The organism is Pseudolysinimonas sp. (genome assembly GCF_057350545.1).
Genome location: NZ_JBMRCP010000005.1, coordinates 1 through 49,085, shown reverse-complemented (window position 1 = coordinate 49,085; position 49,085 = coordinate 1). Strand labels below are relative to the sequence as shown.

General features: G+C 71.4%; 39 protein-coding genes, 1 tRNA gene and 1 pseudogene. 11 read left to right on the top strand and 30 right to left on the bottom strand.

Annotated elements, in window-relative coordinates; all coding sequences use genetic code 11:
* Positions 1–55 precede the first annotated feature (55 nt).
* Both ACO1X9_RS00880 and ACO1X9_RS00875 read left to right on the top strand, forming a co-directional pair.
* Positions 56–140, top strand: a tRNA-Ser gene (locus tag ACO1X9_RS00880).
* Between the two features lie 21 nt (positions 141–161).
* Complete coding sequence (locus ACO1X9_RS00875; protein ID WP_486348943.1) at positions 162–926, top strand: hypothetical protein; 765 nt, start codon at positions 162–164, stop codon at positions 924–926.
* Positions 927–932: 6 nt separating this feature from the next.
* Here the strand turns inward: ACO1X9_RS00875 and ACO1X9_RS00870 are convergent, their stop codons facing one another.
* Positions 933–2,480 carry a helicase HerA-like domain-containing protein gene (locus ACO1X9_RS00870; protein WP_486348942.1) on the bottom strand — a complete coding sequence of 516 codons (1,548 nt, stop codon included), beginning with the start codon at positions 2,478–2,480 and terminating at the stop codon, positions 933–935.
* A gap of 54 nt (positions 2,481–2,534) precedes the next feature.
* Between ACO1X9_RS00870 and ACO1X9_RS00865 the strand changes: the two genes are divergently transcribed.
* Complete coding sequence (locus tag ACO1X9_RS00865) at positions 2,535–3,743, top strand: ROK family transcriptional regulator (protein WP_486348941.1); 1,209 nt, start codon at positions 2,535–2,537, stop codon at positions 3,741–3,743.
* Positions 3,744–3,835: 92 nt separating this feature from the next.
* Here the strand turns inward: ACO1X9_RS00865 and ACO1X9_RS00860 are convergent, their stop codons facing one another.
* The 3 genes from ACO1X9_RS00860 to ACO1X9_RS00850 form a co-directional block, all read right to left on the bottom strand.
* Positions 3,836–4,837, bottom strand: coding sequence for a sugar phosphate isomerase/epimerase family protein (locus tag ACO1X9_RS00860; protein ID WP_486348940.1), 1,002 nt, complete (start codon positions 4,835–4,837; stop codon positions 3,836–3,838).
* Between the two features lie 25 nt (positions 4,838–4,862).
* A complete protein-coding gene (locus ACO1X9_RS00855) occupies positions 4,863–6,023 on the bottom strand; it encodes a Gfo/Idh/MocA family protein (RefSeq protein WP_486348939.1) in 1,161 nt (386 codons plus the stop codon).
* Between the two features lie 115 nt (positions 6,024–6,138).
* Positions 6,139–7,179 carry a substrate-binding domain-containing protein gene (locus ACO1X9_RS00850; RefSeq protein ID WP_486348938.1) on the bottom strand — a complete coding sequence of 347 codons (1,041 nt, stop codon included), beginning with the start codon at positions 7,177–7,179 and terminating at the stop codon, positions 6,139–6,141.
* Between the two features lie 253 nt (positions 7,180–7,432).
* Between ACO1X9_RS00850 and ACO1X9_RS00845 the strand changes: the two genes are divergently transcribed.
* Complete coding sequence (locus ACO1X9_RS00845; RefSeq protein WP_486348937.1) at positions 7,433–8,917, top strand: sugar ABC transporter ATP-binding protein; 1,485 nt, start codon at positions 7,433–7,435, stop codon at positions 8,915–8,917.
* Complete coding sequence (locus tag ACO1X9_RS00840) at positions 8,914–9,945, top strand: ABC transporter permease (protein WP_486348936.1); 1,032 nt, start codon at positions 8,914–8,916, stop codon at positions 9,943–9,945. The genes ACO1X9_RS00845 and ACO1X9_RS00840 overlap by 4 nt, the downstream gene beginning before the upstream one ends.
* A gap of 122 nt (positions 9,946–10,067) precedes the next feature.
* On the opposite strand, the gene ACO1X9_RS00835 is transcribed toward ACO1X9_RS00840, so the two are convergent.
* A complete protein-coding gene (locus tag ACO1X9_RS00835; protein ID WP_486348935.1) occupies positions 10,068–10,700 on the bottom strand; it encodes a polysaccharide deacetylase family protein in 633 nt (210 codons plus the stop codon).
* Complete coding sequence (locus ACO1X9_RS00830) at positions 10,697–11,710, bottom strand: LacI family DNA-binding transcriptional regulator (protein ID WP_486348934.1); 1,014 nt, start codon at positions 11,708–11,710, stop codon at positions 10,697–10,699. Before ACO1X9_RS00830 ends, ACO1X9_RS00835 begins: the two co-directional genes overlap by 4 nt.
* 120 nt (positions 11,711–11,830) lie before the next feature.
* On the opposite strand from ACO1X9_RS00830, the gene xylA reads away from it, so the two are divergent.
* Both xylA and ACO1X9_RS00820 read left to right on the top strand, forming a co-directional pair.
* Positions 11,831–13,024 carry a xylose isomerase gene (gene xylA / locus ACO1X9_RS00825; protein ID WP_486348933.1) on the top strand — a complete coding sequence of 398 codons (1,194 nt, stop codon included), beginning with the start codon at positions 11,831–11,833 and terminating at the stop codon, positions 13,022–13,024.
* Between the two features lie 69 nt (positions 13,025–13,093).
* Positions 13,094–14,479, top strand: coding sequence for a xylulokinase (locus ACO1X9_RS00820; RefSeq protein ID WP_486348932.1), 1,386 nt, complete (start codon positions 13,094–13,096; stop codon positions 14,477–14,479).
* Positions 14,480–14,586: 107 nt separating this feature from the next.
* On the opposite strand, the gene ACO1X9_RS00815 is transcribed toward ACO1X9_RS00820, so the two are convergent.
* The 5 genes from ACO1X9_RS00815 to ACO1X9_RS00795 form a co-directional block, all read right to left on the bottom strand.
* Complete coding sequence (locus tag ACO1X9_RS00815; protein WP_486348931.1) at positions 14,587–15,771, bottom strand: endo-1,4-beta-xylanase; 1,185 nt, start codon at positions 15,769–15,771, stop codon at positions 14,587–14,589.
* Positions 15,768–18,101, bottom strand: coding sequence for a beta-xylosidase/alpha-l-arabinosidase (locus ACO1X9_RS00810; RefSeq protein ID WP_486348930.1), 2,334 nt, complete (start codon positions 18,099–18,101; stop codon positions 15,768–15,770). Before ACO1X9_RS00810 ends, ACO1X9_RS00815 begins: the two co-directional genes overlap by 4 nt.
* 9 nt (positions 18,102–18,110) lie before the next feature.
* Positions 18,111–18,980, bottom strand: a complete 870-nt coding sequence (locus ACO1X9_RS00805; RefSeq protein ID WP_486348929.1) for a carbohydrate ABC transporter permease — start codon at positions 18,978–18,980, stop codon at positions 18,111–18,113.
* Positions 18,980–19,936, bottom strand: a complete 957-nt coding sequence (locus tag ACO1X9_RS00800) for a carbohydrate ABC transporter permease (RefSeq protein WP_486348928.1) — start codon at positions 19,934–19,936, stop codon at positions 18,980–18,982. The genes ACO1X9_RS00805 and ACO1X9_RS00800 overlap by 1 nt, the downstream gene beginning before the upstream one ends.
* 75 nt (positions 19,937–20,011) lie before the next feature.
* The gene (locus ACO1X9_RS00795; RefSeq protein WP_486348927.1) at positions 20,012–21,298 is read right to left on the bottom strand and encodes an extracellular solute-binding protein; all 1,287 of its coding nucleotides are present in this window, start codon (positions 21,296–21,298) and stop codon (positions 20,012–20,014) included.
* A gap of 118 nt (positions 21,299–21,416) precedes the next feature.
* Here ACO1X9_RS00795 and ACO1X9_RS00790 point away from each other — a divergent pair, with 118 nt between their 5' ends.
* Positions 21,417–22,568: an ROK family protein gene (locus ACO1X9_RS00790; RefSeq protein WP_486348926.1), complete on the top strand. Its 1,152-nt coding sequence runs from the start codon at positions 21,417–21,419 to the stop codon at positions 22,566–22,568.
* A 24-nt stretch (positions 22,569–22,592) separates the two neighbouring features.
* Here the strand turns inward: ACO1X9_RS00790 and ACO1X9_RS00785 are convergent, their stop codons facing one another.
* From ACO1X9_RS00785 to ACO1X9_RS00745, 9 genes are all read right to left on the bottom strand, one after another.
* The gene (locus tag ACO1X9_RS00785) at positions 22,593–23,870 is read right to left on the bottom strand and encodes a saccharopine dehydrogenase family protein (protein ID WP_486348925.1); all 1,278 of its coding nucleotides are present in this window, start codon (positions 23,868–23,870) and stop codon (positions 22,593–22,595) included.
* Positions 23,867–24,544 (bottom strand): phosphatase PAP2 family protein, encoded by a 678-nt coding sequence (locus tag ACO1X9_RS00780; protein ID WP_486348924.1) that lies wholly within the window; start codon positions 24,542–24,544, stop codon positions 23,867–23,869. Before ACO1X9_RS00780 ends, ACO1X9_RS00785 begins: the two co-directional genes overlap by 4 nt.
* Before the next feature lie 61 nt (positions 24,545–24,605).
* A complete protein-coding gene (locus tag ACO1X9_RS00775) occupies positions 24,606–25,880 on the bottom strand; it encodes a multidrug effflux MFS transporter (RefSeq protein WP_486348923.1) in 1,275 nt (424 codons plus the stop codon).
* Between the two features lie 71 nt (positions 25,881–25,951).
* Positions 25,952–26,854 (bottom strand): cyclase family protein, encoded by a 903-nt coding sequence (locus ACO1X9_RS00770; RefSeq protein ID WP_486348922.1) that lies wholly within the window; start codon positions 26,852–26,854, stop codon positions 25,952–25,954.
* On the bottom strand, positions 26,847–28,103 hold the full coding sequence (locus ACO1X9_RS00765; protein WP_486348921.1) for an APC family permease: 1,257 nt from the start codon (positions 28,101–28,103) through the stop codon (positions 26,847–26,849). Before ACO1X9_RS00765 ends, ACO1X9_RS00770 begins: the two co-directional genes overlap by 8 nt.
* 189 nt (positions 28,104–28,292) lie before the next feature.
* A complete protein-coding gene (locus ACO1X9_RS00760; RefSeq protein ID WP_486348920.1) occupies positions 28,293–29,474 on the bottom strand; it encodes an ABC transporter permease subunit in 1,182 nt (393 codons plus the stop codon).
* A complete protein-coding gene (locus tag ACO1X9_RS00755) occupies positions 29,471–30,289 on the bottom strand; it encodes an ATP-binding cassette domain-containing protein (protein ID WP_486348919.1) in 819 nt (272 codons plus the stop codon). The genes ACO1X9_RS00760 and ACO1X9_RS00755 overlap by 4 nt, the downstream gene beginning before the upstream one ends.
* Positions 30,286–31,374 carry a sugar ABC transporter substrate-binding protein gene (locus ACO1X9_RS00750; protein WP_486348918.1) on the bottom strand — a complete coding sequence of 363 codons (1,089 nt, stop codon included), beginning with the start codon at positions 31,372–31,374 and terminating at the stop codon, positions 30,286–30,288. Before ACO1X9_RS00750 ends, ACO1X9_RS00755 begins: the two co-directional genes overlap by 4 nt.
* Positions 31,374–32,561 carry an ROK family transcriptional regulator gene (locus ACO1X9_RS00745; protein ID WP_486348917.1) on the bottom strand — a complete coding sequence of 396 codons (1,188 nt, stop codon included), beginning with the start codon at positions 32,559–32,561 and terminating at the stop codon, positions 31,374–31,376. The genes ACO1X9_RS00750 and ACO1X9_RS00745 overlap by 1 nt, the downstream gene beginning before the upstream one ends.
* Positions 32,562–32,615: 54 nt before the next feature.
* On the opposite strand from ACO1X9_RS00745, the gene ACO1X9_RS00740 reads away from it, so the two are divergent.
* The gene (locus ACO1X9_RS00740) at positions 32,616–33,890 is read left to right on the top strand and encodes an ABC transporter substrate-binding protein (RefSeq protein WP_486348916.1); all 1,275 of its coding nucleotides are present in this window, start codon (positions 32,616–32,618) and stop codon (positions 33,888–33,890) included.
* A gap of 108 nt (positions 33,891–33,998) precedes the next feature.
* On the opposite strand, the gene ACO1X9_RS00735 is transcribed toward ACO1X9_RS00740, so the two are convergent.
* Together ACO1X9_RS00735 and ACO1X9_RS00730 are read right to left on the bottom strand one after the other, a co-directional pair.
* The gene (locus ACO1X9_RS00735) at positions 33,999–34,448 is read right to left on the bottom strand and encodes a nitroreductase family deazaflavin-dependent oxidoreductase (protein WP_486348915.1); all 450 of its coding nucleotides are present in this window, start codon (positions 34,446–34,448) and stop codon (positions 33,999–34,001) included.
* Positions 34,445–35,635, bottom strand: a complete 1,191-nt coding sequence (locus ACO1X9_RS00730; protein WP_486348914.1) for an alpha/beta hydrolase — start codon at positions 35,633–35,635, stop codon at positions 34,445–34,447. The genes ACO1X9_RS00735 and ACO1X9_RS00730 overlap by 4 nt, the downstream gene beginning before the upstream one ends.
* 102 nt (positions 35,636–35,737) lie before the next feature.
* Between ACO1X9_RS00730 and ACO1X9_RS00725 the strand changes: the two genes are divergently transcribed.
* Positions 35,738–36,274, top strand: coding sequence for a TetR/AcrR family transcriptional regulator (locus ACO1X9_RS00725; protein ID WP_486348913.1), 537 nt, complete (start codon positions 35,738–35,740; stop codon positions 36,272–36,274).
* Positions 36,275–36,315: 41 nt separating this feature from the next.
* Here the strand turns inward: ACO1X9_RS00725 and ACO1X9_RS00720 are convergent, their stop codons facing one another.
* The 4 genes from ACO1X9_RS00720 to ACO1X9_RS00705 form a co-directional block, all read right to left on the bottom strand.
* Positions 36,316–37,815: a GH1 family beta-glucosidase gene (locus ACO1X9_RS00720; RefSeq protein WP_486348912.1), complete on the bottom strand. Its 1,500-nt coding sequence runs from the start codon at positions 37,813–37,815 to the stop codon at positions 36,316–36,318.
* Between the two features lie 19 nt (positions 37,816–37,834).
* Entirely contained in the window at positions 37,835–39,763 is a 1,929-nt protein-coding gene (locus tag ACO1X9_RS00715) for a hypothetical protein (RefSeq protein ID WP_486348911.1), read from the bottom strand.
* 83 nt (positions 39,764–39,846) lie between these two features.
* The gene (locus ACO1X9_RS00710; RefSeq protein ID WP_486348910.1) at positions 39,847–42,654 is read right to left on the bottom strand and encodes an ATP-binding protein; all 2,808 of its coding nucleotides are present in this window, start codon (positions 42,652–42,654) and stop codon (positions 39,847–39,849) included.
* Positions 42,651–43,136: a DUF6220 domain-containing protein gene (locus ACO1X9_RS00705; protein WP_486348909.1), complete on the bottom strand. Its 486-nt coding sequence runs from the start codon at positions 43,134–43,136 to the stop codon at positions 42,651–42,653. The genes ACO1X9_RS00710 and ACO1X9_RS00705 overlap by 4 nt, the downstream gene beginning before the upstream one ends.
* Positions 43,137–43,308: 172 nt before the next feature.
* On the opposite strand from ACO1X9_RS00705, the gene ACO1X9_RS00700 reads away from it, so the two are divergent.
* Positions 43,309–44,127, top strand: coding sequence for an alpha/beta fold hydrolase (locus ACO1X9_RS00700; protein ID WP_486348908.1), 819 nt, complete (start codon positions 43,309–43,311; stop codon positions 44,125–44,127).
* Between the two features lie 11 nt (positions 44,128–44,138).
* Here ACO1X9_RS00700 and ACO1X9_RS00695 read toward each other — a convergent pair whose 3' ends face one another.
* The 4 genes and pseudogenes from ACO1X9_RS00695 to ACO1X9_RS00680 all read right to left on the bottom strand — a co-directional run.
* Entirely contained in the window at positions 44,139–45,290 is a 1,152-nt protein-coding gene (locus tag ACO1X9_RS00695; RefSeq protein ID WP_486348907.1) for a cystathionine gamma-synthase, read from the bottom strand.
* A 22-nt stretch (positions 45,291–45,312) separates the two neighbouring features.
* Entirely contained in the window at positions 45,313–46,674 is a 1,362-nt protein-coding gene (locus tag ACO1X9_RS00690) for a cystathionine beta-synthase (protein WP_486348906.1), read from the bottom strand.
* A 93-nt stretch (positions 46,675–46,767) separates the two neighbouring features.
* The gene (locus tag ACO1X9_RS00685; protein WP_486348905.1) at positions 46,768–48,816 is read right to left on the bottom strand and encodes a glycoside hydrolase family 2 protein; all 2,049 of its coding nucleotides are present in this window, start codon (positions 48,814–48,816) and stop codon (positions 46,768–46,770) included.
* 32 nt (positions 48,817–48,848) lie between these two features.
* Positions 48,849–49,085 (bottom strand): annotated as a pseudogene (locus ACO1X9_RS00680) (hypothetical protein); the annotation flags it as partial.

Sequence of the window (49,085 nt, the reverse complement as noted above, 5' to 3'; positions counted from 1 at the left end):
GGACGGAAACGTAGCAAGGGTAACCGGGCTCTGACGGGTGCGCGGAGGGTCCTCAGGAGGATTCGCCTAGTGGCCTATGGCGCACGCTTGGAAAGCGTGTTGGGTGAAAGCCCTCGGGGGTTCGAATCCCCCATCCTCCGCGAGAAGAAGTAACCGGTCGGGTGAAAGCACTGCGCTTCCGGGAGTTCGAATCCCCCATCCTCCGCCGAGAACCCCGCTTCGCCACCCGCAACGCCGCACCCGCACCACCCGCATCCGCCGACCCGCCGCTCCCGCGGCGGGACTTCGACCAGGGGGGAGTCACCCACGTGAGCGAGCCCGCCGTGCGCATCGTGCCGCGCCGGTCACTGCTCGTCTCGGCCCTCGTGTCGATCGTGGTCGTGCTCGTCCCCATCTCGGGAGTGCTCTACTGGTTCGCCATCCCGCGGGGCCAGGGCGGCTGGGTCGTGCTCGCGCAGGTGATCGTCGTGGTCGCCTCGCTCGCACTGCTGTTCCGGCAGCTCACCGTCGACACCGTCATCGCCGACGGGGAGCTGCGCGGGCGCGGCATCTTCAGCCCGATGGAACGGATTCCGCTCGACCGCATCGCGAAGGTCGACCTCGTGCCCGTCTACCTCGGTCAGTCCACCGAGACCGTGCCGCAACTGCTCGTGCGCGACGCCGAGGGGGCGCGGCTGTTCCGGTTGCGCGGCACCTTCTGGCACGCCGGCGACCTCGAGAAGATCGCCGCGGCACTGCCCGTGCACGTCACGGTGGCGCCCGAACCCCTCCCCGTGTCGGAGTTCTTCGAGAACTACCCGGGCAGCGCGTACTGGTTCGAGAACCGGCCGTGGCTCGTCGCCGCGCTCCTCGCGCTCGTGCTCGCCGCGGCCGTCGGCATCACCGTGGGCATCATGACGCTCTTCGGCATGCCGATCATGGCCTGACCCCGGTCAGCGCGCCTGGCCGAACAGGGCGTCGCGCAGTCGCCGCAGCAGGTTCCGCTTCGGTGCGCGACGCCGCGGGGCGGCCGGGATCTTGGCGGCCGGAGGCGAGCTGGCGGCATCGGCGCCCCGCTCCTTCCGCGCGGCAGGGGGCGCGCTCTCACGTCGCGGCGCGACGGGTTCGGCGTCGCGGTCGCGGTCGCGCCTCTGCGCGGCGAGCAGGTCCTGCGCCGACGGCGGATCGGCGGGAGTGCCGTAGCGGGCGAGCAGAGGCGAGGCGGCGACGATCGCCGCCATCGCCTCGGGCGGCGTCGGCGACATCGACCCGCGCGGGGCGCGCAGCCGCGTCCAGGCGACCGGTGACGGCGCGCCCTCCTCGTTCATGACGGTCACGATCGCCTCGCCGGTCGCGAGGGTCGTGAGCACCTCCGCGAGGTCGTAGCCCGACCGCGGGTAGGTCGAGACCGTCGCCTTGAGCGCCTTCGCGTCGTCGGGGGTGTGCGCCCGGAGCTGGTGCTGCACGCGGCTGCCGAGCTGCGCGAGCACGTCGCCCGGCACGTCCTTCGGGGTCTGCGTGACGAAGAAGATGCCGACGCCCTTCGAGCGGATGAGCCGCACGGTCTGGGTCACCACGGCGAGGAAGTCCTTCGAGGCGTCACGGAACAGCAGGTGCGCCTCGTCGAAGAAGAACACGAGCTTCGGTTTCGGCAAGTCGCCCGCCTCGGGCAGCGCGGCGTACAGCTCGGAGAGCAGCCACATGAGGAAGGTCGAGAAGAGCGCGGGCTTGTCCTGCACACCGGGCACGCCGAGGAGGCTCACGATGCCGCGGCCGTCGGGAGCGGTGCGGAGGAAGTCGGCGACATCGACCGCGGGCTCCCCGAAGAAGGCGTCGGCGCCTTCGTCGGCGAAGTTGATGAGCTCGCGCAGGATGACTCCCGCGGTCGCCTTCGAGAGGCCGCCGAGTTCGGCCAGCTCGCCCTTGCCCTCCGCCGACACGAGGTGCGTGAGCACGCTGCGCAGGTCGCCGAGGTCGACGAGCGGCAACTCGGCGCGCTTCGCGTAGTGGAAGACGAGGCCGAGGCTCGACTCCTGGGTGTCGTTGAGCCCGAGCACCTTCGACAGCAGGAGCGGCCCGAAGCGCTGCACGCTCGCGCGGATCGGCACGCCGGTTCCCATCCCGCCCAACGTGAAGTACTCGGTGGGCGAGGCGGCGGGCGTCCAGTCCTGGCCGAGACCTCGCGTGCGGGCCAGCAGTCGCTCGCTCGGAACACCCTCGGTCGCGATGCCGGAGAGATCGCCCTTGATGTCCGCCGCGAAGACCGGCACTCCGGCGGCGGAGAGTTGCTCCGCGAGCACCTGCAGCGTCTTCGTCTTGCCCGTGCCGGTCGCACCGGCGACGAGGCCGTGGCGGTTGACCATCGCGATCGGGATGCGCACCGGCACGTCGGCGAGGACGTCGCCGTTCACGACGGCACCCACCTCGAGCGCGGGGGCCTCGAACGCATAACCGGAGCGGATGGCCTCGAGTTCGGCGCGCGAGAGAGGTGCCGGGGACATGCGAAGAGCCTAGGGCGGCCCCACTTCGGACGGCGATGCTGCTTAGATGTCACAGTGAACGACGAAAGTCCCGACGGGTTCACCCACGTCAATCCGCTCGGCTCGTCCGCCACGAGCGATCTGTTCCAGATCCTCCGTGACGGGAAGCCGCGCACCCGTACCGAACTCGCCGCGATCACCGGGCTCGCGCGCTCCACGATCGGTCTGCGCATCGACGCCCTCATGCGACTCGGGCTCGTCGGCGCGATCGGCGATGCCGTCTCCACCGGCGGTCGGCCGTCGGCGCAGTTCGCACTCGCGGCATCCGGTCGTGTCGTTCTCGGTGTCGACGTCGGCGCCTCACACGTGCGCGCCGCGGTCAGCGACCTCACCGGACGCATCCTCGCCGAGACGGCGGAGTCGATCCCCGTCGCCGACGGCCCCGAGCGGGTGCTCAGCTGGGTGGAGGCGACCGCGGGCGACCTGCTCGCCCGCACCGGGCGCAGCCGCACCGACCTCCTCGCGGTGGGGATCGGCGTCCCCGGTCCGGTGGAGCATTCGACGGGTCGCCCCACGAACCCGCCGATCATGCCGGGTTGGGACCGCTACGACGTCCCTGGTCGCCTGCGGGAGTCGTTCGACGTCCCCGTGCTCGTCGACAACGACGTCAACATCATGGCGCTCGGCGAGCGGGAGCTGGCGTGGCCGGATGCCAACCACCTGATCTTCGTCAAAGTCGCCACCGGCATCGGCTCGGGCGTCATCTCCGGCGGGATCCTGCAACGCGGGGCGCAAGGCACCGCGGGCGACATCGGGCACGTCTACGTCGCCCGCGGCAAAGACGTGCCCTGCCACTGCGGCAACCGCGGCTGCCTCGAAGCCCTCGCGTCCGGCCGCGCGCTCGCCCGCGAGCTGAGCACCGGCGGTCGCGAGCCGCACGGCAGCCAGGATGTCGTCGAGCTCGTCAAGAAGGGCGACCTCGAGGCGATCCAGGCCGTCCGCCAAGCGGGCCGCGACATCGGTGAAGTGCTCACGACGTGCGTCTCGCTGATCAATCCGTCCGCGATCGTCATCGGCGGCGCACTCGCTCAGGCCGGCGAGCACCTCATCGCCGGGGTGCGCGAAGTCGTCTACACGCGCTCGATGCCGCTCGCCACGGAGCACCTGCAGATCACCCAGTCGCGGGTCGGAGCGGATGCCGGCGTGCTCGGCGCCTGCATGCTGGCCATCCACCACGCCCTGTCACCCGACCGGGTCGAGGCGATGGTGGCGGGCGCCGCCTGAGCACTCGGTGGTCGAGTAGCCGCGCAGCGGCGTGTCGAGACCCGCGGCAGGTCTCGACACGCGCCGGCGGCGCTACTCGACCGTCGAGTAGTTCACTTGGTCGAGAAAGCCGCGTCGAACGCCGCATCGGGGGCGTCGAACGCGAGGCGCCGCACGAACTCGAGCGCCTCGGGGGCGCCGACGAGCCGGTCCATCCCGGCGTCCTCCCACTCGACCGAGATCGGGCCCGTGTAGCCGATCGCGTTGAGCGCCCGGAACGCGTCCTCCCACGGCACGTCGCCGTGGCCGGTCGAGATGAAGTCCCAGCCGCGCTTGGGGTCGGCCCACGCCAGGTGCGAGCCGAGCCGACCGTTGCGGCCGTTCGTCATGCGCTTGCGGGTGTCCTTGCAGTCGACGTGGTAGATGCGGTCGGCGAAGTCGAGGAGGAACCCGACGGAGTCGAGGTCCTGCCAGACCATGTGCGACGGGTCCCAGTTGAGGCCGAACGCGGGGCGGTGCCCGATCGCCTCGAGCGTGCGCACGGTCGTCCAGTAGTCGTAGGCGATCTCGCTCGGGTGCACCTCGTGCGCGAAGCGCACGCCCACCTCGTCGAACACGTCGAGGATCGGGTTCCAGCGGTCGGCGAAGTCCTGGTAGCCCGCGTCGATCGCCTCCTGCGAGACCGGGGGGAACATCGCGACGTACTTCCAGATCGACGAGCCCGTGAACCCGATGACGGTGTCGACCCCGAGCTTCGCCGCGAGACGCGCCGTGTGCTTCATCTCCTCGGCGGCACGCTGGCGCACGCCCTCGGCATCCCCGTCGCCCCACACGCGGTCGCTCAGGATGTCGCGGTGTCGCTGGTCGATCGGGTCGTCGCAGACCGCCTGGCCCTTGAGGTGGTTCGAGATCGCGTACACCTTGAGGCCGTACCTCTCGAGCAGCTCGAGCTTGCCCTCGGCGTAGCCCGGCTCGTCCCAGCGCCACGGGTCGAGGTGGTCGCCCCAGCAGGCGAGCTCGAGGCCGTCGTAACCCCAGCCGGAGGCGAGCTTGGCGACCTCCTCGAGAGGAAGGTCGGCCCACTGGCCGGTGAACAGGGTGATCGGACGCGCCATGGGGGTCTCCTTCGAGAGAGGTGGGTCAGACGGTGGTCCAGGCGCTGCCTGCACCGGAGGACGCCTCGACGGCCGCGAGCGCGCGCTGCACGTGCAGGCCGTCGGCGAACGACGGCTCGGGCTGCGTGCCGTCGTCGATCGCCTGCACGAAGTCGACGACCTGGTGGCTGAAGCCGTGCTCGTAGCCGAGGATGTGCCCGGGGGGCCACCAGGCGGCCACGTACGGGTGCACGGGCTCGGTCACCTGGATGCGGCGGAAGCCCTGCTCGCCCTCGGGCGCGGTGGCGTCGTAGAACTGCAGCGAGTTCATGTCCTCGAGGTCGAACGCGATCGCGCCCCCCGTGCCCGAGACCTCGAGGCGCAGCGCGTTCTTGCGACCTGTCGCGAACCGCGTCGCCTCGAAGGTGCCGAGCACGCCCGAATCGTAGCGCCCGACGATGAGCGCGACGTCGTCGACGGTCACGGGGCCGCGGTCGGTGCCGCCCTTGCCGCCGAGGCCCGACTGCTCGGCGAGCACGGGACGCTCCTTCACGAGCGTCTCGAGGGTTCCCGAGACGGAGGCGAGCTTCATCCCGGTGACGAACTCGGAGAGGTCGATCGCATGCGCGCCGATGTCGCCGAGGGAGCCGGAGCCGGCGAGCTCCTTGTCGAGCCGCCACGTGAGCGGCGACTCGGGATCGAAGAGCCAGTCCTGCAGGTAGGCGGCGCGCACCTGCTGGATACGGCCGATGCGTCCGCTCATGACGAGCTGACGGGCGAGCTGGACGGCGGGGACACGACGGTAGGTGAAGCCCACCATCGCGACGACGCCTTTCGCGAAGGCGGCGTCGGCGGCCGCGGTCATCGCCTCGGCCTCCGCGACGGAGTTGGCGAGAGGCTTCTCGCAGAGCACGTGCTTGCCGGCCTCGAGGGCGGCGATGGCGATCTCGGCGTGCGAGTCGCCGGGGGTGACGATGTCGACGACGTCGATGTCGTCACGGGCGATCACGGAGCGCCAGTCGTCGCTCGACTCGGCCCAGCCCCACTTCGCGGCGGCGGCTGCGGCGCCCTCGGCGCGACGGCCGACGACGACGGTCAGCTCGACATCACGCGGGAGGTCGAAGAACCGGGGAGCTGTGCGCCAGCCCTGCGAGTGGGCGGCTCCCATGAAGCCGTGTCCGATCATCGCGACGCGCAACGGTGCCATTCGCTTGAAGTCCTTCGAAAGTCTGGTGGGCGATTCCGGGGTCTCGGGAGACCCCGCGCGAGGCGCGCGTCGAACCCAATCGACGACGCGCGCCCCGCGAGGTGGCTCGGGTCGGTTAGGACGCGAACGCGGTGGGCAGGTACTGCTCGACGTTCTCGGCCGTCACGACCGGAGCGTTGAGCACGATACGCGACGGCACCTCGACCTCGACGAGGTCGGCGAGCGCCTTGCCCTGCGCGATGAGACGGGCGAGACGGATGCCGTCAGCGGCCTGCGTCGACGGGTAGATGACCGTCGCCTTCAGCACGCTGTCGCCCGACTGGATGAGCTCCATGGCGTTACGCGAACCCGCGCCACCGACCATGATGAACTCGTCGCGGCCGGCGGCCTCGATCGCGGCCAGGACCCCGAGGCCCTGGTCGTCGTCGTGGTTCCAGATCGCGTCGATCTGCGGCTCCGACGCGAGCAGCTGCGAGGTCACGGCCTCGCCGCCCTGCACGGTGAAGTCGGCCGCCACGCGGGCGCTGACCTCGAGACCGCAGTCCTCGAGCGCGTCGGCGAAGCCGCGCGAGCGGTCCTGCGTCAGCGGCAGCGAGTCGATGCCGGCGATCTCCGCGACGACCGCGTCGGAGTTGCCTTCGAGCGCCTCGCAGATGTACGTGCCGGCGCTCACGCCCATGCCGTAGTTGTCACCGAGGATCGTGGTGCGCGCGGCGAAGGTGCTCGAGAACTCGCGGTCGACGTTGATGACCGGGATGCCGGCCTCCATCGCCTGGATCGCGACCTCGGTGAGCGCGGCGCCGTCGGTGGGCAGCAGCACGATGGCGTCGACGCCCTGGCTGATGAACGACTCGACCTGGCTGATCTGCAGGTTCGCATCGTTCGTGCCCTCGGCGACGATGAGTTCGATGTCGTCGTACTTCTCGGCTTCGGCGATCGCGCCGGAGTTGATGGCGCCGAGCCAGCCGTGGTCGGCGGCGGGGCCGGAGAAGCCGATCGTGATCGTCTCGCCCGACTCGTCGTTGCCGGTGTTGTTGGTCGGGGTGTTGTTGCCGCCGCCCGTGCTGGCGGTGCAGCCGGTGATCAGTCCGGCGATCGCCAGAGCGGCGCCGGTGGTGATGAGCAGCTGAGTGCGGCGCTTCGATGCGCGGAGCATTCGCGTCCTCCTAGGTCGTGTGATGCGCAGAATTGGTTACCGCGCCGACGCTGCAGGGAGCACAGCGATTGCCGTCGGCGCTGACGTCGGACACGCTACATAGATCGCCGGGCATCCGTCAACTTCTTTCGGCGTTTCGTCGTAAGTGCCGCCAAATCAGTCATCCAAAACTTTCGACTCCTGGCCACGGCCCTCGAACGTCTGTTATCTTCGCCGAATGGTCAAAGGCGACGGGAACACGTCATTACTGGCGATGCGCCGCATCGAGAAGTCGTTCGGCGGAGTACGCGCCCTGCGCGGAGTCGACCTCGAGGTGCGCGCAGGGGAGGTGCACTGCGTCCTCGGGCAGAACGGTGCGGGCAAGTCGACACTCATCAAGACCCTCGCGGGCGCGCATCAACCCGACTCGGGCGAGATCCTGTGGCAGGGCGAGCCCGTCGTCATCCCGACCCCCACGGCCGCGCTCGCGCTCGGCATCGCGACGATGTACCAGGAGCTCGACGTCGTCGACGGACTGACCGTCGCCGAGAACATCTTCCTCGGACACGAACTCTCGGTCGCAGGATTCCTGCGCCGCGGGCATGCCGCACGCGCAACCCGAGCACTGCTCGAGCGCCTCGGCCACGGCGAGATCCCCCCGAACCGCGAGGTCGGAGAACTGTCGGCCGCGCACAAGCAGATCGTGAGCCTCGCCCGCGCGCTCTCGCGTGACGCGAAGCTCATCGTCATGGACGAGCCGAGTGCCGTGCTCGACTCCGAGGAGGTCAAGAACCTCTTCCGGGTCATCGAAGAGCTCACGTCGCAAGGGATCGCGGTCATCTACATCTCGCACCGACTCGAAGAGATCCGCGAGGTCGGCGATCGCATCACCGTCATCAAGGACGGCGCCTCGATGGCCACCGGCCTCCCGGTCGCCGACACGCCGACGCCCGAGCTCATCGAGCTCATGACCGGCCGCGCGGTCGAGTACGTGTTCCCGCCCCGGCAGGAGCTCCCCGCCGACGCCGCGACGGTGCTCGAGGTCGAGGGTCTCGCCCTGCGCGGCGTCTTCTCCGACGTCTCGTTCGACGTGCGTGCCGGGGAGATCGTCGGACTCGCGGGCCTTGTCGGCTCGGGCCGCTCCGAGATCCTCGAGACCGTCTACGGCGCTCGCAAGCGCACCGCGGGGCGCGTCAGCGTCGCCGGGCGTGTGCTGCGCGCCGGTTCCGTCCGCGACGCCGTCGATGCGGGCGTCGGTCTGGCCCCCGAGGAGCGCAAGTCGCAGGGCCTCCTCCTCGAGGAGCCGATCTTCCGCAACGTCACACTCTCGAGCTTCACCCGCATGGCGCGGGGCGGCATCCTCAACGAACGCCGCGAGACCGAGGCGACGACCGAGCAGATCGCGGCCCTCGACCTGCGCCCCGCCGACCCCGCCCGGGTGACCGGCACGCTGTCCGGCGGCAACCAGCAGAAGATCATGCTCGCGCGCTGGCTCGTGCACGGCACCGACGTGCTGCTGCTCGACGAGCCCACCCGCGGCGTCGACATCGGCGCGCGCGCCGACATCTACGCGCTGATCCGCAAGCTCGCCGACGAGGGCGCCGCCATCGTCGTCGTGTCGAGCGAGATCCCCGAAGTACTCGGCCTTGCCGACCGCGTCCTCGTCATCGGCGACGGACGCGTGGTGCGCGAGGCTCCCGCGACGGAGCTCGACGAGCCCGCCGTTCTCGACCTCGTCATGAAAGGACACGCCGCGTGAGCGAGCCGACCACCTCCCCCGCCGCCCCCGTGACCGTCGAGGAGCGTGAGGGACCGAGCGCGCTGCGCCGTTTCCTCTCCGGCTCGGCCGGCCGCAACCTGGGGCTCGTCATCGCCCTCATCCTCATCGTCGTCGCCGGCATCATCACCCGGCCCGACCGCATGACGGATGTCGACACCCTCCTCACGATCCTGCGGTTCGCGTCGATCACCGGGGTCGTCAGCCTCGGCATGACGTTCGTCATCACGGCGGGCGGCATCGACCTCTCCGTCGGGTCGGTCCTCGGACTCTCGTCGATCGTCGGCACCCTCGCGGTCGTGCAGGCCGCCGCCGGCGGCAGCTCGTGGTTGCTGCTCGTGATCATCCCGATCGCCGTCGGCGCCGCCGCCGGACTGCTCAACGGCCTCGTGATCGCCTACGGGCGGGTCGTGCCGTTCATGGCGACCCTCGCGATGCTCGTCGCCGCCCGCGGCCTCGCCGAGCTCATCGGCAACCGGCAGACGCTCATCATCAACAGCAACGAGTTCAAGGACTTCTTCCGCGGCAACTTCCTCGGCATCGACCCGCTCATCTGGATCTTCGCGATCGTCGCGATCGCCGCCTGGTTCCTCCTGAGCCGCACCACCTTCGGCCGACGCACGGTCGCGCTCGGCGGCAACTACGAAGCGTCGCGCCTCGCGGGTCTCAAGGTGAAGCGCCACACCGTCATGCTCTATGTGCTGGCCGGCACGGCGGCGGGCATCGCGGGATTCATGATGATGGGCCGCACGGGCGTCGGAACCTCGACCCACGGCACGCTCTACGAGCTCGATGCCATCGCCGCCGTCGTCGTCGGCGGCACCCTGCTCATCGGCGGGCGCGGCACCATCGTCGGCACCGTGCTCGGCGTGCTCATCTTCTCGACCCTGTCGCAGGTGTTCACGCTCAACAACCTCTCGACCTCGGTGCAGGCCGTCATCAAGGGCATCATCATCGTCGTCGCCGTGCTGCTGCAGCAGCGCTTCGCCGCCCGCAACAGTCGCAGTTAGCCGGACTGGGTTCTGTCGGGTTAGTTGCACAATGTCGCGTCCTCCGGCGACATTGTGCAACTGGCCGGCGGCGGCGCTCCCGCCAGTTGCAGATTGCACCCGGAAGACGGAGCAATGTGCAACTAACCCGACAAAACCCCGAAGCCGCGCGGCAGCACGAACGTCCAGCCCGCGGCGAGACGCTCCTCGACGACGGTGCGCACGGCGGCGACCGAGGCCGCCCGGGGGCCGCCGCCGTCGTGCACGAGCACGACCTCGCCGGGCCGCACCGCCTCCCGCAGCCGCGCGGTGAGCACGGCTTCGTCCTGCGTCATCCAGTCGCCGATCGTGTTCACGACGGCGAGCGGCTGCAGCCCCTCGGCGACGGCGGCCTCCGCGGTGCGACCCCACGAGCCGTTCGGAGCCCGAAAGTACGGGATGGGCGCCTCGGGGTCGCCGAGGGCCTCTCGGATGAGCCGCGAGTTCTCGGCGATCCGCGCCCGGGCATCCTCGACCGACAGCGAGCCCATGTCGTCGAACGACGTCGAGTGGTTGCACAGCACGTGGCCGTCGCGCGCCATCCGGCGCAGCAGCGCCACGCCATCCGGGGTCGCCAACTGAGAGCCGATCACCGCGAACACCGCCCGGATGCCGTGCTCGCCCAGCAGATCGAGGAGGGCCGCGGTGTCGGCGCCGTTCGGGCCGTCGTCGAACGTCAGCGCGGCGACGAGCCCCTCGCCCTCGGCGGCCGAGACCGGTGTCGTCGAGAGCTTCACGCCGACCGGGGAGGAGCGGTGCTCTCGCGCACGACCAGGTCGACCGCGAGGTCGAGTCGCGACACCCCTTCCGCGCCCGGTTTGCGCAGGCGGATGACGAGTCGCGTCGCCTCCTCCGCCATGCGGCGCAGCGGCTGGTGGATGGTCGTGAGGCGCGGGCTCACCCAGGTCGCGAGCGGGATGTCGTCGTAGCCCACGATCGAGACGTCGTCGGGGGCGTTCATCCCGAGCTGGCGCATCGCCTCGAGCACGCCGAGAGCCTGCAGGTCGCTGCCGGCGAAGATCGCGGTCGGACGGTCGGGCCGATCGAGCAGCTCGTGGCCGTGCAGCCGCCCACCCGCGGTGTGGAAGTCGCCGAAGCGGATGAAGTCCGGGTCGATCGACAACCCGGCGGCGGTCATGGCCGAGCGGTAGCCGTCGATGCGCGCGTGGGAGCACATCATGTCGTGCGGGCCGGTGATCGCCGCGATGCGGGTGTGGCCGAGCTCGAGGAGGTGCCGGGTCGCCATGAGGCCGCCCGACCAGTTCGCCGAGCCGACGCTCGGCACGTCGGGGGTCGGATCGCCCGCGGGGTCGATGATGACGAACGGGATGCTGCGCGCCTGCAGGGTCTCGCGGTACTGGTCGGGGATGGCGGCGAACACGAGCACCACGCCGACCGGGCGTCGCTGCAGCACGCCGTCGATCCAGTCCGCGGCGGGAGCGTGCCGGCTGCCGCTCTCGGTGAGCACGACGCTCAGCCCGTGGGCGCGGGCGACATCCTCGACACCTTTGATGATCTCCATCGACCACGCCGACTCGAGTTCGTGGAAGACGAGCTCGATGAGCGAGTTCGGGGCGGTCGTGCTGCCGCGGCGCCGGTAGCCGTGATGTGACAGGAGGTCCTCGACACGACCTCGGGTCGCGGCGGAGACGTCGGAGCGGCCGTTGAGCACCTTCGAGATCGTCGAGAGCGAGACCTCAGCCTGCTCGGCGATCTCGGCGAGGGTGACTCGCGCCTGCTCCGTCACGGGTGCTCCTTGTCGGGATTCGGTTCGAAAGTATCGAAGCGGCTATCACTGTACGCGTTTCCGGGATATGTTGTAACCCGCAACATATCGCCACCGGCACTCAGATCAACGGAGCTCACGATGTCCCTCACTCCTACGCCCGCCGACAAGTTCACCTTCGGCCTGTGGACCGTCGGCTACAACGGCACGGACCCCTTCGGCGGCCCGACCCGGAAGCCGCTCGACACCGTGCACGCGGTCGAGAAGCTCGCCGAGCTCGGCGCCTACGGCCTCACCTTCCACGACGACGACCTCTTCCCGTTCGGCTCGGACGACGCCACCCGTCAGAAGGAGATCGACCGCCTCAAGGGCGCGCTCGAGGCCACCGGGATGAAGATCCCGATGGTCACCACCAACCTCTTCTCGGCCCCCGTCTTCAAGGACGGCGGCTTCACCGCGAACGACCGCGACGTGCGCCGGTTCGCACTGCGCAAGGTGTTCCGCCAGCTCGACCTGGGTGCCGAGCTCGGAGCGAAGACCTTCGTCATGTGGGGTGGCCGCGAGGGCGCCGAGTACGACGCCGCGAAGGACATCCGTCAGGCGCTCGAGCGCTACCGCGAGGCCGTCAACCTGCTCGGCGACTACGTCACCGACAAGGGCTACGACATCCGGTTCGCGATCGAGCCGAAGCCGAACGAGCCCCGCGGCGACATCCTGCTCCCCACCCTCGGCCACGCGATCGCGTTCATCGACTCGCTCGAGCGCCCCGAGCTCGTCGGCCTCAACCCCGAGGTCGGCCACGAGCAGATGGCGGGCCTCAACTTCGCGGCGGGCATCGCACAGGCGCTGTTCCACGGGAAGCTCTTCCACATCGACCTCAACGGCCAGCGCGGAATCAAGTACGACCAGGACCTCGTGTTCGGGCACGGCGACCTGCACAACTCGTTCGCCCTCGTCGACCTCCTCGAGAACGGCGGCCCGGGCGGCGTGCCGGCGTACGACGGCCCCCGCCACTTCGACTACAAGCCCTCGCGCACCGAGGACGAGGTCGGCGTGTGGGAGTCGGCGAAGGCCAACATGCGCACCTACCTGCTGCTCAAGGAGCGGGCCGCGGCCTTCCGCGCCGACCCCGAGGTGCAGGAAGCGCTCGAGGCCGCGAAGGTCGCCGAACTGTCGATCCCGACCCTCGACGAGGGCGAGACCTACGAGCAGTTCCTCGCCGACCGCTCGGCCTACGAGGACTTCGACACCTCCGCGTACCTCGGCGGCAAGGGCGGCGGCTTCGTGCGTCTGCAGCAGCTCGCCACCGAGCACCTCATGGGCGCGCGCTCGTGACGAGCGGCATCCTGAGTGACCCGACGGCCGAGACGGCCGTCGGCGCTGGCGCCGCGACGAAGGCCAGAAATGGCCTTCGTTCCTAGCGGGGCGCGCGTCGCGGGAGTCGACTCGTCGACGCAGAGCTGCAAGGTCGTGATCGTGGATGCCGCGACCGGCGCCACCGTGCGGGAGGGGCGCGCGAAGCATCCCGAGGGCACCGAGGTCGATCCCGCCGCGTGGTGGGAGGCGCTGCAGGAGGCGATCGCCGCCGCGGGCGGGCTGGATGACGTCGCCGCGATCTCGATCGCCGGGCAGCAGCACGGGATGGTCGTGCTCGACGCCGTCGGCAACGTGATCCGCCCCGCCCTGCTGTGGAACGACACCCGCTCCGCCGACGCAGCGCGCCAGCTCGCGGAGGAGTTCCCCGACATCGTCGCCCGCACCGGGTCGCGCCCGGTCGCGAGCTTCACGGCGACGAAGCTGCGCTGGCTGCGGGATGTCGAGCCCGACAACGCCGCGCGGGTCGCGGCCGTCGCGCTCCCGCACGACTGGCTGACCTGGCGCCTCCGCGGCTTCGGCCCGGGCAATGCCGACTTCGCCGAGCTCACAACCGACCGTTCCGACGCGAGCGGCACCTCGTACTGGAACCCGCACACGAACGACTACGACCGCGAACTGCTCGTCGCGGCGCTCGGCCACGATGCGATCCTCCCCCGCGTGCTCGGCCCCGGCGAGGCCGCCGGCACCCTCCCGGGTGGGCAGCTCGTCGGCCCCGGCGCGGGCGACAACGCCGGTGCCGCCCTCGGCCTCGGCGCACGCGAGGGGGATGTCGTCGTCTCGATCGGCACGTCGGGCACCGTCTTCGCGGTGACCGGCTCCCCCGCCGGGTCGGACACCGTCGCCGGGTTCGCCGACGCGAGCGGGGTCTACCTCCCTCTCGTCGCCACCCTCAACGCCGCGCGCGTGCTCGACGCGATCGCGCGCGTACTCGGCGTGACCCACGACGAGCTCGGAGCCCTCGCGCTCGAGGCGGAGCCCGGAGCCGGCGGCCTCGTGCTGCAGCCCTGGTTCGAGGGCGAGCGCACCCCCGACCGCCCGGATGCGACGGCGACCCTGTTCGGCATGACTCTCGCGACCACCACACGCGAGAGTCTCGCTCGGGCCGCGATCGAGGGGCTGCTGTGCGGCCTCGCCGACGGCCTCGACGCGGTGCGGGCGACCGGAGTCGTCGCCGAGCGCATCCTGCTCATCGGCGGCGCGGCGCAGAACCCGGCGGTGTCGGCGATCGCGTCGCAGGTGTTCGACGTCCCCGTCGCGGTGCCCGAGCCGGGCGAGTACGTCGCGCGCGGCGGCGCGGTGCAGGCCGCATGGGTCGCGTCCGGGGCGCGCCCGGACTGGACCGTCCCTCTCACGGCCGAGGCGGCATCCGATCACCGCCCCGTCATCCGCGCACAGTACGCCGCTCGCCTCTGAGCCGACTTTCCGTTTTCAGGAGTCCGTGTGGCTGGTGTTGCCTGAAGTCACCTCGCGACAGGTCAGGCGTCACTCCCGTCACGCATCCTCCTGAAAACGGAAAGCTGTCAGCCGACGTCGAAGCTCTGCTCGACGCCCGGAGCCGTGAGGCGGTAGCGGCCCTTCGCACCCGACACCGTCACGCGGCCGGAGGCGTCGGTACGCAGCGTCTGCGGCGGCGTCCACCATTCGCGGCGGATGAGATCGCGCAGCACGAAGTAACCGGGCTTGGGGGTTCCGTCCGGCCGCACGAGACCAGCGGGGGCGCCGAGCCACGCACCCCGGTCGGCGAGACCCCAGTACGTGATCGAGGTGACCGCCGGATGCCCGAAGAGCGACCGGTAGTGCGCCTCGAGCTCGGTGGCCTGCCGCGCCTCGCCCTCCGGCGTCGACGGCCAGTCGTCGCGCACGTAATCGTTGAGATCGACGATGTCGGCGGGCATGAGGTCGCCCGACAGCAGCGTCGTCTCGGTGAAGTGCAGCGGGATGCCGAACCGCGCGAAACGATCCGCGACCTCGAGCGCCCGCTCCTCGCCGGGGTATCCCTGGTGCATGTGCGTCTGGAGGCCGATGCCCGCGACGGGGACGCCGAGCTCGAGGACCCGATCGACGAGCTCCTCGTAGCGGGGTGAGAGGTCGAAGTCGTTGACGTGCAGCGCGACCCCGGGATTCGCGGCGACGGCGTGCTCTGCCGCGTGCGCGATGAGGCCCGCACCGCCCAGCCGGGCGGCGAGCGGTGTGATCGCGTTGTCGCCGTTGTCGAAGACGGGCGCGATGACGGCCTCGTTCACGAGGTCCCAGGTGTCGATCAGCCCGGCGAAGCCGCCGACCTCTCGTCGAACGCGCGCCGCCACCCGATCGGCGATCTCGTCGAGCGGCCGCGACAGCAGCCAGGGCGGCGCGAGCGTGTGCCAGACGAGCGGATGCCCCTTGAGCCGCACGTCGTGCGCGGCGAACCACTCCGCCGCCCGCCGCAGCCGCGCGGTCTGCGGGGCGCCGTCGGTCGGCTCGAAGTCGGCCCAGTAAAACGGCAGGATCGCGAGGTCGAACGCGTCGAACCAGAGCCGCGCGAGCTCGTCGTCACCTTCGGCACCGTCGCCGTTCGCGTGGTCGAGCAGCTCGAACCCGATGTTGCCGAAGCCGAACGCATGGCGGGTCAGCTCGACCACGACCTCGGTGTCGACGAGCGGAACGCCGCCCGACTCCACCTCCACGACGGCGGTCGCGAGCCGGTGGGCCGGGAGGGCGGTCATCCCGTGACGCGCTCCTCGGTCCAGACCGGGTGGAACGCGCGGTCGGGCCCGACGACGCGCACCGGGCCCTCGAGCAGCACGGGAACGGTGATCGGGATGTCGCCGCTCGAGCGACCGAAGCCCACGACGAGCTCGCCCGGCTCGACGATGCGGTCACCCTCGATGCCGGTGAAGGCGGCGAGATCGGCGGGCACCTCGACCGTCAACCGCACCGCCTCGCCGGGCTCGAGCTCGACCTTGCGATAGCCGACGAGCCGCTGCACGGGACGCACGACCGAGGCGACGGGATCGTTGAGGTACACCTGCACGACCTCGGCGCCGGCGCGCGACCCGGTGTTGCGCACCGTCACCGAGAGCCGCCCCGCGCCGTCGGTGCCGATCACCGAGGACTCGGCCGCGGCATCCGACCAGTCGAACGACGTGTACGACAGACCGTGACCGAACGGATACGCGGCGCCCACCTTGACGCTCGACACACCGGTCGACCGGGCGAGGGGCGACGCGAGATAGGTCGACGGCTGCGCCCCGGGCGAGGCGGGCACCGACACCGGCAGGCGCCCCGACGGGTTCACCCGGCCGGAGAGCACCCCGGCGATCGCGCCGCAGCCCTCCTCGCCCGGGAAGAAGGTCTGCACGATCGCGGCGGCTTCCTCGACCGCGCGGCCGAGGAAGTACGGGCGTCCGGCGAGGAGCGTGAGCACGACGGGTGTGCCCGTGTCGAGCACCGCGTCGAGCAGCGCCGCCTGGGCTCCGGGCAGGTCGAGCGACTCGACATCGCATCCCTCGCCCGAGGTGCCGCGCCCGAAGAGGCCCGCACGGTCGCCGAGGGCGAGGATGACGACATCCGCCGCCTTCGCCGCCGCGACGGCCGCCGCGATGCCGTCGGTCTCGCCGCCGGAGATCGTCGTGCCTTCGGCGTGGGTGACCGTCGCCGCCGGGAACTCGGCGCGCACCGCGTCGAGCAGCGTCGGGATCTCGATGCCCACCGCGACCTCGGGATGATGCGCGCCCACGTGCAGCGGGAACGAGTAGCAGCCGAGCACCGCGGCGAAGTCGTCGGCGGTCGGCCCGAGCACCGCGATGCGGGCGGGAGCGGCGAGCGGCAGCACGCCCTCGTTGCGCAGCAGCACGACCGACTGCTCGGCGAGCTCGCGCGCGATCGCCCGATTGACCGGGGGGTCGAGGTCGACGGTGCCGCGGAGCGCCTCGGGGTCGGAGAGGTCCTTCCCGGCGAGCACCGGCGGCACCGCCGACCAGGAGTCGTCGAGCAGCCCGAGTTCGGCCTTCTGACGCAGCACGCGGCGCAGAGCGGTATCGACGACCGTCTCGGCGAGGCGGCCCTGGCGCACCTCGTCGAGGAGCGGTTGCCCGTACCCGTGCACGGTCGGCAGCTCGACGTCGATTCCGGACTCGAGTGCGAGAGCCGCCGCCTCGCCGATCGACCCGACCACGCGGTGGTGGAGCTGCAGGAAGGCGACCGCGAAGTAGTCGGCGACGACGGTTCCGTCGAAGCCGAGCTCGCCGCGCAGCAGGTCGGTCAGCAGCGCGCGATCGCCGGCCGACGGCACGCCGTCGGTGTCGGTGTAGGCGTTCATCACCGAACGCGGCTTGCCGTCGCGCAGCACCATCTCGAACGGCTGCAGCATGACGTCGGCGCGCTCGCGCGGCCCCATCGACACCGGTGCGAGGTTGCGACCGGTGCGCGAGGCGGAGTAGCCGACGAAGTGCTTGAGCGTCGCGACGATGCCCGCCGTCTCGAGACCCCGCACGTAGGCGGCCCCGATCGACCCGATGAGGTAGGGATCCTCGCCGATCGTCTCCTCGACACGACCCCAGCGCGCGTCGCGCACGACGTCGAGCACGGGTGCGAGGCCCTGGTGCACGCCGACCGACGCCATGTCCTCGCCGATGCGCCGCGCCATCCGCTCGACGAGCTCCGGCGCGAACGCCGCACCCCACGACAGCGGCACGGGGTAGGCGGTCGCGCCCCACGCCGCGAAGCCGGCGAGGCACTCCTCGTGCGCGACGGCCGGGATGCCGGCGGAGCTCTCGGCGAGCAGCCGCTGCTGGATGCGCAGGAGCGACAGGGCGCCGAGCGCGGGGTCGACGGGCACGGTGCCGAAGGCGCGCGTCACCTGGCCGAGACCGAGGGGCACGATCGCATCCAGGTCGATGTCGCCCGTGAGCTCGTGCTGGTTGGGGGCGACATCCCCGCCGTCGGCGTTCGCGCCCACCCACACGCCGTAGAGCTGGGCGACCTTCTCCTCGAGCGTGAGTCGGGAGATGAGCTCGTCGACGTCGGTCGCCGGGCGGGTCTCGATGTTCGTCATTGCGGTGGATCAGCCCTTCACGGCGCCGGTGAGTCCGCCGACGATGCGCTTCTCGGCGAGCAGGAAGAACGCGAGGGCGGGGATCATCGACAGCGAGGTGTAGGCCAGCACGGATCCGGTGTCGGACGAGTACTGGGTGGAGAACTGCTGCACGCCGAGCGGCAGCGGCCAGAGGTCTTGCGGCATGCCGCCGGCGCCGAGGATGAGCAGAGGCAGCAGGTAGGCGTTCCAGCTCCCGATGAAGGCGAGCACACCGACCGTGATGAGCCCGGGCACCGAGAGCGGCACCATGATGCGCCAGAAGAACCCGATGCGGCTCGCGCCGTCGATCGACGCCGCCTCCTCGAGCTCGTGGGGGATCGCCCGCAGGAACGGGACGAGGATGATGATCGTCGTCGGCAGCGCGAAGCCCACCTGCGGGATGATCACGCCGAGGAACGTGCCGTGCAGGTCGAGCTGGCGCAGCAGGATGCTGAGCGGCAGCGCGGCGACGGTGACGGGGAACATGAGTCCCGCGGCGAACAGCGCGTACAGCCCGCCCCGACCGCGGAACTCGTAGCGCGCGATGACGAAGGCGGCCATCACCCCGAGCACCACGACCCCGAGCGTCGTGCCCGCCGCGATGAGGGTCGAGGAGAACACCGAGCCCCAGAACCGCTCGGACGTGAGCACCCGGAGGTAGTTGTCGATCGTCCACGGGTTCGGCCAGCCGCCCGGGGACTGGTTGATGTCGGCCGTGCTGCGGAAGCCGTTCACCCACACGTAGGCGACGGGTCCGACCGACACCGCCGCCGCGACGACCGCGACGAGGTAGACCCACGGCTGGCTCCAGTCGAAGCCCTTGCGACGCGGTGCCGTCTCGCTGAGCGTGGCGGTCATCAGCGGCCCTCCCCCGTGGTCAGCGCGCCGGCGAGATCGCGGCGCATCGCGGTGCGCTGGAAGAGCACCGCGACGATGAGCGAGATCGCGAAGAGCACGACGGCGATCGCGCTCCCGTACCCCGGAGCACCCTGACCGTTCTGCAGCATGTAGACCGCCATCGTGTTGGTCGCTCCGACCGGACCGCCCTTGGTGGTGACCCAGATCATGTCGAACAGCTGCAGCGAGCCGATCATCGACAGGAAGACCCAGATGCGGATCGTCGGGGCGAGCAGCGGGAGCGTGATGCGCCACTGCGTCTGCCACCAGCTCGCGCCGTCGATCGCCGCCGCCTCCTGCAGTTCCTGAGGCACTCCCTGCAGGCCCGCGAGCATGAGGAGGATCGCGAAGCCGAGGTACTTCCAGGTGATGATCACGAACATGACGCCGAGTGCGATCTCGGGGTTGGCGAGCCAGGGCTGGGCGAGCTCTCCCAATCCGATGTTCTCGAGCAGCGCGTTGATGCCGCCCCGGGGCGACAGGAGGAGCTTCCACGACAGGCCCGCGATGACTTCGGCGAGCACGTAGGGGACGAAGATGAGGGCCCGGATGATCGAGCGGCCGCGCAGGCGGCGGTTGAGCAGGAGCGCGACGCCGATCGCCAGCGGCCCCTGGATGAGGATCGACAGGGCGACGATCGTGAAGTTGTTGCCGATCGCGCGGAGGAAGACCGGGTCGCCGAGAGCTCGGACGTAGTTGTCGATGCCGATGAAGCGCTCGAGCGGGCCGAGGCCGTTCCAGTTGTAGAGGCTGTACACCGCGGCCAGGGCGACCGGCAGGATGACGAACCCGAGGAAGACGATGAGGGCCGGTCCCGCGAAGAGGGCGATCTCGAGGCGCGTGCGACGGTCGCGGCGGCGGCGGGTCGTCGCGGGGCTCTGAGCCGGGGCGATCGCCGGGGATGGTGTCTGGATCATGCTCGCTGTCGTTCGTCAGAAGGGGAGGCAGGGCCCGCCGGGGGTACGGGCCCTGCCTCTGGGGGATCGCCGACGCTACTGGGCGGCGGCGGTGTCCTTCAGTGCCTGGACGACATCCTCGGGGGTACCGGTACCGCCGAAGATGTTGACGATGGCCTGGTTCAGCGGGTTGCCGAAGGCCGGGCCGAGGGCGCTGTCCAGCCAGAGCTGCACATACGACGATCCGGCGAGACCCGCGGCGATCGACTGCAGGTTCGGGTCGGTCAGCGCATCGGCCGCCTCGGGGTTGGCCGGGATGCCCGAGCCGATCTCCGCGAAGCGACGCTGCACGTCGGCGCTCGACAGGTACTTCACGAGGTCGACCGCCGCGTCGGGCGCGTCCGCGCTCACTCCCCAGCCGTCACCGCCGCCCATCGTGATGGTCGGGTCGCCGGCTGCACCGGGAACACTCGGGAAGGGGAACCAGCCGAGGTAGTCCGGCACCTCGCCGTCGGCCGTGAGGCCGCCGATCGTGCCCGAGTTCCACGGACCCATGAACTCCATCGCCGCGACGCCGTTGGCCACGAGGCCGGCCGAGCTGTCGGCACCGGTCTGCGCCGGGGTGGCGAGGAAGCCCGTGTTGAACGGCTCCTCCTCCAGGAAGTCCTGGAGCATCTCGCCCGCTTCGATCCAGCACGGGTCGTCGAACTCGAGGTTCGCGATCGAGGACTGCAGGGTCTCGGTCGAGCACGCGTTGAGCGCGAACTGGTACCACCAGTGGCCTGCCGGCCACAGGTCGCCCGCGCCGACGGCGATCGGCTCGGCGCCGATGCCGCGGAGCGCCTCGACGGCGTCGACGAGCTCGGGGAGGGTCTCGGGCGTGCCGTCGATGCCGGCCTCATCGAAGAGCTCCGTGTTGTACCAGATGCCGGTGATGCCGAAGGAGAACGGCATCCCGTACTGCGCGCCGTCGACCTCCCACGGCTTGACGACTCCGCCGAACGTCGCGATCTCGTCGGCCAGCGGCTCGGAGAGGTCCTTGAGGTAGCCGGCTTCGGCCTGCGAACGCACCTCACCGCCGGGCCAGACCATGAAAACGTCGGGCGCGTCGCCCGACTGGAGGGCGTTGGGAATGAGGGTGCGCTGGAGGTCTTCGTTCTGGTAGCCGGTCACCTCGACCGTGACGCCGGGGTTGGCCTCCTCGAACTCGGCGGCCACTTCCTCCCACAGTCCCTGGAGCGGGTCGGAGGTGGCGTTGTGCCACCAGGTGATCGTGACGTCGTCGCCGGCGTCACCGCCCCCTCCCGTGCAGCCGGCCATGACGAGCGTGGCGGCGGCGGCGAGGGAGACGGCACCGAGCCTCTTGGTGCGAGTCGTGTTCATCGTTGAACGCCTTTCGAAAGTTTCGGCTGCGGTGCCGAAAGTGATTGGGTGAGGCCGATGCTAAGGCACGCCGAATATGTAGTCAAGGACAACATATTCGGCCCGCTAGGGTGAGCGCATGCCAGCCGGGGACAACGCCGACGGCGTCCGTCGTCGCAACCTCGCCGCCATCCTCGAGCTCGTGCACCACGGGCGCGCCGCCTCCCGCGCCGAACTGACCGCGCTCACCGGACTCAACCGATCGACCGTCGCAGCCCTCGTCGCGGAGCTCGCCGAACTCCGCCTGGTCGAGGAGGGCGAGCCCGTCGCGAGCGGCGGCGTGGGCCGCCCGTCCCCCGGGGTGCGGGTGAATCCCACGACCGTCGTGATCGCCGTCAACCCCGAAGTGGATGCCGTGACCGGTGCCGCGATCGGGCTCGGCGCGCGCGTGGGCACCCGCATCCGCCGACCGCTCGACGCCGTGCCCGACCCGGCGACCGCCGTCGCCGTGATCGTCGACCTCGTGCGCGACCTCACCGAGCGCGGGAGGCGCGTCGCCGCCGTAGGGCTCGCCATCCCGGGCCTCGTGCGCGCCACCGACGGCACCGTGCGCTGGGCGCCCCACCTCGGCTGGCGAGAGGTGCCGTTCGCGCGCATGGTCGAGGATGCCGTCGGCCTGCCCGTCCACGCCGACAACGACGCGACCCTCGGCGCGCTCGCCGAGCACCTCTTCGGCGCCGGTCGCGGGGTCGACGACCTCATCTACCTCAACGGCGGCGCGTCGGGCATCGGCGGCGGCGTCATCGTGCGCGGCCGGCCGCTCACCGGTCGCGGCGGGTACGCGGGCGAGTTCGGCCAGAACCGCCCCGGCGCCGGCGACCGCCTCTCCGAGCGGGGCACCTTCGAAGACGAGGTCAGCCGCGCGCGCGTGCTCTCCCTCCTCGGCCTGGAGCACGCGGACGAACCCGCGCTCGCCGCCGCGATCGCCGCGTCGGCCGACTCCGCGGTGGCGGCCGAGCTGCGTCGGCAACAGGGCATCCTCGCGGTCGCGCTCGGCAACGCCGTCAACGTCTTCAACCCCGAGCTCGCCGTGCTCGGCGGGTACCTCGCGACCCTGCTCGCCTGGCAGCCCGCCGCCCTCGTCGACGCCGTCACCGCCGCGACCATCCCCGCCGCGGCGGAGGGGGTCTCGATCGTGCCCGCCGCCCTCGGCGAAGACCGCCTCCTCATCGGCGCGGCGGAACTCGCCTTCCGGTCGCTCCTGCGCGACCCGGCCGGTTGGCGCGGGTAGGTCTCGACACGCCGCCTACGGCGGCTACGCGACCACCGAACCCTCGCGGAGGCCCCACGCCTGCCCGTAGCCGCCCTCGGCCTCCGGCTTCGCCATGAGCTCGAGGAACGGTGTCGCGGGGAACGCCTCGGGGCCGAGCACACCCGATCCCGTCCACACCCCCGTCGCGAGCAACTCGAGCGCGACGACCGGGTTGAGCGCCGTCTGCCACACCACGCACTGGCTCTCGTACTCGGCCATCGTCCACTCGTTGTCGGACACGTGGTACAGGTACACCTCGCGCGGCTTCCCGTCGACGCCCGTGCCGGTCACCCACAGGCCGGCGCACGTCTTGCCCGTCATCCGCGGGCCGAGGGTCGCCGGATCGGGCAGGGCGGCGGCGACGACATCCCGGGGCGCGACCTCGACGGGACCGTTCGCCGAGCGCACGCGGATCGGCACCGTCGAGTCGAGGTGCAGTTGGTGGAGGGTCTTGAGGATGCCGATGAACTCATCCCCCAGCCCGTACTTGAAGGTGACGCGCTGCGCGTCGACCCAGCGCGGCATGAGCAGCACCTCCTCGTGCTCGACATTGACGCACTCGACGGGTCCGATGCCCTCCGGGAAGACGAACACCTCGGGCTCGGAGAACGGCGGGGTCGTGAGCCAGCCCTTGTCCTTCTCCCACACGACCGGCGGGTTGAGGCACTCCTCGATCGTCGTCCAGATGCTGAACGACGGGGCGAAGATCTCGTCGCCGTTCTCGTCGCGCACGACGAGGTTCGCCCCGTCGCGCGTGCCGAGCTCCTGGATCTCGCTGAACAGCTCATCGGCGGCATAGCGCGCGAACACGTCGGAGAGCCCCGGCTCGACGCCCATCCCGACGAGGGCGAGCCTGCCCGCCTTCTCCCAGTCGGGACCTTGCGCGAACTGGTCGTCACCGAGCTTGACCCCGGTCTTCGCATACGGCTCCGACGGATGCGGCTCCGACAGGCTCATCGCCATGTCGAGATAGTCGGCGCCCGCCTCGAGCGCGCCCGCGAAGATCGTGGGGACGAACTTCGGCTCGACCGCGTTCATCACGTGCGTCGCCCCGTGCTCACGTGCGACGGAGGCCACCGACGCGGGATCGGACGCATCGATCTTCGCCGCGACGAAGCGCCCACCCTGGTCGCCGTGCTTCCCCTCGATCCACGCGAGCGTGCGCTCGGCACGGGAGAGGTCGTAGTCGCTCACGACCATGAGCTCGAAGAAGTCACGGCGGGCTGCGATCTTCGCGATCGCATCGCCGACGCCGCCGGCGCCGACCAGGAGGATTCTCATTCCCCGAAGCTAGCGGCAGACCCCTCCCGCGGGCGAGGGCTCTCACGTTCCTTCCGCAGACGCGGTGCGAGCGCCGCCCAGCCGAGCAGCGCGACCGACGCTCCGAGCAGCGCCCCGCCGACGGTATCGGTCACCCAGTGCGCCCCGAGGTAGGTGCGGCTGAGCGCCATGAGCACGACGTAGACGGCCCCCGCGACCGCGACCCACCAGCGGGCGACGAGCACCGTCGCGAGCACCGCGACCGTTGCGGCATTGGCGACGTGACCCGACGGGTAGGAGCCGCTCTCCAGGGTCAGCAGGATGTCCTCCGGTCGGAGCCGCCCGTAGAGCACCTTGAGCAGTTGCACGAGACCCGCGCTCACCGCGGAGACGAGGACGAAGAGCGCGGCCGACCAGGGTCGCCGCAACACGAGCAGCACGATCGCGACCGTGACCGGCACCGCGAAGATCGCGAACCATCCGCCCCCGAGGAAGTCGAAGCCCCGCGACACGGCCTCCCAGAACGGGCCGCGCATCTCGAGCACCTCCTCCATCCATTCGCCGTCGACCTCGTCGGCGATCACCTGGATGCGCACGAGCAGTCCGAGCAGCAGAGCCACCGCGATGCCCGCACCGGCCCCGATCGCGATCCCGCGTCGCCACGGAACGTCGGGCAGTTCGGCGCGGGAGATCATCCCTCCACCGTAGTGAGGCGCGACGAGAGGTTTCGGGTCTTGGCGGCGCGCGGCGGAGGCGTTAGTGCGCGGCGGCCACCGGCGCCTCCGTGCTTCCGACGACCCTCGAGTGCTGCGGGCGCACGACCACCCACAGCAGCACGACCGCCACGCTGAGCGCGATCCCCATCCCGAGACCCATCGGGATGGCCGTCGCCGTGCCGAACAGGCCGACGACGGGGGCGGCGATGCTCGCGAGGCCGAAGTTGATCGCCCCGAGCAGTGCCGCCGCGGTGCCCGCCTCCGCGCCGTGCGGCGCGAGCGCGGTGACCTGGATGCAGGGGAAGCTCAGGCCGGCGCAGGTGAGGAAGACGAACGTGCAGGCGACGACCGGTGCGAGCCCGAGGCCGAGGAAGGCCGAGGCTGCGGCGCCGAATCCGGCGAGCGCCATGATCGGCAGCGAGACGGCGAGCACCTTCGGGGGCGCGAACCGGCGCATGAGCCGCGAGGCGACCTGCGACGCGACGGCGAGGCCCAGCGAGTTGACGGCGAACAGGATTCCGTATTGCTGAGCGTCGAAGCCGTAGACCTCCTGGAAGACGAACGACGACGATGAGAGGTACGCGAACAGGCCCGAGAACATGAGCCCCGCGATGAGTGCGACCCCCACGAACACCCGATCGGAGAGCACGGCTTTGTAGCGCTGACCCACCGTGCTGCGGCCTCGCACGCGTCGCCGCTCGGGCGGAAGGGTCTCGGCGATGAGCAGGGCGGCGAGGATCACGACGACGACCCCGTACCCCGCGAGTGAGAGGAACAGTCCGCGCCAGTCGACGAGCACGAGCAGTTGCGAGCCGATGACCGGGGCGAGGATCGGCGCGAGGCTCGTGACGAGCGCGAGGCGCGACAGCATCCGCACGAGGGGTTGTCCGCCGAACAGATCGCGTACGGTCGCCATGGCCACGACGCCGCCGCCGGCCGCGCCGATGCCCTGCAGCACGCGGAACACGAGCACCCAGGTGATGTCGGGCGCGAAGGCGACACCGAGGCTCGCTCCCACGTGGATGGTCGTCGCGAGGATGAGCGGGAGTCGACGCCCGACGGTGTCGCTCCACGGACCGATGATCAGCTGGCCCAGGCCGAACCCGATCATCGTCGCGGTGAGCGTGAGCTGGATCGCCGCCTCGCTCGCGCGGAGCTCCTCTGCGACGACGGGGAACGCCGGCAGATAGAGGTCGATCGTGAACGGCCCGAGGCCGACGAGCAGCCCCAGCACGACGATGTAGATCACGCGGGAGCCGCGCGAGAGCGCGTCGCCGGGGTGGGCGAGGACGATGTTGATGGGCGAGGTGATCACAGGTGGTGGCGTTTCTCGAGGCGGCGGAGAGGATCGTCGGCGCCCTTGATCACGTATCCCCGGGTGTCAGGCTAGGGCACGACGGCGAACGCGCGCACGGGGAACGTGCCGAAACCTTCGACGGCGGGTGGCGTCGCCGTGAACCGCGCCCCGAACGCCGGCAGCTCGCCGAGCCGCGTGAGGTGCTCGACGACGTGGATGCCTGCGCCCAGCAGCCCGGAGTGGGCCGGGCGCTCGCCGCCTGACTCGGTGTCGTCGATGTTGAGGGCATCGATGCCGACGAGCGCCGCCCCGCGCTCGACGAGCAGCGCGACAGCCTCCGCCTCGAGGTACGGCGACCCCGTCCCGTACGCCGGGGTTCCGAAGTGGCGGTCCCATCCGGTGTGCAGCAGCACCGCGGCTCCGCGCACGTCGCGGTCGAGGAAGACGCCGGCCGGGATGCCGCGGGTCGTCAGATCGTCGACGTGCAACACGACCGCCGGAAGGTCGACGAGGGTGGTCAGATCGAGCCCCGCGAGATCGTCGCCGCCGGCGTAGCGGTGGAACGGCGCGTCGAGGTAGGTGCCCGTGTTGCCGATCATCGTGATGATGTCCATCGCGAAGGTCGTGCCCTCGGCGTACTTCGCCCGCGAGTCCTCCCGGGTCAGGTGCGGGGTGACGACGGGGGCCGGCAGACCCGGGTAGGTGACGAGCCCCTCGCGGATGGCGTGGCTGAGGTCGACGATCCGCCGCGGCCGGTCGACCGACGCGGTCTCGATCCCGCGGGAGCCCTTGTGCGTCTCCTCGACGATCTCGACGTTCGCGAGCACGACGTCGGCGACCATCGCGAGCCCCAGATGGGCGACGAGCAACGCCCCGATCTGGTCAGGCGTCTCCGCCCCCGTGGGCAGGTCGAGACGGAAGCCCTCGGTGGTCAGGTGACCGCCGTTGGCGAACTCGACCCGGGCGTCGAAGACGGCACGGTACTCAGGCATCCTGTCTCTTCCTTCTCAGTCTCGTGGCGACGGTGACCGCGACCGCGGCGAGCGCGAGGATCGCGGGGACGAGCAGGTGCGCGCCGGAGAGCACGACGAGCCCGGCGACGAAGAGCACCGAGGCGACGGCCATCCACCAGCCCACCGAGCGGCGCTCGAGCAGCCGCACCGCGGCGATGACTCCGAGCAGGTAGACGGATGCCATCGACGCCGTCTGGATCAGCACGAACGACTCGAGGTCGGCGCCGAGCAGCAGGTAGATGCCGAGGTAGGCGAAGCACTGCACCGCGACGAGCACGAGGCCGCGGCGCGGCGTGGAGCCGGGTTCGGCGCCGCGGGCGAACCAGCGCGGGAGGTCGCCGTCGCGGCCGAGGGCGGCCACCAGGTTCGCGAAGGCGGGGACGTAGACGTTGAGCACCCCGAGCACCACGATCATCGCGACGGCCGTCACGATCGCCGGGCCGACGCCCGGGATGGTGCGGGCGACGAGGTCGTAGAGCGGCACGACGCCCTCGCCCCCGGCGCCGACGAGCACCGTCACGATCTGGAGCGCGAGGTAGGCGATCCCGACGACCACCACGGCGATCGCCGTCGCGAGCGGGATGGTGCGGCGCGGGTTCTTGAACTCCCCCGCCCAGTGGGTGATCGCCTCCCAGCCCGAGAACGCCCAGATGAAGAGACTCACCGCCACTCCGACGCCGGCCCACCCGTGCGGCAGGAACGGCTCGAGCTTCGCCGGGTCGGCCGCCGTCGTACCGCTCGCCACGACGAGCACGACGATCGCGACGAGCAGCGCCGTGAGACCGAGTTGCACCCCGCTGCTCACCCGGAGCCCGACCCAGGCGAGCCCGATCGTCACGACGAAGAACCCCATGCCGACGATCGGGATCCACGCGCGCGGGAAGCCGGTGAACGCCGCGAGGTACTCGGCACCCAGCACCGCGACGACGGGAGCGCCGATCCCCGCGCCGAAGAGGAACAGGTACGCGGCGGCACGCGCCGCGGTGGCGCCGAGGGCGAGGCGCACGAACGTCGCCACGCCTCCGCCGTCGGGATGCCGCGCCGCCAGGGCGGCGAAGGTGCCGGCGAGCGGGATCGACAGCAGCGACACGATGCCGACGGCGAGGATCGACGCGGGGCCGGCGGCGTCGGCGGCGAGACCCGGCAGCGCGAGGATGCCGGTGCCGAGCACGGCGGCGATGTACAGAGCCGACGCGGAGGGCAGCCCGATCCGTCCCTCTGCGCTCACCGCCCCAGTCTCGCGCCCCGCCTCTGACACCGTCCCGCGCGTTTCGGCCATCGTGCTGCCACCTCGATGCGCGAGGTGGCTTTCCGTTTTCAGGAGGATCTGGGGCGGGAGTGGCGGAAGTCGCCGTTCCACCCGACAGAAGCCGACATCAGCACCAGGATCTCCTGAAAACAGAAAGGTGCAGCGGCCCTACCGACGGCGGGCGCGGGCGAGCGAGTCGACGATGACGGCGGCGAGCAGCACGGCTCCCGTGATGAGGAGGCGCGTCGACGAGTCGAGGGCGAGCAGCGTGAACCCCGAGCCGAGCGAGGTGATGATGACGATGCCGAGCAGCGCCGACCAGGCCGAGCCGCGGCCGCCGAAGAGGCTCGTGCCGCCGATGACCGCCGCCGCGATCGCGGTGAGGTAGACGTCGTCGGTCGCGCCGCCCTGCACGGCTGCCGCGAGCCGCGCCGAGGCGAGCAGGCCGCCGACGGCGGCGAGCACCGAGCAGACGATGAACGCCGAGATCATGACGCCGCCGGTGCGGATGCCGACGCGACGCGCCGCCTCCTCGCCGCCGCCGACGGCACGCAGGGAGCGACCCCAGCGGGTGCGGCGCAGCACGATGTCGGCGATCACGACCCCGCCGAGGAACACGACGAAGACGGCTCCCACGCCGCGGCCCAGCCCGAGATACCAGACGCCGCCGAGCAGGCCGGCGAGCAGCAGCCCGCCGCCGAGCAGGATCGTCCACAGCCGGCCGTACGGCAGGCCCGCGCGCCGGCGTCGGGCGCGGGCGACGACGCGCGCCGCCGTCCAGCCGAGGCCGCCGAGGGCCGCGAGGGCGAAAGCCGCCCAGTCCGGCAGATACGCCTGCTGCGCGAAGGTCACGAGCCACGAGTCGACCGGCAGACCGATCGAGCCGCTCCCGCGCAGCACCCACGCCTGCGCGCCGAGCACCGCGAGGAGTCCGGCGAGCGTGACGACGAACCCGGGCGCGCGGAAGCGGATGACGATGAGCCCGTAGAGGGCGCCGATCCCAGCCGCGACGGCGAGCGCGACGAGGATCGCGGGGATCGCGTCCCACCCGGACCCGACGAACAGGATGCCGAGGATCGCCCCGGAGAGCGACGCGACCGCGCCGACCGAGAGGTCGATCTGCCCGACGATGAGCACGAACACCACGCCGAGCGCGATGAGTCCCGTCGCGGCGGACTGCATCGCGAGGTTCACGAGGTTGGCGCTCGACAGGAAGCTCGGGTTCGCGAGCTGGAAGACGATCCAGACCACGGCGAGCACGGCGAGCGGCGGGAGGGCGCTCCAGCCGTTCGCGCCGAGTCGTGCGGCGAACGACGCGGGGGTGGTCGCCCCCACCGGCTCGCGGGTCACCGCGTGCCCTCCACCCGCCGCAGCGGAGCAGGCGGGCGCGGCGGAGCGGGAGTCTCGGCACCGGCGCCGCCGCCCATGATCGCGGCGATGACGGCCTCGCTCGTCGTCTCGGCGGCGCGGAACTCCCCCGCGTTGCGCCCGAGCCGGAGGACGACGACGCGGTCGGCCACCGAGAGGACATCGGCGATGTGGTGGCTCACGAGCACGACCGCGACGCCGCGCTCGCGCACGCCCTCGACGAGGTTGAGCACCTCGACGCCCTGGGTGACGCTGAGCGCGGCCGTCGGCTCGTCGAGCACGAGCACGCGCGGCTCCGAGACGAGCGAGCGGGCGATGGCCACGACCTGGCGCTGCCCGCCGGACATCGCGGCGACGCTCGTGCGGGTCGGCGGGATGCGCACGCCGAGCCCGCGCAGCAGCTCACCCGTGCGGCGCTCCATCTCGATCTCGTCGACGAAGCCCGCGCGGGTCGGCTCCTGGCCGAGCCAGAGGTTGTCGATGAGGTCCATCGGATCGCACAACGCCAGGTCTTGGTGCACCGCGGCGATGCCGAGACTGCGGGCGCGGCGCGGCGTGCCGATCGTGACCGGACTGCCGTCGATGCGGATCTCGCCGCCGTCGGCCGCGAGCAGCCCGGAGAGCACCCCGACGAGCGTCGACTTGCCCGCGCCGTTGTCACCGACGAGGGCGACGATCTCGCCCGCGTGCACCTGGAGGTCGACCTCGGCGAGCGCGCGCACCGCGCCGAAGCGGCGCGAGATGCCGCGCAGCTCGAGCACGGGAGCGGGCACCGGGCGCTCCGACGACGACGTCATTCTCCCAACCTAGAAGAAAGCCGGTCGGCCGGGACACCGACCGCGAGGCAGGCCTCGACGAGGTCGGGCGCGCAGATGTCCTCGATCGTGTAGAGACCCGTCGTCACGATGACCCTGTCGATGTCGTCGGCCGTGACGAGCACCGGGTCGAGGACGACCGACGGCACACCGTCGACCTCGTCCCACGCCGACGGCGCCCGACCGGCGGCGAGCTCCTTGGCGGCGTCCGCGGCGATGCGGGCCTGCATCGCGATGTTCTTGAACACGGTCGCGTACTGGGTGCCCGCGACGATGCGGCGGATGGCGGACAGGTCGGCATCCTGACCGGTGACGACGGGCGTCGTCTCGATGCCCGCCGACCGCAGGGCGGCGATCGCCGCGCCGGCGAGACCGTCGTTGCCCGCGTACACCGCGTCGATCCGGTCGCCGAACTGCGAGACCTGCGTCGCCATCCATTCCTGGGCCTTCGCGGCACTCCAGCCCGGCACGTCGTAGCGCGCGAGCACCTCGACCCCGGCCGCGTCGAGCACCTCGCCGAAGCCCGCGGCGAGCTGGGTCGTGTTCGCGTCGTTCGGGTCGCCCGCGAGCACGAGCACTCCGCCGTTCGGAGTGCCGCGTTCCGCCATGCCGTCGACGAGCGCCTCCGCCTGGAGCGTGCCGACCTGCTCGTTGTCGAACGAGACGTAGAACGCCGCCCCGCCGCCGTCGATGAGGCGGTCGTAGCTGACGACCGGCACGTCGAGCGCCGCCGCGGTGTCGACGATCGTGCGCGCCGCGACCTGGTCGACGGGGTTCACGACGAGCACCGACGCCCCCGCGGCGAGCGCCGACTCGGCCTGCTCGAGCTGACGGCTCGCGCTGCCCCCGGCGTTGGCGTAGATCACGCGGTAGTCGCCGTTGACCGCGAGCCGCTGCTCGAAGAGCGGACGGTCGAGCTGCTCGTACCGCGCGGTCGCGCTCTCGGGGAGGAGCAGCGCGATCACGGCGTCGGGGGTCGGCACGGCGGCGCATCCCGCGACCGCGAGCAGCACCGCCGTGAGCACGCCCGCGAGAGCCGGTGGGAACCGGCGACGGCGGCCGCCCATCAGCCCGCGCTCAGGACGCGTCCGGCCGCGGATCCGTCCGACGCCTGAAGCGCCGCGAGGAGGGCGCCGGTGATCTCGGCGCGACCGTCGAGTCCCGAGGCGACGATCTGCAGGTCGCGCGCGCCGTCGAGCGCCGCGCGTTCCACGGCGTGCCGCACGGGGGCCAGGAGCGTCTCACCGGTACGAGCCAGCTCGCCGCCGATCACGACGACGTCCGGGTCGAGGAGGTTCGCGACGCTCGCCACGGCGACGCCGATGTGCTTGCCGGCATCCGCGATCGCGCGTCGCGCGCCCGCGCCGCCCGCCTCGGCCTCGGCGATGAGGTCGCTCAGTCGGGTGATGCCCGGGATGCCGGTGAAGAGATCGAGGAGCGCGCGGCCACCGGCGACGGTCTCGAGGCACCCGCGGTTGCCGCAGCGGCAGATCGCGCCGTTCTCGTCGAGGGTGACGTGGCCGATCTGACCGGCGCGACCGCGCGGACCGCGGAACGGCACGCCGTCGAGGACGATGCCCGAGCCGATCGAGTGACCGACGCAGACGTAGACGGCGACGCGGGCGCCGATGGCGGCACCGGCGCGCGACTCCGCGAGCGCACCGAGGGTGGCGCCGTGCTCGACGACGACGGGGGCGTCGAGGCGCGCGCGCAGCGAGGCGGCGAGGTCGACCCCGTCCCACCCCGGCATGAGCCCGGGCACCGCGAGACGACCGGTCTCGGGGTCGACCGGCACCGGCACCGAGAGGGTCACGGTGAGCAGCTCGCCGAGCGGTGCTCCGACACCGTCGAGCATGTCGCCGACGAGGAGGGCGGCGCGGTCGAGTTCGCGGTCGTAGCGATGGTCGGCGGCGAGGGGCACGTGCTTTTCGGCGACCGTCGTGAGCGCCGAGTCGGCGAGCACGATGTCGAGGGACCGCGAGGAGAAGTGGAGGGCGGCGACGAGGCCCTCCTGGCGGGTGAGCGACACCTGCACGGCCCGCCGCCCGCTGCGCGAGCCGAAGGTCGTGCTGATGACGCCCGCCGTCGAGAGCTCGCGCACGATGTTCGACACCGTCGCGGCGGAGAGTCCCGTGATGTCGACGAGCTCGATCTGGGCGAGGCTGCCGTGCGTCGTCAGGGCGTCGACGATCCGCTGCCGGTTCGCCTCCCGGAGCGACGCTTGCGAGCCCGGGGGCGCTGTGGGTCGCGCCATGGGATCAGAGTAGTGCCAGGAACAGGGCACAATGGGGTACCCGAAGGAGCAACGATGCGCCCGACAGCCCGCGCCGGAGTCGCCGCCGCCCTGGCCGCGCTCGCCCTCGCGGCCTGTTCCGGCCCCTCCGGAGTCGACGCGGACGACCCGAATCAGGTCGAGGTCTTCACCTGGTGGGCCACCGGCACCGAGAAGGTGGGCCTCGACGCGCTCGTGGATGTCTTCGCCGAGCAGTACCCCGACATCCGCTTCGTGAACGCCACCGTCGCGGGGGGCGCGGGATCGAACGCGAAGACCGTCCTCTCTCAGCGGCTCGACGTCGGAGACCCGCCCGACACCTTCCAGGCGCACGCCGGCGCGGAGCTCACCGACTACATCGAGGCCGGGCAGCTGCACGACCTCAGCGAGTTCTACGCGGAGCACGACCTCGACGACGTGTTCCCCGAGTCGCTCATCGAGTTGCTGACCGTCGACGGCGCGATCTACTCGGTGCCCACCAACATCCACCGGGCCAACGTCGTGTGGGCGAACACCGAGGTGCTCGCCGCCGCCGGCATCGACCCCGCCGATCCGCCCGCCGACCTCGACGCCTGGATCGACGATCTGCGTCGCTTGCGCTCAGCGGGCGTGGCCGTCCCTCTCGCCCTCGGCACCGAGTGGACGCAGTTGCAGCTCTTCGAGACGGTGCTGCTCGCCGACCTCGGCGCGGACGGGTACTCGGGCCTGTGGACCGGCGAGATGTCGTGGGACGACCCGGGCGTCGCGACGGCCGTCGCGCACTACGACGAACTGCTGGACTACGTGAACAGCGACTTCGCCGGGCTCGACTGGGACACCGCGACGCAGCTCGTCGTGAACGGCTACGCCGGCTACATCGTGATGGGCGACTGGGCCGAGGTCGCGTTCGCGCAGTCGGGCTGGACCTACGACGACGAGTACACGACCTTCCCCGTGCCCGGCACGTCGGGCGTGTTCGACTTCCTCGCCGACTCGTTCGTGCTCACGGTCGGCGCTCCGCACGAGGCGGCGACGGAGAGCTGGCTCGAGACGATCAGCTCGATCGACGGCCAGCAGGCGTTCAACCTCGCGAAGGGGTCGATCCCGGCGCGGACGGATGTCGACGCCTCCGCCTACCCGGAGTACCAGCAGACGGCGCTCGCCTCCTACGCGGACGACCTCATCGTGTCGTCGCTCGCGCACGGAGCCGCGGCCGATACCGCCTGGTCGAACGACATCCTCGACGCCGTCGGTCGGTTCGGGACCGACAGAGACGTGGATGCCTTCCGCCGAGGTCTCCTCGACGCCGCGGCGACGAACCTCGCGGGTTGAGGAGCGCCGCGCGCAGCGCGACGCGTCTCGAAACCGCACCACGTCAGCCGCGGGTTGAGGAGCGCCGCGCGCAGAGCGACGCGTCTCGAAACCCGAATGACGAGCGGGTCAGCCGCCGTCGAGCCGAAGCCGCACGAGCGGGATCACGGGGTCCGGCCGACCCGTCGCCGCCTCGACCGCGCGCCGGAGCGACGCCCAGAGCCGCGGATGCTGCGCCGCGTAACGCTCGAGGATCCGCGCGCTCTCGTCGGCATCCAGCAGCTCGGCGTGAGCCGGACGGTCGACGCGCCGTCCGATGCTCACGACGCAGCGCGGGTCGGCGCGGAGGTTTCGGTACCACTGGGCTGTAGGGCCGAACCCCGACGCGACGATGATCGAGTCCGCGCTCTCTCGCTGCACCGCCTCCAGGACGACGCGTCGGAGCCGCCCGCTCGTGCGCCCACGATGCCGGAGCATGAGCAGCCGACCGCCGAAGAGGACCCCGAGCCGCAGGTCGAAGACGACGAGTGGCAGACGTACCGCCCATCGGGTCGTCAGGAACTTCGCGGCGACGTTCATCGGTGCGCTCCGACAGATCGGGTCGCCACTGACGCGTCCGAAACGGAGTCGACGGGCACTTCTGCCGCAAGGAACGCCTCCGCGGCATCGACGACCGCTCGGTAGCGCGGTGTGCGGAAGAGGTCGAAGACGTGGTGGGTCCCCGGCAGCTCGACCGAGGCGACGGTCCGGTGCGAGCGGGCGCGCAGGGCCTCCGCGAGACGACGCGCGAGTCCGACTGGCACGTACGGGTCGAGGTCGCCGTGCACGATGAGGAACGGCGGAGCGTCGGCGTCGACGTGGTCGAGCGGGTCCGACGACGGACGGTGTCGCGCATCGAGGCCGTAGTACGGCCCGTAGTACCCCGCGAAGCCGAGGACGGCGCGCACCGTCCCGGATTCGATACCGCCCGAGCCCTCACCCGCGGTGACCTCGGGCGAGAGCCCCGCGATCGAGGCCAGGTGCCCTCCGGCCGAGGTACCGGCGAGGATCAGTCGACGCGGATCGCCGCCGTACCGCTCAGCCCGGGTCGCCGCCCATCGGAGAGCCGCACCGTAGTCGGCGAGGTGTCCATCGAAGCCGACTTCGGGCCTGAGGCGGTAGTTGATGCTCAGGCACAGGTAGCCGGCACGCGCGAGGCGGTTCAGCAGGAGGCGTGCCTCCTTGCTCTTGCGGCCCGAGAAGTAGCCACCACCGTGGGCGTAGACGACGACGGGAGCCTGCTCGGTGCGCTCCGACGTGTAGACGTCGAGCAGGTTCTTGCGTCCGTGGGGGCCGTAGCGCACGTTCCGGATGCGTCGCACACCCCGGCCCGACATCGCGAAGGGCGCGAAGAGGTCAACGAGGAGCCGGCCGCGCTCGCGGGGCGTCCCGACGGCGGAGGCGGCATCCTCGAGTCCCGCCGCTCGGAACGCGGCGATGAGGGCGGGACGCGCCGCGAGCTGCCGGGCGACGACGAGCACCAGGCCCGCGGTGATCGGGGCGAGCAGTACGACCGCGATCAGGTCTTGGGTGCCCCCGATGCCCCCGTCGATCGCGGCGAGACCGGTCGAAAGCAGCAGCCACACGAGCATCGCGAGCGGGAGTTCGTTGACGACGAGTCCGAGTACGAAGCTCAGCCCCGAGAGCAGCCGCCCGCGCCGCGGGGAGAGAAGGGCGAACCCGGTCATGAGGGCGCCCATGAGGATCGAGATGAGGTAGCCGTTCACGAGGCTCCGTTCGCTGTCGTGGTCAAGTCGTCGAGCCTAACAACATCTGTTGTTTTGCTCAACGCCTGCCGCGTCTTGAGATCGGCTCGGTAACCTGTCGACGTGAGCAGCAGGCGCGCGACCATCTCCCGGGCGGCGCTGCAGGTGATCGCGACGAGCGGGCTTCGCGGCCTCACCCATCGCGAGGTGGACAGGGTCGCCGGCGTGCCCGCGGGGAGCACCGGCAACCTGTTCAGCACACGCGAATCGCTCCTCGCCGCCGTCGTCGAAGAGCTCGAGCGCCTCGACGCGACCTCGCTCTTCGAGAGCGAAGGCGAGTACCCGCCGCCCACTCTCGACGCGGCCGTCGGCGTGCTCGGCGAGTTCGCCGCGACCACGACGCGGGGGGAGCTGGGCGCGACGACCCGGGTGCGCCTGAGCCTTCTCCTGGCCCACCCCGAGATCGTCGCCGCGGCCCACGAGCGCGCGCTCGTTCTTTTGCGGGGGCTCGTCGCTCCGCTCGACCTCCCCGATCCCGCGGCGGTAGCTCGGCGCCTCGCCGCCTACCTCGACGGCCTCGCGTTGCACGCCACGACGGGGAGCGACCCCGACCTCGCGGAGGTGCGCCTGGCGCTGCGTGCCCTGCTCGTCGCGGGCTGACCGAGCGGTTTCGAGACGCGACCGCCTGCAGCCGGCGCTCCTCAACCCGCGGAGTCGTCCTCCGGGTCGCGCTCCGCGAGCTCGCGCGTGCGGATGAACTCCGCGAAGCGGTGCCCCGAGTCCTTCACGATGCGCTCCTGCGTCTCGTAGTCGACCCGCACGATCCCGAAGCGCTTGGCGTAGCCGTAGCCCCACTCGAAGTTGTCGAGCAGCGACCAGACCATGTAGCCGCGCACGTCCGCTCCGGCCGCCCTGGCCCGCAGCGCGGCCGCGAGGTGCTCCTCGACGTACCGCTGCCGCTCGACGTCGCGCACCCGCCCGTCGACGACCTCGTCGGCGAAGGCTGCGCCGTTCTCGGTGATCATGAGCGGCACGTCGGGGTGCTCGGCGTGCAGCCGCAGCAGGAGCTGCTCGAGGGCGTCCGGCGCGATGTTCCACCCCATGTCGGTGCGCGGCCCCGGCTGCGGGTGGAACTCGACGTGCTCACTACCCGGCCAGGGGGAGCCCCCCGCGCCCTTGTGCCCGTCGTTGCCCGTGCGCGGTGAACGGCCGTCCCACTCCGACACGGTCACCGTCGAGTAGTAATTGACGCCCAGCACGTCGATCGGCGCCGAGATCTTCTCGAGGTCCCCCTGCCGCACGAACTGCCAGTCGGTGACCCCCGCGGTGTCGAGCAGCAGGTCGTCGGGGTACTCGCCGTTCAGGATCGGCCCGGTGAACGACCGGTTGGCGAGCGCGTCGATGCGGCGCACGGCATCCTCGGCGTTCTCGTCGAACGGCCGGGCGACGTGGAAGTTGAGCGTCGCCGACACCTCGGGCGCGTTGCTCGCCGCCCGACGGATCTCGGGCACCGCGAGGCCGTGCGCGAGGTTGAGGTGGTGCATCGCGGCGAGCGCCGACGCGCCCTTCGTGCGGCCGGGGGCGTGCGAGCCCGACCCGTAGCCGAGGAACGCCGAGCACCACGGCTCGTTGAGCGTCGTCCACAGCGCGACGCGGTCGCCGAGCGGCTCGACGATGCGGGCCGCGTACTCGGCGAAGCGCTCGGCGGTGTCGCGCTCCGGCCAGCCGCCGGCCTCCTCGAGCTCGTACGGGAGGTCCCAGTGGTAGAGCGTCGCGACCGGACGGATGCCGCGGGCGAGCAGCCCGTCGACGAGCCGGCTGTAGAACGCGACGCCGGGCTGGTTGAGCGCGCCCTGGCCGCCCGGCTGCACGCGCGGCCAGGAGATCGAGAACCGGTAGGCCTCGAGCCCGAGGTCGCGCATCAGGTCGAGGTCGGACTCGAGCCGGTGGTAGTGGTCGGCGGCGACGTCGCCGGTGTCGCCGTTCCAAGTGCGTCCCGGGGTGTGGCTGAAGACATCCCAGATCGACGGACCGCGGCCGTCGTCGCGCGCCGCCCCCTCGATCTGGTACGCGGCGGTCGCCGCTCCGAGCAGGAAATCGTCCGGGATGTGCACGGGCCGAGGATACCCGCTTGGGAGCGCTCCCACGTACGTCGGCCACGAAGGGGACACGAGTGGAGGCGCCGCACGATCATCGACCATGCGGCGCCTCCCGGAGACCTCAGCCCGCGAGAGAGCGTCGCCGCGCGGCGACACCGGCGAGGCCGCCGAGCGCGAGCAGCCCGAGGGCGGCGAGCAGAGCCCCTGCGGGTTCGACACCGGTCGCTGCGAGCCCGCGCCCCGCGCCGCCCGCGGTTCCCCCGCCGTTCGGCTGCGGCTGGGGGGCCGCGACGACCGTGTACTCGAGCGTCTCGACCTCCCGGTGGCCCGCCCGGTCAACCGCCGTGACGGTCACCTCGTGGGTGCCCACCACATCCGTCGCGAGCGAGTCCCCCACCGAGCTCACGCAGCTCGCGACACCCGAGGCGGCGTCGTCGCAGCGGAACTCGAAATCGACATCGGCACCCTGGACGATCTCATCGTCGGCCACGAGCGCGGTGTTCGACGCGGGCGCGTCGATGACGATCCACGGCGTGTTGCGGTCGACGCGCACCTCGAGCGTCTGCTGCGGGTCCTCATTGCCGAGGCTGTCGATGGCGTAGTAGGTGATCGTCGAGAGCCCGTCCGTGAAGTCGTCGATCGTCCACGTGCCGGAGCTCTCCGACCCCGACGCGTACTGTCCCATCGACCCGGTGTAGGTCCACCGCAGCTGGTCGACACCCGAGGGGTCGGATGCCGTCAGCGTGATCCGCGGCATCGTGAGGTACCAGCCCGAAGCGGGAACCTCAGGAGCGTCGACGACGACGGCCGGACCCTCGGTGTCGGGAACGAACACGGTGTAGCTGCGCTCGACCCGGGTCACGTTGCCGGCCGTGTCGACGGCGGTCGCCGACCAGGTGAAGGTGCCGGGCTCCGACGTGTCGAGCAACTCACCAGAGTCGACGGTTCCGTCGCAGCTCTCCAGGCCGCTGCCCGCGTCGGTGCACGAGTACTCGGCGACGAGGTCACCGCCCTGGGCGATCCGGATGCCGTCCGCCGGCCCCTCGATCGTCACGGCGGGAGCGGTCAGGTCGAGCGACAGGGTGTACGTGGTCGTCGTGCTCACGTTGCCGAAGTAGTCGACCGCGCGAGACTCGTAGTGGTGCGTGCCGGTCTCAGCGACCACCGCAGTGGTCGTCGCAGCGGCGACCCGCACCCACTCGCTCCACGCGCCCGCGCCGCGGCTGCGGACGTCGACGTACTCGACTCCCGCTCCCGCGTCGACGGCATCCATCCGCAGGGTGACCGGCTCGGCGTACCAGCCGCTGGCGGGCGCGGGCGGAGCCGAGATCGTCACGTCGGGCGCGACGGTCTCGTTCAAGATGACGTTCACCATCCCGACGACGATCCGGGTCTCGAGACCCGAATTGTTGGCCGCCCAGGCGCGTACCTCGTAGAGCCCCTCTTCGCGCGGCATCCAGGTGCTGTCCGTCTGAGCACCGCCCTGCCGAACCCCATCGAGATAGAAGTCGACGAAGCACTGGTCGATGTTCGTGCGGTCGATGCCCGACTCGGGGTCGGCGCACACGTAGTCGATGTAGATCGGCGAACCGAAGCGGTGCGCTCCCGGTGCCGGCGCCGTGACGACCATCGTCGGCGGCGTGCGGTCGATCTTGATGAGCACGTCGAACTCCTCGGAGACGTTGCCGTCGCTGTCGGCGGCGGTCGCGCTCACCCGGGTGACCCCCTGGGCGTCGATGGTGACGGCGACGCTGCTGCCGGCCACGGTCGCGCCCCCGCTCTGCGCGCCCGAGGCGGTCCAGGTGATCGACTCGACGGAGCCGATTCGTGAAGAGCCGACGATCCGGATCTCGACCGTGTCGTCGTGCCAGGCCTCGTTGGGCACCGGCGGCGGAACCTCGAAGCGCACCGTCGGGGCGGGCTCTTCGGGATCGCCGCCCGGTGCGAGAGCCGCCGCCGCGGTGGGGGCCACCGCGCCGATCAGGAGTGGGAGGAGTGCGACCGCGCCGAGCGCGCCGCGCAGCCGATGCCGCGTGTTGATTCGTGTCATGCCGCCAGCCTCGGCGGCGCGGAACGTCGTCACCCGGGCGTTGTCGGCGCGACAATGCACGACCAACGATCCGCCGACCGCGGTCAGGCGTCGGCGAAGGGAGCGAGCCTCAAGGCGAAGCCGACCGCGTCCCCGAGCGACAGCCGGGCACCATCCTCGAGCAGCGCATTCCACAGCGCGGGGGGCAGTCCCTGTCGCACCCGTTCTCGATAGACGACGAAGTCCACCGGCTCGCTCACGGTGGCGTCCCATCCGATCCGCCGACCGAGAGCCTCGGCCGCCCCGATCAGACGAGCGCCCGCGGCGTGCTGCTCGACGAGCGCCGAGGCGCCGGCGACGAGGTAGAGGTTGGTGAGCGTGGTGCTCGGGTCGTGCTGCGACGTGCTCAGCCGGGTGATCGGCAGGAGGAGGCCGAGAGCTTCCCGGCCGCGCTTCAGATCCATCAACACCTTGCTGCGCACCGCGAGGGCGACCACGGCCACCCAGCGGTCGCCGCCGTCGTCGGCGAGGGCCGACGCCGAGGTGAGCGCGTCGAGCGCTCGCGCGGGTTGGCCGGCGCTGCGCAGCGCCTGCCCGCGGATGACGAGCGCGAGGCTGCGACTCCATGGGTCGCCGTCGATCGACTCGGCCTCGTCGGACAGCCGGAGCGCCTCCTCGACGTCACCGTAGATGGCGTGCCAGTAGGAGCGGAAGGCGAGGAGACGGAGTCGGGTACCCGGGTCGTCGACGCGTTCCGCCAGCTCGAGCCCGCGCGTGGTGGCGGCGAAGGTCTCCTCGCGCTCCCCGAGTTGGAACAGCAGCATCGCGAGGTGCACGAGTGCCTCGGCTTCGACGCGCGCGTCGTCGGTGGCGGCCTCCTCCGAGGGTAGGGCCAGGGCCCGTTCGGTCCATTCCCGACCCTGGCCGAGCATCCCGCGTCGAAACCAGTACCACCCGAGTCCCGCGACGAGGCGGAGCGCGCAGGAGCGGTCGCTCCGACTCAGCGAGCCTTCCAGCGCCAACACGAGGTCGGGGTGGATGGCGTCGTAGGAGGCCGAGACCTCCGACTCCCGGTCATCGTGGAGGGCCGGCTCCCGCGCGGCGACGAGGTCGGCATGCCATCGCGCGTGCCGCACCGTCCAGTCGGAGTCGACGTCGGACTCCAGCCGGCGTGCGGCGTACTTCACCGATTCGAGGAGGCGGTGCGAGACGGCACCCCGTTCGTCTCGGATCACAGCGACGAGGGATGCGCGGACGAGGCCGTCGAGCGCCTCGCCGATTCGATGCGCATCGGCTCCGACCGCCGCGCCGTCGGGGTGCAACCGGCAGATGGTGCGCGCAGCGTCGGCGGTGAACACGCCTGCGAACTCGGCGAGCTGGCGCAGGAGGAGGCGTTCGTCGGGCCCGAGGAGGTCGGTGCTCCAGCGGATCGTCGCGGGCAGACTCGACTGACGGTCCCCGTCGGCGTCCGCCGCCAGCAGGCGGCGATCGGCGATCGCCGCTGCGAGCTCGGCGAGGCTGAGCGACACGAGCCGCGCCGCCGCGAGCTCGAGCGCGAGCGGCAACCCGTCGAGCGCGATCACGATCCCTTCGATGAGGGCGCGGTCGGTGGCGGCCAGGTCGAGACCGGGAACCACGTCGTCGGCGCGATCGCAGAAGATCCGCACCGCCGCGTCGGTATCGTCGCCGAGGAAGGGTTCGACCTCGATCCGCCTCTCACCCGGGATGCCGAGCGTTTGCCTGCTCGTGACGAGCACCGAGATACCGGCGGTCGCCGCGAGCAACCCTTTGCACAGCTCCGCGATGTCGCCGACGAGGTGCTCCGCGTTGTCGAGCACGAGAAGCCCGCGACGGCCGTCGATCGCACGTGCGATCGTGTCGACCGACGGAGACGAGGCTCCGACGAGGGCGGAGAGGGCCGCGACGACCGCGCCCGCGCTCGTCAGCGGGGCCAACTCCAGGAACCACTGCTCAGCATCCTCGTGGTCGCCGACGCGCCGCGCTGCCTCGACGGCGAGGCGGGTCTTGCCGACGCCGCCCGGTCCGACGAGCGTGACGAGGCGCGACGACTGCCGGGCCAGCCGGATGGCGGCGAGCTCGCGCTCGCGCCCGACGAACACGGTGAGCGGCAGCGGCACGGCGTGCCGCACGACGCTCGCGGCGGATCCGGTGCCGGCGCCGGACTCGAGGTCGAGCCGGACGATGGCCTGCCGCAACCGCGCGAGGGCGGCGGCGGGATCGAGCCCGAGCGTCTCGGCGCGGCGACGCTGGAACCCGTCGATGACGGCGAGTGCGTCGGCGCCCCGACCGGCGCGACCGAGCGCCGTGGCGAGGAGCTCGGTCGGCCGCTCGTGGTCGGAGTACGTGGCGGCGAGCGGCTCCAGAAGCTCCAGAGCCCCTCGGATGTCGTCGGCGTCCAGGCGGTGTTCTGCCTGCCGTTCCGCGAGCGATCGGTGGACTCCGCGGGTCTCCGCCACCACCTCCTGCGCGAACGGCACACGCTCCAGCCCCACGAGCACGCCGCCCGTCCACAGGGTATGCGCCTCGTCCAGATCCGCCTTCGGCGCATCGGCGCGAGCGAGTCGCCGGAAGCGGAGGAGGTCGACATCGTCCGCGACGACATCGAGCCGGTATCCGCCGCGCCCCCCGAGCAAGAACGGTCCCAGCGGGCCGTCGCGCAACCGGGAGAGGTAGGACCGCAACGACACGACAGCGGCCGGACTCGGCTCCTCCCAGAGCTCCGCGATCAACTGGTCGGCGGGGACCGCCGCGCCGGCGGCGAGGGCGAGCCGGGCGATGATCGCGCGCGGCATCAACCCTCGCAGCTCGACCTCGTCGCCCTCGACGATCACGCGCGGCTCGGCGAGCAACACGACGCTCACGTCGTGGGGACGGGGTCGCGGCGCTGTCATCGCAGCGTCATTCGGCTTTCGAATGACCCGACCTTTTCCGACGGACGCGGCGTTGTCAATTCGGCTCGCCGTTCCGCCGCCCGATGTGCTGCGGTGTGGACCAGGTGGGCGCAGGCGGCGAGCGCCGCGAGGCCGAAGAGCGCGTGGAACCCGAGCACGATCGCTCCCGCATCCGAGGCGCCCCCAGGGTGAGTCTCGGAGCCGAAGGCGCGGGCGACGAGGAAGAGCACGACCTGCATCACGATCGCGAAGAGGGGGATCGTCGAGAGCACGATCAGACGGCGCGGCAGGCGCGCCACCGCCGCGGCGACGATGACGAGGATGGCGAGCACGGGCAGCGCGGTGCGTGCCAACCATTCGTGCCCTGAGAAGCCGCCGGTGGCATCCCGGTCGCCGAACGCGCCGAACGCGGCCAGATAGAACTGGGCGATGATCGCGACGAGCAACGCGGCCGAGGAGATGACGAGCAGGTGATGGCGCATGAGCGAGGTCCTTCGAGTCGGGGAGCCGGGAGCGGCCCCGAACCAGGATCGAGACCATCGCCGCTCGGTGGCCCCGCGTTGGGGCCCCGACAATGTCCCATCAACGTTGTTGCGGGATTGCCCTCCCGCCGACCGGGCTTCACGCGGGAGTCGCCGACGCGACGATCGAGCAATGAACCTCTCGTCTCTCGTGCAGTACGTCCCTACTCGCCTCGGCGATCTCGCCGTCACGGTCGTCGGCTCCGGCCCGCCGGCGGTTCTGTGGCACGGCATGTTCGTCGACAGCCTCAGCTGGGCGCGGATCGTCCCGGAGCTCTCGACCCGCCGCCAGTTGCTGCTCATCGACGGCCCCGCGCACGGAGGTAGTGCGCGCCTCACGCGGCGCAGTTCGATCGCGGAGTGCGCGGACGTGGCGCTCGAGATCGTCGACGCTCTCGCCGACGGGGGGCCGGTCGACTGGGTGGGCAACGCCTGGGGCGGTCATGTGGGGATGCGGGTCGCCGCTACTCGGGGAGACCGTCTCCGGTCGCTCGTGGCGATCTCCTCACCGCCCGAGGCGGTCTCGGGGGCGGGCACCATCGCCATGCTCGCGACGGTGCTCGACCTGTTCGGGCCGGTGCGATTCCTCACCGACAAGATCGTCGAGGCGCAACTCACCGAGGCCTCCCAAGCGGACGAGAGCATCCGGCGCGTCGTCGAGAACGCGCTCGCCCGCACCGACCGACACAGCCTGGCCCGCGCCGTGCGATCCTTCATCGTGCATCGTCCCGATGCGACCGCCGACCTGCCGTCGATCAGCGTTCCCGCGCTCTACCTCGCGAGCGACGACCGCGGCGAGTGGACGCCGGAGGATGCTGCGCGGGCGGCGGAGGCCACGCCGAACGCCCGTCTCGCCGTCGTCGAGAAGGCCAGGACGCTCGCCGCCGTCGAGCAGCCGGCCGCCGTGGCGGAGCACATTCTCGAGTTCTGGCGCTCGACGATGCCACGCTGAGAGGGCCGCGTTCAGAGGCGGTCGAGCGCTCCCACGACGTCCTCCACGAGGTCGTCGACATCTTCGATGCCCACCGAGAGCCGCACGACCGAGTCGGGCACCTCGAGCTCGGTGCCGCGCACCGACGCGTGCGTCATCTCCGACGGGTAGCAGACGAGCGACTCGACGCCCCCGAGGGATTCGGCGAGCTGGAAGAGCTCCATCGACTCGGCGAACCGACGGGCGGTGGCGCCGTCGGCGAGCTGCACCGACAGCATCCCGCCGAACGCCCGCATCTGCGCGGCGGCGGGGTCGTGGCCCGGATGATCGGGCAGCCCCGGGTAGTACACCGCGGAGAGCTTCGGATGCCCCACGAGCGCCTCGGCGATCGCCTGTGCGTTGGAGGAGTGCCGGTCCATCCGCACCGCGAGCGTCTTGATGCCGCGCGTCGTGAGCCAGGCGTCCATCGGACCGGAGACCGCGCCGACCGCGAACTGGAGGAAACCCACCTTCTCGGCCAGCTCGCCGTCGCGCAGGATCACGGCGCCCCCGAGCACGTCGGAGTGTCCGCCGAGGTACTTCGTCGTCGAGTGCACGACGACGTCCGCGCCGAGCGCGAGGGGCTGCTGCAGGTAGGGCGTCGCGAAGGTGTTGTCGACGACGACGATCGCGCTGGCCGCGTGGGCGAGTTCGGCGACACCGGCGATGTCGGTGACCTTCATGAGCGGGTTGCTCGGCGTCTCGACCCAGACCACCTTCGTGGCGTCGGGGCGGATCGCGGCCTTCACGGCATCCAGGTCGCTCATGTCGACGGTCGACAGCGAGACGCCCCACGGCACGTGCGTCCGGCTCACGAGGCGGTGCGTGCCGCCGTAGACGTCGTTGCCCATGAGCACGTGGTCGTTCGGCCCGAGGAGGGCGCGCAGCAGGGTGTCTTCGGCAGCGAGCCCCGACGCGAACGAGAACGCCTGGTCGCCGCCCTCGAGACTCGCGAGCTGCTCCTGCAGCGACGTGCGCGTCGGGTTGCCGCCGCGCGTGTACTCGTAGCCGTTGCGGAAGCCGCCGATGCCGTCTTGCACGAACGTCGTCGTGAAGTACACGGGCGGGATGACGGCGCCCGTGGTCGGGTCGAAGTCCTGCCCGGCGTGGATGGCGCGGGTCGAGAACCGGTGCTGATCGCTCATGGTGGTGCCTTCGGGTGGGGCGCTACGCGCCGAGGAAGCTGAGGAGGTCGTGGCGGGTGATGACGCCGGCGGGCTTGCCGTCGTCCACCACGAGCAACGCGTCGGAGGTGCTCAGGGCTTCCCGCGCCGCCTCGACGGGTTCGTGGATGCCGATGAGCGGGAGGGCCTTCCCGATGTGCGACTCGAGCGCGTCGGTGAGCGCCGCACGACCGGAGAAGACGGCATCCACGAGCGCGCGCTCGTCGATGGACCCGACGACCTCGCCCATGACGACCGGCGGTTCCGCCGACAGCACCGGCATCGAGCCGATGTCGTAGCGGCGCATCTTGTCGATGACGTGCCGCACGGTGTCGCTCGGATGCACGTGGATCAGGTCGGGCAGGTCGGCGTCCTTCGTCTGGATGACGTCTTCGACCGTCTTGCCGCCTTCGGGCGGGAGGAAGCCGTACGACCGCATCCACTTGTCGTTGAAGACCTTGCCGAGGTAGCCGCGCCCGCCGTCGGGCAGCAGCACGACGACGACCGCGTCGGCGGGGAGATCCTTCGCCGCCTTGAGCGCCGCGCTCACCGCGAGGCCGCTCGAGCCGCCGACGAGCAGTCCCTCCTCACGGGCGAGACGGCGGGTGATGTCGAACGACTCGGCGTCGCTCGAGGCGATGATCTCGTCGACGACGCTCGGGTCGTAGGCGGTCGGCCAGAAGTCCTCACCGACGCCCTCGACGAGGTACGGACGCCCCGTGCCGCCCGAGTACACCGAGCCTTCGGGATCCGCCCCGATGACGACGATGCCCGGATTCTGCTCCTTGAGGTACTTGCCGGCACCCGAGATCGTGCCGCCCGTGCCGACGCCGGCGACGTAGTGCGTGACCTTGCCGTCGGTGTCGCGCCAGATCTCGGGACCCGTGGTCTCGTAGTGGCTCAGCGGACCGTTGATGTTCGAGTACTGGTCGGGCTTGAACGCGCCCGGGATCTCGCGGGCGAGGCGATCCGACACCGAGTAATACGAGTCGGGGCTCTCCGGGGCGACCGACGTCGGGCAGACGACGACCTCGGCACCGTACGCCTTGAGGGTGTTGATCTTGTCTTCCGAGACCTTGTCGGGGCAGACGAAGACGCACTTGTAGCCGCGCTGCTGTGCGACGAGAGCGAGGCCGATGCCGGTGTTACCCGACGTCGGCTCGACGATCGTGCCACCGGGCTTGAGCTTGCCCTCGGCTTCGGCCGCGTCGATGATGCGTTGCGCGATGCGGTCTTTGCTCGACCCGCCCGGGTTGACGTACTCGATCTTCGCGAGCACCGTCGCGGCGATCCCGTCGGTCACCTTGTGGAGCTTGTCCAGAGGCGTGTTGCCGACGAGGTCGAGCACGGTCTCCGCGTACTTCATGCCCCGATCCTACGGTCGGCCCTCTGCCTGTTACCTGGCCACCCGAGGATGAGTGGCGCGCGCCGACGTTGGCGGAACGACGCGCGCCACGCCTCAGTCCGCGGGACGCGCCCCGCGGCGGTTCGGGGGCTCGACCGGGGCGACATCCACGAAGGTGCGCGCGCGCACCCCGCCGACCCCGTCGACGAGCCAGAGCAACAGGCGGGCCGGGCCGCCCGGTGCGGGGATGGTCAGGATGACGGCATCTGTCACGCGGTAAGGCTCGGCCGCGATCGACGCGCCGACGAGAGCGTCGGGCGGACTCGCCGGGAAGGGGCGACCGGCAGACACCCAGGCGGCGTGCACCGTCCCGGCGATCCCGGCGGATCCGTGGTGCGAGACCCGCACGCCGAGGTCGAACGGGGCGACGGGCACCTCGAGGTCGGCGCCGGCGTGACGCGGCACGAGGTCGACGACGAGCACCGTGTCGGCGTGGGCGTCGGCGTGGCTCAGGCCGCCGGCATCCTTCGGGCGGCGGTCGGCGTCCACCACGCCCGCCATCTCGTGCTCGACGTCCGCGAGCTCCGTGTAGACGTAGCCGGCGAAGCGGTCGTGGCGGCGCAGCTCCTGCGTCTGCCAGCGCACGTGCCACGCGCGCTCGAGGCTCGTGAACCCCGCGCCGTACTCGCTGTTGAGGATCGGCACCCCGGTGCGCGGGAACTCGGGGGAACCGTAGAACGACTTGTCGACGACGAAGTCGGGCCCGAGCTTCACGGGGAACGCCTCACGCTCGCCCGACGCGAGGTCGGCGACGTTGGTGGCCCACGCCTGCGGGTCCTCGTCGTAGTAGTGCCAGTCGACGAGGTCGCTCTTCACGTGCGCCCAGCCCGAGTTCTCGACGATCGGGCGGCTCGCGTCGAGCGCGCGCAGGGCGTCGTAGGCGTCGACGGCCGCGGCGGCGCGCTCGGGGCTGCCCGGGATGTCCCAGTCGAGCCCCCACTCCTCGTTGTAGAGACCCCAGACGATGATCGACGGATGATCGCCGTCGCGCGCGACCATGCCGGGCAGCTGGGCCTCGAAGGCCGCGGCCGCCTCGGGCGACCACCGGCTGGGGGCGGGCGGCTCGGTCCAGACGAGCATGCCCATCCGGTCGGCGTGATGGAGCCAGCGCGGCTCCTCGAGCTTGAGGTGCTTGCGCACGAGGTTGAAGCCGAGGTCACGGGCGAGCTCGAGATCGCGTACGAGGGCGTCCTCGTCGGGCGCGGTGAGCCCGGTCGCCGGCCAGTAGCCCTGGTCGAGCACGCCGCGCAGGTAGAGCCGCTCGCCGTTGAGCCGCAGTTCCTCGCCGACAGTCTCGATGCGGCGCAGTCCCGCGGTCGCGGTGAGCCGGTCGTCGGCGACGGCGACCTCAACGCGGTAGAGGTGCGGGTCGGCGGGGCTCCAGAGGCGCGGCGTGACCAGGGCGAGCTCGCCCGTGATGCAGCCGTCGGCATCCGCGGTCAGCTCGACCGTCTCGCCCGAGCCGCCGTCGACGACCGTGAGCGTCACGACGGCGCCGGCCGCGGCATCCCCCGCGACCCGCCCCGCGACGGTGAGGTGGGCGAGCGAGTCGCCGCGCAGCGAGAGCGCCTCGACGTAGGTGCGGCCGCGCGCCTCGAGCCACACGGGCTGCCAGATGCCCGACGTCGGCGTGAACGAGACGCCGTCGTAATCGTCGCGCGGGATGGAGCGTTGCTTGCCGTGCGGGACGGCGCGCTTGTCGGCGGGCGCCGCGACCTCGATCTCGAGTCGCGCGGTCGACCCGGGGGCGAGGTGCTCGCTCACGTCGAACTCGAACGACTCGTGCCCGCCGACGTGCTCCCCGATGAGGTGCCCGTCGAGCCGCACGACCGCGCGATGATGCACGGCGCCGAAGCACAGCGCGACCCGCGCGTCGCCCCACGTCGCGGGGGCCGTGACCTCGCGGGAGTAGGTCGCCCGCTCGAGCCACGTGCGCGCGACGCCCGACGCCGTCGTCTCCCACGCGAACGGCACGAGGATGTCGGCCACGCCGTCCTCGCTCGTGAGCTCCCACGTGCCGTTGAGGGTGAGCCAGCGCTCCGAACGGTCGCGGTCGGGGCGCGGGTACTCCGGCTTGGGAACGGCAGACGGAGCGACGGACATGGCGGTGCCTTTCGGATCGGGGTGCAGCACGTTCAGCCCTTGACGCTTCCGGCGAGGATGCCGTTGATGAAGTGCCGCTGGAACGCGATGAAGATGACGAGGAGCGGGATGAGGGCGACCGACGCGGCGGCGAGCAGCTCGCCTGTGACGGTCGCGTAGTCGGCGCCGATCTTGCTGCCCGAGATCGTCGCCGCGAGTGTCGAGAGCATCACCTGGAGGGTCGCCATCCGTTCGGAGCTCGCGACCACGACGGGCCAGACGACGTCCTT

Excerpts from the sequence above, each read along its gene's own strand:
- ACO1X9_RS00870 (WP_486348942.1), bottom strand. The coding sequence starts at position 2,480 with ATGTCCCCGGCACCTCTCTCGCGCGCCGAACTCGAGGCCATCCGCTCC.
- ACO1X9_RS00860 (WP_486348940.1), bottom strand. The coding sequence starts at position 4,837 with ATGGCGCGTCCGATCACCCTGTTCACCGGCCAGTGGGCCGACCTTCCT.
- ACO1X9_RS00855 (WP_486348939.1), bottom strand. The coding sequence starts at position 6,023 with ATGGCACCGTTGCGCGTCGCGATGATCGGACACGGCTTCATGGGAGCC.
- ACO1X9_RS00850 (WP_486348938.1), bottom strand. The coding sequence starts at position 7,179 with ATGCTCCGCGCATCGAAGCGCCGCACTCAGCTGCTCATCACCACCGGC.
- ACO1X9_RS00845 (WP_486348937.1), top strand. The coding sequence starts at position 7,433 with ATGCGCCGCATCGAGAAGTCGTTCGGCGGAGTACGCGCCCTGCGCGGA.
- xylA (WP_486348933.1), top strand. The coding sequence starts at position 11,831 with ATGTCCCTCACTCCTACGCCCGCCGACAAGTTCACCTTCGGCCTGTGG.
- ACO1X9_RS00820 (WP_486348932.1), top strand. The coding sequence starts at position 13,094 with ATGGCCTTCGTTCCTAGCGGGGCGCGCGTCGCGGGAGTCGACTCGTCG.
- ACO1X9_RS00815 (WP_486348931.1), bottom strand. The coding sequence starts at position 15,771 with ATGACCGCCCTCCCGGCCCACCGGCTCGCGACCGCCGTCGTGGAGGTG.
- ACO1X9_RS00810 (WP_486348930.1), bottom strand. The coding sequence starts at position 18,101 with ATGACGAACATCGAGACCCGCCCGGCGACCGACGTCGACGAGCTCATC.
- ACO1X9_RS00805 (WP_486348929.1), bottom strand. The coding sequence starts at position 18,980 with ATGACCGCCACGCTCAGCGAGACGGCACCGCGTCGCAAGGGCTTCGAC.
- ACO1X9_RS00800 (WP_486348928.1), bottom strand. The coding sequence starts at position 19,936 with ATGATCCAGACACCATCCCCGGCGATCGCCCCGGCTCAGAGCCCCGCG.
- ACO1X9_RS00795 (WP_486348927.1), bottom strand. The coding sequence starts at position 21,298 with ATGAACACGACTCGCACCAAGAGGCTCGGTGCCGTCTCCCTCGCCGCC.
- ACO1X9_RS00790 (WP_486348926.1), top strand. The coding sequence starts at position 21,417 with ATGCCAGCCGGGGACAACGCCGACGGCGTCCGTCGTCGCAACCTCGCC.
- ACO1X9_RS00785 (WP_486348925.1), bottom strand. The coding sequence starts at position 23,870 with ATGAGAATCCTCCTGGTCGGCGCCGGCGGCGTCGGCGATGCGATCGCG.
- ACO1X9_RS00780 (WP_486348924.1), bottom strand. The coding sequence starts at position 24,544 with ATGATCTCCCGCGCCGAACTGCCCGACGTTCCGTGGCGACGCGGGATC.
- ACO1X9_RS00770 (WP_486348922.1), bottom strand. The coding sequence starts at position 26,854 with ATGCCTGAGTACCGTGCCGTCTTCGACGCCCGGGTCGAGTTCGCCAAC.
- ACO1X9_RS00755 (WP_486348919.1), bottom strand. The coding sequence starts at position 30,289 with ATGACGTCGTCGTCGGAGCGCCCGGTGCCCGCTCCCGTGCTCGAGCTG.
- ACO1X9_RS00750 (WP_486348918.1), bottom strand. The coding sequence starts at position 31,374 with ATGGGCGGCCGCCGTCGCCGGTTCCCACCGGCTCTCGCGGGCGTGCTC.
- ACO1X9_RS00745 (WP_486348917.1), bottom strand. The coding sequence starts at position 32,561 with ATGGCGCGACCCACAGCGCCCCCGGGCTCGCAAGCGTCGCTCCGGGAG.
- ACO1X9_RS00740 (WP_486348916.1), top strand. The coding sequence starts at position 32,616 with ATGCGCCCGACAGCCCGCGCCGGAGTCGCCGCCGCCCTGGCCGCGCTC.
- ACO1X9_RS00735 (WP_486348915.1), bottom strand. The coding sequence starts at position 34,448 with ATGAACGTCGCCGCGAAGTTCCTGACGACCCGATGGGCGGTACGTCTG.
- ACO1X9_RS00720 (WP_486348912.1), bottom strand. The coding sequence starts at position 37,815 with ATGGTCGATGATCGTGCGGCGCCTCCACTCGTGTCCCCTTCGTGGCCG.
- ACO1X9_RS00715 (WP_486348911.1), bottom strand. The coding sequence starts at position 39,763 with ATGACACGAATCAACACGCGGCATCGGCTGCGCGGCGCGCTCGGCGCG.
- ACO1X9_RS00710 (WP_486348910.1), bottom strand. The coding sequence starts at position 42,654 with ATGACAGCGCCGCGACCCCGTCCCCACGACGTGAGCGTCGTGTTGCTC.
- ACO1X9_RS00705 (WP_486348909.1), bottom strand. The coding sequence starts at position 43,136 with ATGCGCCATCACCTGCTCGTCATCTCCTCGGCCGCGTTGCTCGTCGCG.
- ACO1X9_RS00700 (WP_486348908.1), top strand. The coding sequence starts at position 43,309 with ATGAACCTCTCGTCTCTCGTGCAGTACGTCCCTACTCGCCTCGGCGAT.
- ACO1X9_RS00695 (WP_486348907.1), bottom strand. The coding sequence starts at position 45,290 with ATGAGCGATCAGCACCGGTTCTCGACCCGCGCCATCCACGCCGGGCAG.
- ACO1X9_RS00690 (WP_486348906.1), bottom strand. The coding sequence starts at position 46,674 with ATGAAGTACGCGGAGACCGTGCTCGACCTCGTCGGCAACACGCCTCTG.
- ACO1X9_RS00685 (WP_486348905.1), bottom strand. The coding sequence starts at position 48,816 with ATGTCCGTCGCTCCGTCTGCCGTTCCCAAGCCGGAGTACCCGCGCCCC.